Annotated in this window: 42 protein-coding genes and 1 tRNA gene; 23 read left to right on the top strand and 20 right to left on the bottom strand. The window is 70.8% G+C overall.

The features are described 5' to 3' along the window. The first annotated feature begins 198 nt into the window (after positions 1 to 198). Together POF73_RS21710 and POF73_RS21705 are read left to right on the top strand one after the other, a co-directional pair. Positions 199 to 1,626: a pyridoxal phosphate-dependent decarboxylase family protein gene (locus POF73_RS21710; protein ID WP_272117904.1), complete on the top strand. Its 1,428-nt coding sequence runs from the start codon at positions 199 to 201 to the stop codon at positions 1,624 to 1,626. Further along, positions 1,623 to 3,197 (top strand): lysine N(6)-hydroxylase/L-ornithine N(5)-oxygenase family protein, encoded by a 1,575-nt coding sequence (locus tag POF73_RS21705; protein WP_272117902.1) that lies wholly within the window; start codon positions 1,623 to 1,625, stop codon positions 3,195 to 3,197. Before POF73_RS21710 ends, POF73_RS21705 begins: the two co-directional genes overlap by 4 nt. Before the next feature lie 42 nt (positions 3,198 to 3,239). On the opposite strand, the gene POF73_RS21700 is transcribed toward POF73_RS21705, so the two are convergent. Continuing rightward, the gene (locus POF73_RS21700; RefSeq protein WP_272117899.1) at positions 3,240 to 5,054 is read right to left on the bottom strand and encodes a bifunctional metallophosphatase/5'-nucleotidase; all 1,815 of its coding nucleotides are present in this window, start codon (positions 5,052 to 5,054) and stop codon (positions 3,240 to 3,242) included. Between the two features lie 150 nt (positions 5,055 to 5,204). Between POF73_RS21700 and POF73_RS21695 the strand changes: the two genes are divergently transcribed. Both POF73_RS21695 and pyk read left to right on the top strand, forming a co-directional pair. Next, positions 5,205 to 5,921, top strand: coding sequence for an SIMPL domain-containing protein (locus POF73_RS21695; protein WP_272117898.1), 717 nt, complete (start codon positions 5,205 to 5,207; stop codon positions 5,919 to 5,921). 143 nt (positions 5,922 to 6,064) lie between these two features. Continuing rightward, entirely contained in the window at positions 6,065 to 7,501 is a 1,437-nt protein-coding gene (pyk, locus tag POF73_RS21690; protein ID WP_272117897.1) for a pyruvate kinase, read from the top strand. A 94-nt stretch (positions 7,502 to 7,595) separates the two neighbouring features. Here pyk and POF73_RS21685 read toward each other — a convergent pair. Continuing rightward, positions 7,596 to 7,670: transfer RNA gene (locus tag POF73_RS21685), tRNA-Leu, on the bottom strand. A gap of 101 nt (positions 7,671 to 7,771) precedes the next feature. Between POF73_RS21685 and POF73_RS21680 the strand changes: the two genes are divergently transcribed. Then, entirely contained in the window at positions 7,772 to 8,428 is a 657-nt protein-coding gene (locus POF73_RS21680) for an ANTAR domain-containing response regulator (RefSeq protein ID WP_272117896.1), read from the top strand. 72 nt (positions 8,429 to 8,500) lie between these two features. Here the strand turns inward: POF73_RS21680 and POF73_RS21675 are convergent, their stop codons facing one another. The 8 genes from POF73_RS21675 to POF73_RS21640 form a co-directional block, all read right to left on the bottom strand. Beyond that, positions 8,501 to 9,217 carry an ABC transporter ATP-binding protein gene (locus tag POF73_RS21675; RefSeq protein WP_272117895.1) on the bottom strand — a complete coding sequence of 239 codons (717 nt, stop codon included), beginning with the start codon at positions 9,215 to 9,217 and terminating at the stop codon, positions 8,501 to 8,503. Further along, entirely contained in the window at positions 9,214 to 10,080 is an 867-nt protein-coding gene (locus POF73_RS21670; protein ID WP_272117894.1) for an ABC transporter ATP-binding protein, read from the bottom strand. Before POF73_RS21670 ends, POF73_RS21675 begins: the two co-directional genes overlap by 4 nt. A gap of 5 nt (positions 10,081 to 10,085) precedes the next feature. After that, a complete protein-coding gene (locus POF73_RS21665) occupies positions 10,086 to 11,915 on the bottom strand; it encodes a branched-chain amino acid ABC transporter permease (protein WP_272117893.1) in 1,830 nt (609 codons plus the stop codon). 5 nt (positions 11,916 to 11,920) lie between these two features. Beyond that, positions 11,921 to 12,850 (bottom strand): branched-chain amino acid ABC transporter permease, encoded by a 930-nt coding sequence (locus POF73_RS21660; RefSeq protein WP_272117892.1) that lies wholly within the window; start codon positions 12,848 to 12,850, stop codon positions 11,921 to 11,923. A gap of 115 nt (positions 12,851 to 12,965) precedes the next feature. After that, positions 12,966 to 14,195, bottom strand: a complete 1,230-nt coding sequence (locus POF73_RS21655; protein WP_443049583.1) for a branched-chain amino acid ABC transporter substrate-binding protein — start codon at positions 14,193 to 14,195, stop codon at positions 12,966 to 12,968. A 490-nt stretch (positions 14,196 to 14,685) separates the two neighbouring features. After that, positions 14,686 to 15,099: a hypothetical protein gene (locus tag POF73_RS21650; RefSeq protein ID WP_272117891.1), complete on the bottom strand. Its 414-nt coding sequence runs from the start codon at positions 15,097 to 15,099 to the stop codon at positions 14,686 to 14,688. A gap of 177 nt (positions 15,100 to 15,276) precedes the next feature. Continuing rightward, positions 15,277 to 15,765, bottom strand: coding sequence for a PaaI family thioesterase (locus tag POF73_RS21645; protein WP_272117890.1), 489 nt, complete (start codon positions 15,763 to 15,765; stop codon positions 15,277 to 15,279). Between the two features lie 54 nt (positions 15,766 to 15,819). Further along, positions 15,820 to 18,099, bottom strand: a complete 2,280-nt coding sequence (locus tag POF73_RS21640; RefSeq protein WP_272117889.1) for an FdhF/YdeP family oxidoreductase — start codon at positions 18,097 to 18,099, stop codon at positions 15,820 to 15,822. Between the two features lie 189 nt (positions 18,100 to 18,288). Between POF73_RS21640 and polA the strand changes: the two genes are divergently transcribed. Beyond that, the gene (polA, locus tag POF73_RS21635; protein WP_272117888.1) at positions 18,289 to 21,015 is read left to right on the top strand and encodes a DNA polymerase I; all 2,727 of its coding nucleotides are present in this window, start codon (positions 18,289 to 18,291) and stop codon (positions 21,013 to 21,015) included. A 587-nt stretch (positions 21,016 to 21,602) separates the two neighbouring features. Here polA and POF73_RS21630 read toward each other — a convergent pair. Further along, on the bottom strand, positions 21,603 to 22,529 hold the full coding sequence (locus POF73_RS21630) for a DUF4184 family protein (RefSeq protein ID WP_272117887.1): 927 nt from the start codon (positions 22,527 to 22,529) through the stop codon (positions 21,603 to 21,605). Positions 22,530 to 22,867: 338 nt separating this feature from the next. On the opposite strand from POF73_RS21630, the gene POF73_RS21625 reads away from it, so the two are divergent. From POF73_RS21625 to POF73_RS21615, 3 genes are all read left to right on the top strand, one after another. Further along, entirely contained in the window at positions 22,868 to 24,610 is a 1,743-nt protein-coding gene (locus tag POF73_RS21625) for a lytic transglycosylase domain-containing protein (RefSeq protein WP_272117886.1), read from the top strand. 166 nt (positions 24,611 to 24,776) lie between these two features. Then, positions 24,777 to 24,911 carry an SPW_0924 family protein gene (locus tag POF73_RS21620; protein WP_272117885.1) on the top strand — a complete coding sequence of 45 codons (135 nt, stop codon included), beginning with the start codon at positions 24,777 to 24,779 and terminating at the stop codon, positions 24,909 to 24,911. 25 nt (positions 24,912 to 24,936) lie between these two features. After that, on the top strand, positions 24,937 to 25,929 hold the full coding sequence (locus tag POF73_RS21615) for a DUF3068 domain-containing protein (protein WP_272117884.1): 993 nt from the start codon (positions 24,937 to 24,939) through the stop codon (positions 25,927 to 25,929). Here POF73_RS21615 and hrpB read toward each other — a convergent pair. Further along, positions 25,919 to 28,414: an ATP-dependent helicase HrpB gene (hrpB, locus tag POF73_RS21610; RefSeq protein ID WP_272117883.1), complete on the bottom strand. Its 2,496-nt coding sequence runs from the start codon at positions 28,412 to 28,414 to the stop codon at positions 25,919 to 25,921. The two genes, POF73_RS21615 and hrpB, sit on opposite strands and share 11 nt — an antisense overlap. Positions 28,415 to 28,418: 4 nt before the next feature. Beyond that, positions 28,419 to 29,258, bottom strand: coding sequence for a class I SAM-dependent methyltransferase (locus POF73_RS21605; protein ID WP_272117926.1), 840 nt, complete (start codon positions 29,256 to 29,258; stop codon positions 28,419 to 28,421). Between the two features lie 401 nt (positions 29,259 to 29,659). On the opposite strand from POF73_RS21605, the gene rpsA reads away from it, so the two are divergent. From rpsA to POF73_RS21585, 4 genes are all read left to right on the top strand, one after another. After that, a complete protein-coding gene (gene rpsA / locus POF73_RS21600) occupies positions 29,660 to 31,159 on the top strand; it encodes a 30S ribosomal protein S1 (protein ID WP_272117882.1) in 1,500 nt (499 codons plus the stop codon). Positions 31,160 to 31,396: 237 nt separating this feature from the next. After that, positions 31,397 to 32,335, top strand: coding sequence for a PAC2 family protein (locus POF73_RS21595; protein ID WP_272117881.1), 939 nt, complete (start codon positions 31,397 to 31,399; stop codon positions 32,333 to 32,335). 56 nt (positions 32,336 to 32,391) lie between these two features. After that, positions 32,392 to 33,057, top strand: a complete 666-nt coding sequence (gene coaE, locus POF73_RS21590; protein WP_272117879.1) for a dephospho-CoA kinase — start codon at positions 32,392 to 32,394, stop codon at positions 33,055 to 33,057. Positions 33,058 to 33,107: 50 nt separating this feature from the next. Further along, entirely contained in the window at positions 33,108 to 33,488 is a 381-nt protein-coding gene (locus tag POF73_RS21585; RefSeq protein ID WP_190070552.1) for a tetratricopeptide repeat protein, read from the top strand. Positions 33,489 to 33,581: 93 nt separating this feature from the next. On the opposite strand, the gene POF73_RS21580 is transcribed toward POF73_RS21585, so the two are convergent. Further along, positions 33,582 to 33,887, bottom strand: a complete 306-nt coding sequence (locus POF73_RS21580; RefSeq protein WP_272117875.1) for a DUF6343 family protein — start codon at positions 33,885 to 33,887, stop codon at positions 33,582 to 33,584. Between the two features lie 46 nt (positions 33,888 to 33,933). On the opposite strand from POF73_RS21580, the gene POF73_RS21575 reads away from it, so the two are divergent. Together POF73_RS21575 and POF73_RS21570 are read left to right on the top strand one after the other, a co-directional pair. After that, positions 33,934 to 34,845: an acyltransferase domain-containing protein gene (locus tag POF73_RS21575; RefSeq protein ID WP_272117873.1), complete on the top strand. Its 912-nt coding sequence runs from the start codon at positions 33,934 to 33,936 to the stop codon at positions 34,843 to 34,845. Positions 34,846 to 34,946: 101 nt separating this feature from the next. After that, positions 34,947 to 35,396, top strand: coding sequence for a DoxX family protein (locus tag POF73_RS21570; RefSeq protein ID WP_272117871.1), 450 nt, complete (start codon positions 34,947 to 34,949; stop codon positions 35,394 to 35,396). A gap of 11 nt (positions 35,397 to 35,407) precedes the next feature. On the opposite strand, the gene POF73_RS21565 is transcribed toward POF73_RS21570, so the two are convergent. Then, positions 35,408 to 35,941 carry an RNA-binding S4 domain-containing protein gene (locus tag POF73_RS21565; RefSeq protein WP_272117869.1) on the bottom strand — a complete coding sequence of 178 codons (534 nt, stop codon included), beginning with the start codon at positions 35,939 to 35,941 and terminating at the stop codon, positions 35,408 to 35,410. Positions 35,942 to 36,011: 70 nt separating this feature from the next. Between POF73_RS21565 and POF73_RS21560 the strand changes: the two genes are divergently transcribed. The 4 genes from POF73_RS21560 (at position 36,012) to POF73_RS21545 (ending at position 38,196) form a co-directional block, all read left to right on the top strand. Beyond that, positions 36,012 to 36,842 carry a uracil-DNA glycosylase gene (locus POF73_RS21560; RefSeq protein ID WP_272117867.1) on the top strand — a complete coding sequence of 277 codons (831 nt, stop codon included), beginning with the start codon at positions 36,012 to 36,014 and terminating at the stop codon, positions 36,840 to 36,842. A 38-nt stretch (positions 36,843 to 36,880) separates the two neighbouring features. Beyond that, entirely contained in the window at positions 36,881 to 37,546 is a 666-nt protein-coding gene (locus POF73_RS21555; protein WP_272117865.1) for a maltokinase N-terminal cap-like domain-containing protein, read from the top strand. Positions 37,547 to 37,633: 87 nt separating this feature from the next. After that, positions 37,634 to 37,927: a beta-ketoacyl synthase N-terminal-like domain-containing protein gene (locus POF73_RS21550; protein ID WP_272117863.1), complete on the top strand. Its 294-nt coding sequence runs from the start codon at positions 37,634 to 37,636 to the stop codon at positions 37,925 to 37,927. After that, positions 37,882 to 38,196 carry a hypothetical protein gene (locus POF73_RS21545; RefSeq protein WP_272117861.1) on the top strand — a complete coding sequence of 105 codons (315 nt, stop codon included), beginning with the start codon at positions 37,882 to 37,884 and terminating at the stop codon, positions 38,194 to 38,196. The genes POF73_RS21550 and POF73_RS21545 overlap by 46 nt, the downstream gene beginning before the upstream one ends. A 77-nt stretch (positions 38,197 to 38,273) precedes the next feature. Here POF73_RS21545 and POF73_RS21540 read toward each other — a convergent pair whose 3' ends face one another. Further along, positions 38,274 to 38,948 (bottom strand): GntR family transcriptional regulator, encoded by a 675-nt coding sequence (locus POF73_RS21540; RefSeq protein WP_272117859.1) that lies wholly within the window; start codon positions 38,946 to 38,948, stop codon positions 38,274 to 38,276. A gap of 199 nt (positions 38,949 to 39,147) precedes the next feature. Here POF73_RS21540 and POF73_RS21535 point away from each other — a divergent pair, with 199 nt between their 5' ends. Beyond that, entirely contained in the window at positions 39,148 to 40,626 is a 1,479-nt protein-coding gene (locus tag POF73_RS21535) for an NCS1 family nucleobase:cation symporter-1 (RefSeq protein WP_272117857.1), read from the top strand. A 5-nt stretch (positions 40,627 to 40,631) separates the two neighbouring features. Beyond that, on the top strand, positions 40,632 to 41,360 hold the full coding sequence (locus POF73_RS21530) for an aspartate/glutamate racemase family protein (protein WP_272117924.1): 729 nt from the start codon (positions 40,632 to 40,634) through the stop codon (positions 41,358 to 41,360). 132 nt (positions 41,361 to 41,492) lie between these two features. Here POF73_RS21530 and POF73_RS21525 read toward each other — a convergent pair whose 3' ends face one another. The 4 genes from POF73_RS21525 to POF73_RS21510 all read right to left on the bottom strand — a co-directional run bounded on the left by POF73_RS21525 (position 41,493) and on the right by POF73_RS21510 (position 43,889). Beyond that, positions 41,493 to 41,966: a GNAT family N-acetyltransferase gene (locus POF73_RS21525; RefSeq protein ID WP_272117855.1), complete on the bottom strand. Its 474-nt coding sequence runs from the start codon at positions 41,964 to 41,966 to the stop codon at positions 41,493 to 41,495. Next, on the bottom strand, positions 41,963 to 42,388 hold the full coding sequence (locus tag POF73_RS21520) for a RidA family protein (protein ID WP_272117853.1): 426 nt from the start codon (positions 42,386 to 42,388) through the stop codon (positions 41,963 to 41,965). Before POF73_RS21520 ends, POF73_RS21525 begins: the two co-directional genes overlap by 4 nt. A gap of 114 nt (positions 42,389 to 42,502) precedes the next feature. Next, a complete protein-coding gene (locus POF73_RS21515) occupies positions 42,503 to 43,120 on the bottom strand; it encodes a hypothetical protein (protein ID WP_272117851.1) in 618 nt (205 codons plus the stop codon). A 94-nt stretch (positions 43,121 to 43,214) separates the two neighbouring features. Further along, the gene (locus POF73_RS21510) at positions 43,215 to 43,889 is read right to left on the bottom strand and encodes a hypothetical protein (protein WP_272117850.1); all 675 of its coding nucleotides are present in this window, start codon (positions 43,887 to 43,889) and stop codon (positions 43,215 to 43,217) included. 38 nt (positions 43,890 to 43,927) lie between these two features. On the opposite strand from POF73_RS21510, the gene POF73_RS21505 reads away from it, so the two are divergent. Both POF73_RS21505 and POF73_RS21500 read left to right on the top strand, forming a co-directional pair. Beyond that, positions 43,928 to 45,850, top strand: coding sequence for a tetratricopeptide repeat protein (locus POF73_RS21505; RefSeq protein ID WP_272117848.1), 1,923 nt, complete (start codon positions 43,928 to 43,930; stop codon positions 45,848 to 45,850). 112 nt (positions 45,851 to 45,962) lie between these two features. Further along, on the top strand, positions 45,963 to 46,748 hold the full coding sequence (locus tag POF73_RS21500; RefSeq protein ID WP_272117846.1) for a nucleotidyltransferase domain-containing protein: 786 nt from the start codon (positions 45,963 to 45,965) through the stop codon (positions 46,746 to 46,748). The last annotated feature ends 353 nt before the right edge of the window (positions 46,749 to 47,101 follow it).

Here is a 47,101-nt window from a genome sequence, read left to right as displayed (position 1 = left end):
CCCCCCCGGCGGCCGTACACAGACATGGTCCCTCGTCTCCGGAGCCCCGTACTCCACCACCCCGCGCAGGCCCCCCCGACACGCTTTCCCCGCACGCAAGTACCCCCTTTCGGGTTCCGATCGTTGGGCTTTTCGGGCGTGACCACGCATCCGGGTACAAGCTGGGAGTCCTTCTGCCCCAGCGCCCGGGAGGACGCGATGAGCACGCCGTCGTCGCTCGCTTCAGGTCCTGAAGGTCCCCACGCCCTGCGGCCGTTGCTCGACACCGTGCTCGACGCGCTGGACGAGGGCGCCCGGGCCCGCGGAGGCCCCTTGCCCTCGGGCGGCCCGGACGCGGTCGCCGCGCGTGTGCGGGCCGCCGTCGGGGACGTACTGCCGGACCAGGGCGACCCGGGCGCCCTGCACCGTCTGGTCCGCGCCCTCGCCGAGGGCGCCGCCGACCCCGCCGACCCCCTCTGCGCCGCCCACCTCCACTGCCCGCCCCTCGCCCTGGCCGGCGCCGCCGACCTCGCCACCTCGATCCTGAACCCCTCCCTGGACTCCTGGGACCAGGCGCCGGCCGCCTCGGAGCTGGAGGCGTTGGTGACGGAGGCACTGGCGGGGGAGGTGTTCGGGGGCACGAGGCGGGGCCGCGCCGGCGGCTCGGGCCCCGCCGCCCTGATCACCACCGGCGGCACCGAGTCCAACCAACTCGCCCTCCTCCTCGCCCGCGAGGCACACGGCGCCGGAGTCCGGCTCGTGCATGGCGCCAACGCCCATCACTCGCTGCCCCGCGCCGCCTGGCTGCTCGGCCTGCCCGAGCCCGTCGTCGTACCCGCCCCGGGAGGCACGCTCGACCTCGCCGCCCTCGACGAGGCTCTCACCCACCATGCCGACCAGGAGCTCCGCCACGGGCCCGGCCCGCGCGGCTCCCTGGTGGTCGCCGCCACCGCGGGCACCACCGACGCCGGGCTCATCGACCCCCTTCCGGAGATCGCCGCCCTGTGTGCCGCCCACGGCGCCCGTCTGCACGTCGACGCCGCCTACGGCGGAGCCCTCCTGCTCAGCGACCGGTACCGCGACCGGCTCACCGGCCTCGACGCCGCCGACACCGTCACCCTCGACCTGCACAAGCTGGGCTGGCAGCCCGTCGCCGCGGGCCTCCTCGCCGTCCGGGACCCGCACGACCTCGCCGTACTCCACCACCGCGCCGACTACCTCAACGCCGAGGACGACACCGAGGCCGGCCTGCCCGACCTGCTCGGCCGCTCGCTGCGCACCAGCCGCCGGCCCGACGTCCTCAAGATCGCCGTCACCCTCAAGGGCCTGGGCCGCAGCGGCCTCGGCCGGCTCGTCGAGCAGGTCTGCGACAGGGCGGGCGAGTTCGCCGCCCTCGTCCACGACCACCCCGGGTTCGAGCTCTACCGCCCGCCCACCATCAGCACGGTCCTGTTCCGGCCCGCGCACGCCACCGACGACGCCGTCGCCGCCGTACGCCGAAGGCTCCTCACCGACGGTCGCGCCGTCCTCGGCCGGGCCCGGATAGACGGGCGCCGGTGGCTCAAGGCCACGCTCCTCAACCCCCACACGCGCCCGGACGACCTGGCCGCCCTCCTGAAACTGGTGGAAGGAAACACGCCCCGATGAGCCCGAGCCCCCAGACGAACCCCCACAACGGCCCCCACACGGCCCCCCGCACCTGCTCCCACACGAGCACCCAGGCGGGCCTCGACACCGGCTCTCACCCGGCCCCCGGGGCATCCCCGCGCTCCATCCCCGCGCAGACCACCTCCAAGCCGCCCAACCCCCCGCAGCACGACCCCGACGTCCCCCGCGACCTCGTGGGCATCGGCATCGGCCCCTTCAACCTCTCCCTGGCCGCCCTCGCCCACCCCCTCGCCGAACTCGACGCCGTCTTCTACGAACAGCGCCCCGCCTTCTCCTGGCACCCCGGACTGCTCATCGACGGCGCCCGCCTCCAGGTGCCCTTCCTCGCCGACCTGGTCTCGCTCGCCGACCCCGCCAGCCCCTGGTCCTTCCTCAGCTACCTCAAGAGCCGCGACCGGCTCTTCCCCTTCTACTTCGCCGAGCGCTTCCACATCCAGCGTGCCGAGTACGACGCCTACTGCCGCTGGGTCTGCGAGAACCTCCCCGGACTGCGCTTCGGCCACCAGGTCGACGCGGTCCGCTTCAACCCCGAACACGACGTCTTCGAGGTCGACTTCACCCAGCTCGGCCCGGACGGGGACGCCGAGGCCCTCGGCCGTACCTACACCCGGAACATCGTCCTGGGCATCGGCACCGAGCCCTACGTCCCCGACCCGCTCAAGCCCCTGGTCGAGGCACCGGCCGTCCCCGTCATCCATGCCGCCGACTACCTCGGCCACCGCGAGACCCTGCTCGCCGCCGACCACATCACCGTCATCGGGTCGGGACAGTCCGGCGCCGAGGTCTTCCTGGACCTGCTGCGGCGCCGCCCCGCCGGGCGCGAGCGCATCCACTGGCTCGGCCGCACCGGGGCGTTCGCGCCCATGGAGTACTCCAAGCTCGGCCTGGAGCACTTCACCCCCGACTACACCCGCTACTTCCACTCCCTGACCGAACCGGTCCGCGACCAGCTCCTGGCGTCGCAGTGGCAGCTTCACAAGGGCATCGACGCCGACACCCTCGCCGCGATCCACGACGAGCTCTACCGCCGCACCCTGCACGGCGGCTGGCCCGACGTCGTCCTCACCCCCGGCGTCCGGGTCCGCACCGGGGGCCGGATCGCCACCACCAAGGTCGAACTCCACCTGGAGCACGTCCACCAGAACACCCGCTCGCGCCTCACCACCGACGCGGTCGTCCTGGCCACCGGCTACCGCGAGCGCTCCCTGGACTGTCTCCTCGCCGGCCTCGATCCCTACATGCGCCGCGACAGCCAGGAACGCCCCCGCATCGACGACCAGTACCGCATGGTCCTGGACCCGACCGTCACCGCGTCCGGCTGCAACGTCTACGTCCAGAACGCCGAACGCCACACCCACGGCATCGGCACCCCCGACCTGGGCCTCGCGGCCTGGCGCAGCGCCGGCATCCTCAACTGCCTCACCGGCAAGGAGCCCTACCCGCTCCCCACCCGGACCGCCTTCACCAGCTTCGGCCTGCAACAGCAGGAGCCCCGGATCCCGTCCGCGCGTCGCCCGAAGGCACTGACACCGCTCATGGACGGGATCTGAGGCTCCCGGTAACAACAGCTACGGGTAACAACAGCTACGGCCCTAGAACACCGGCGTGCCGTTCCGCGTGAGCTTCCAGTCCACCGACGCGAAGTCCTTCGGGTCCAGCACGCCCTTCGCGGTCACCCACTCCGCGATCCGGGTGCGGATCTCCGTCGACTCCGACCACAGCTCCTGCGCCGCCGCCACATGCGGGAACGCGCCGCCGCCGTTGGCCCGGTAGTTGTTCACCGCGAACACGAACTTCTGCGCGTCGTCCAGCGCGGCACCGTTGTAGGTCAGGTTCTTGATCCGCGAACCGGCCGCCTGGGCGATGTCGATCTCGTACGACAGCCCCGAGACGTAGTCGTAGTTGTAGTCCGGGCGGCTGTTCGCGTTCGTCAGCTTCTCGACGTCGACCGCCGCGTCCGGCGCCGTCTGCACGAAGTACTGCGCCGAATACTCCAGGTACGCCTTGATCTGCGCGCCCGTCATCAGCTTCGCGACCAGCGTGTTGTCGTACACGTACAGGCTCGACAGATCCCGGATCGTCACCTTGCCGGCCGGGATCTCCGAGGTGCGGGAGAAGGGGGAGGCCTGGGAGATGACGGGCAGTGCGGCGTGCTCGGTGCCCGCCAGCGCCGCCTTCACCACGTCCTCCTGGACCTTGGTGATCAGGTCGATGATCGGGGCGTCCTTGTAGCGGGCCTCGACCGTGGTGAGCTTCTCGGTCGCCGTGCCGACGACCTGGTTGACGTACTCCACGACGATGTCGTGGTCGTCCTTCAGCAGCTTGGTGATCTTCGGGTCGTCGGCGACCGTCTTCGAGTCGCGCACCGTCGCCTTCACCGACTCGACCTTCCAGCGGCCCTTGACGAAGGCCAGCTCGAAGTCGAACAGGGTCAGCCGCTGCGCGAAGCACAGGGGCTCCGACAGCACGACCGTCTTGCCCGTCTTCTCGTTCGTGACCAGCAGTTCCGCGATCTCCGTGTGCGCGTGCCCGACGAGGATCGCGTCGATGCCCGGCACCTGCTGGGCCACCAGCGCCGAGGAGTTCTCGATGTAGGGCAGCGAGTCACCGTAGGACGACGTGCCCGACGAACCCGAGTGCGCCGACACGATCACCACGTCCGCGCCCATCGACCGCAGCTTCGGCACCCACTTCGCGGCCTGCTCCTCCAGCCCCGGGAACACCAGCTTGCCGTCGACGTACGCCTTGTCCCAGATCGCGATCCCCGGGTTGGTCAGACCGAGCACGGCGACCTTCACCGGCGGGGCGCCGGGCACCCGGAACTTCTTGATGAAGTACGGCGGGAAGGCGGGCTTCAGCGTCTTCGCGTCCAGCGCGTTCGCACCCAGCAGCGGGAAGTCGCACTGGTCCTCGAACTTGCGCAGCGTCTCGATGCCGTAGTTGAACTCGTGGTTGCCGAGGGCCACCGCGTCGTACCCGATGGCGTTCATCGCCGCGGCCATCGGGTGGACCGGACCGCCCGGGGCGGTGATCGGGTCGACCTTCGCGTAGTAGTACGTCAGCGGGGTGCCCTGGATCGTGTCGCCCGCGTCGATGAGCAGCGTGTTGCAGCGGCCCTTCTCCTCGCGGACCTGGTTCACCAGCGTCGAGATCCGCGCCAGGCCCTTCGCGTTGCCCTTGGCGTCCGAGTACTCCGTGTCCTTGAAGTAGTCCCAGTTGAAGATGTTGCCGTGCAGGTCGGTCGTGCCCATCACCGTGAGCGAGTACCGCTTGCCGGGCTTCTTCCGCGCCGCAGTGGCGTCCACCGCCGCTGCCGCCTCCGCCGCCGGAGCCGCCGCACCGGCCAGCGCCACCCCCGCCCCGGTCACGGCGGACTGCTTCAGGAACTTCCTGCGGTCGAACGGCATGAGTGCATCTCCCAGGCGAATGGTCACAACGCGCGTAGATAACGCGCGTAGATTCTGACCTGGTCATGCCGACTCGGAACAGACCCCTAAGGTTTCGATCTGATGACCGACGGCGGTCGTAACCCAGCAAGCGATGACAGAGTGGGACGTATGACCGCCCCTGCAGAGGAACCCCAACCCGCCGTCCCCTACGGCACACCCGACGCCCCCCGCATCGCCGTCCGTGGCGAGGCGCGCCTCGAAGTCGACCCCGAGATCGCCCGCATCGGCATCACCGTGGCCTCCCGCGGCAAGGACCGCCGAGCCGCCCTGGACGACCTCACCCGCCGCAACACCACCGTCCTGGACCTGGTCAAGACCTACGGCGACGCGGTCGAGCGCCTGGAGACCGGAGCCTTCTCCATCAGCCCCGAGCTCAGGGACAAGGGCCGCGGCGAACGCGTCCACGCCTACCACGGCCGCGTCCACATCACCGCCGTGCTCACGGACTTCACTGCGCTCGGTGAACTCACCACGCGTCTGGCCGACTTGGAGCTCACGCGCGTGGACGGCCCCTGGTGGGCCCTGCGCCCCGACTCGCCGGCCCACCGGGAAGCACGGCAGCAGGCCGTACGGGAAGCGGTGCAGCGTGCGCGGGAGTACGCGGAAGCGCTGGGGACGTCCCTGGCCGCGCTGGTGGAACTCGCCGACATCGGCGCGGAGAACGCCGCGCCGCCCTATCCGCCGGCGCCCGGCGGACGGATGCGCTCCATGGCCTACGGCGCCGCCGAGGAGTCCGCGGCCGCGCCCCTCGACCTCGAACCCGAGCGGCAGCGGGTCCACGCGCAGGTGAACGCGCGATTCACCATGGCGCCGCCGCAGCTGTGAGCAACCTGTTCGGGGTGCTTCGAACGCTCATCGGAGCACCCCGCCGCACAATTCAACACTTGTCAATAACCCTTCACGCAAAGGTTGTTGAGTAGTCATGCCGGACCAATTCTCTACCCGCCGGTAAGTCATAGAGTCGAAACATGCGCCGAGCGAAAATCGTCTGCACCCTGGGTCCCGCCACCGACTCGTACGACCAGATAAAGGCACTGGTCGACGCCGGAATGGACGTCGCCCGATTCAACCTCAGCCACGGCAGCCACGCCGATCACGAGGAGCGCTACCAGCGCGTGCGGAAGGCCTCCGACGAGACCGGCCGCAGCGTCGGCGTCCTCGCCGACCTTCAAGGCCCGAAGATCCGCCTCGGCCGATTCACCGAAGGACCCGTACTCCTTGAACGCGGGGACACCTTCACCATCAGCGTCGAGGAGGAGGTCCAGGGCGACCGCGACATCTGCGGAACCACCTACTCCGGCCTCGCCGCCGACGTCACGCCCGGCGAACGCATCCTCGTCGACGACGGCAAGGTCTGTCTGGAGGTCACCTCCGTCGACGGACCCCGCGTCCACACCACCGTCGTCGAAGGCGGCATGGTCTCCGACAACAAGGGCCTGAACCTGCCGGGAGTCGCGGTGTCGGTCCCCGCCCTCTCGGAGAAGGACGAGGAGGACCTGCGCTGGGCGCTTCGCACCGGCTGCGACGTCATCGCGCTGTCCTTCGTCCGGTCCGGCCGGGACATCGAGGACGTCCACCGCATCATGGACGAGGAGGGCCGCCGCCTCCCCGTCATCGCCAAGGTGGAGAAGCCGCAGGCGGTGGACGCGATCGACGACATCGTGGCCGCGTTCGACGGCATCATGGTGGCGCGCGGGGACCTGGGCGTGGAGATGCCGCTGGAGCAGGTCCCGATCGTCCAGAAGCGCGCGATCAAGCTGGCCAGGCGCAACGCCAAGCCGGTGATCGTGGCGACGCAGATGCTCGACTCGATGATCGACAACTCGCGCCCGACGAGGGCGGAGGCGAGCGACGTCGCGAACGCGGTCATCGACGGTACGGACGCGGTGATGCTGTCCGGCGAGACGAGCGTCGGCAAGTACCCCATCGAGACGGTCCGGACGATGGCGAAGATCGTCGAGGCCGCCGAGGAGGACCTCCTCGCCAAGGGCCTGCCGCCCCTGACCGAACGCAACAAGCCCCGTACCCAGCCCGGCGCGGTGGCCCGCGCGGCGGCCGAGATCGGCGACTTCCTGGGCGCGAGGTTCCTGGTCGCCTTCACCCAGTCCGGCGACACGGCCCGCCGTCTGTCCCGCTACCGCTCCCCGATCCCGCTGCTGGCCTTCACCCCGGAACCGGCCACGCGCTCCCAGCTGAATCTGACCTGGGGTGTGGAGACGTTCCTGGGCCCGCACGTGGACTCGACGGACGCGATGGTCGACCAGGTGGACGAGCTGTTGCTGAAGTACGGCCGCTGCAAGAAGGGCGATACGGTCGTCATCACCGCCGGATCGCCGCCCGGGGTTTCCGGTTCGACGAACATGGTCCGCGTCCACCACATCGGCGAGGACGACAGCCCCAAGTAGAAAACACCGGAAAAGCCAACGGGCCCCTCCACCGGAGGGGCCCGTTTATCGACTTCAGAAATCAAAGAGGCTGACCTTGAAATCGAAGGAAAAGTGCCCCGGGTCGGACTCGAACCGACACTGTACGGGTTTTGAATCCGTTGCCTGCTGCCAATTGGGCTACCGGGGCTCGAAGAATCCAAGGTTTCCCCCGACCCTCCGCGCGTCCACCATACCGTAGCTAGGTAGGCTCTTGGGAGCAGCACCCCTGCCCCTGAACGAGGAGCCCCCGTGACCGCCCCCGAGTCGCCCCAGCCCGTAGACGCGCCCGACGACGACAAGTCGCACGTGCCTCCGCTGACGACCCGTGTCGTCATCGCCGAGGACGAGGCCCTGATCCGGCTCGATCTCAAAGAGATGCTCGAAGAAGAGGGGTACACCGTCGTCGGCGAGGCCGGTGACGGTGAGCAGGCCGTGGAGCTGGCCCGTGAGCACCAGCCGGACCTCGTGATCCTCGATGTGAAGATGCCGAAGCTGGACGGTATTTCGGCGGCCGAGAAGATCGCCGAGGACGGCATCGCGCCCGTGCTGATGCTGACCGCGTTCTCGCAGCGGGATCTGGTCGAGCGGGCCCGGGACGCCGGTGCCATGGCCTACCTGGTCAAGCCGTTCAGCAAGAGCGACGTCGTGCCGGCGATCGAGATGGCCGTCTCGCGGTTCACCGAGCTGAAGGAACTGGAGAAGGAGGTCGCCGACCTCTCCCAGCGCCTGGAGACGCGCAAGCTCGTCGACCGGGCGAAGTCCGTTCTCCAGACCGAGTACGGGCTGACCGAGCCGGCCGCCTTCCGGTGGATCCAGAAGACCTCCATGGACCGCCGGATGTCGATGCAGCAGGTCGCCGAGGCCGTCATCCAGGACGCCGAGGAGAAGAAGGCCGCCAAGGGCTGACGCGCACGAGCCCATGAGTGAGGCCCGCGCCCCCGGCAGGGGACGCGGGCCTCACTCGTATACGCGGGGCGATCAGTCCTCGCCCAGGTAGGCCTTCCGCACGGACTCGTCGTGCAGCAGGTCCTGCCCGGAGCCGGAGAGGACGATCTTGCCGACCTCCATCACATGGCCGTGGTCGGCCAGGGAGAGCGCGGCCTGGGCGTTCTGCTCGATGAGCAGAATGGTGGTGCCCTGGGACTTGAGCTCCTTGATGGTGGACATGATCTTCTGCATCATGATCGGGGAGAGACCCATGCTGGGCTCGTCGAGCATGAGCAGCTTCGGCCGGGACATCAGCGCCCGTCCCATGGCGAGCATCTGCTGCTCACCGCCGGACAGGGTGCCCGCGGCCTGCTTCCGCCGCTCCCCGAGGATGGGGAACAGGTCGTAGGCGCGCTGGATGTCCTTCTCGATGCCCTCCTTGTCGGTGCGCAGGAACGCGCCGAGGCGGAGGTTGTCCTCGATCGTCATGCGGGGGAAGATGTGCCGCCCCTCGGGGGAGTGGGCGAGCCCCAGCGAGACGACCTTGTGGGCGGGGACCTTCTTCAGCGACTTGCCGTCGAACCGGATGTGGCCTGACAGCGGCTGAAGGAGGCCGGACAGGGTGCGCAGGGTGGTCGTCTTGCCGGCGCCGTTGGTGCCGATCAGGGTGACGACCTCGCCCGCGTTCACCTTGAAGGAGATGCCCTTGACTGCCTCGATCTTGCCGTAGGCGACCCTGAGGTCCTCGACCTCCAGCAGTGCGGTCACTTGTCGTCTCCTTCCGTGGTGCTCTGCGCCTCGGCGGCCTCGACCTCGGCGGCCTCCGCGGTGCCGGGCTCGCCCTCGAAGGGCGTGCCCAGGTAGGCGGCGATGACGCGCTCGTCGGCCTGGACGACCTCGGCGGGGCCCTCGACGATCTTCTCGCCCTGGACCAGCACGGCGACCCGGTCGCAGAGGTTCATGATGAACCGGATGTCGTGCTCGATGACGAGGACGGCGATGCCCTTGTCCCGGATGGCGAAGATGATCTCTTCGGCCGCGCGGGTCTCCTGCGGGTTCATACCGGCGGTCGGCTCGTCGAGGAGGAGCAGACCGGGCTCGCTCGCCAGCGCCCGGGCGATCTCCAGCTTGCGCTGCTCGCCGTAGGGCAGGTTGCGGGCGAGGTGGTCCGCCTTGGCGGCGAGACCGGTGAACTCCAGGAGTTCCATGGCCCGGGCGCGGGACTCGTCCTCGGCCTTCTTGAAGCCCGGCAGGCGCAGGAGGGCCGACCAGAGGCCTTCCTTGGTCCGGGTGTGCCGTCCGACCAGCACGTTCTCCAGAACGGTCATGTTGGCGAAGAGCCGGATGTTCTGGAACGTACGGGCGATGCCGGCCTGGGTGACCAGGTGCGGCTTGGGCGGCAGGACGGTGCCCTTGTAGGCGACCTTGCCCTCGGTCGGGACGTACAGGCCGGTGAGGCAGTTGAAGAAGGTCGTCTTGCCGGCGCCGTTGGGGCCGATGAGGCCGACGATCTCGCCGGTGTTCACCTTGAGGTCCACGTCGCGCACGGCGGTCAGACCGCCGAAGCGCATCGTGACACCGGTCGCGTCGAGCACCGTGGTGCTGGTGGGTGCGGTCGTGGTGGTGGTCATGGCGGTCACGCCCCTGCCTTCGCGACGCCGGTCGCGCCTTCGGGCAATGGCTTGTCCTCCGGTACGTCGAGCTGTCCGGTCTCGTGGAATTCGAGCTGCTTCCTGCGGTCGGCGACCAGGCCCTCGGGGCGGAAGCGCATCAGCAGCATCAGCGCGATGCCGAAGAGCAGCAGCTGGTACTCCGCCATGAACTGGAGCTTGGCCGGGATCAGGTAGAGCAGCGCGGCGCCGATCAGCGGGCCGCTGATGGTGCCCATACCGCCGAGGATGACGGCGGCGAGCAGGAAGGCCGAGTTCGGCGGCACGGAGCCGGCGAACTGGTACTGCTCGGGGGTGACGCTGTACGACACGTGCGACTGCACGGTGCCGGCGAGGCCGGCGAGGGAGGCGCCGAGCGCGAAGGCGAGGAGCTTCAGACGGAAGCCGTTGATGCCCATCGCGGTCGCGGCGGTCTCGTCCTCGCGGATGGCGACCCACGCGCGGCCGATGCGGGACTCCGCCGAGCGGCGGAAGACCATGACGACGATCGCCGTGCACAGCAGCATCAGCAGGTAGTAGTTGCCGGAGCGGGTGAGCTCGGTGCCCAGGACGTCGTGCGGCAGCCCGAGGTTGAACCCGAAGATCTCCAGGTCCGGGATGTTGGGGATGCCGTTGGAGCCGTTGGTGACGTCCGGTCCGCTGTTGCCGTTCAGGTTGTTCATGGTGATGCGGAAGATCTCACCGAAGCCGAGCGTCACGATGGCGAGGTAGTCGCCGCGCAGTCGCAGGGTCGGGGCACCGATCACCACGCCGAAGATCAGCGAGGCGGCGGCGCCCGTGAGGACGGCCGCCCAGAACGGGAAGTGGACGCCGATGCTCGACTGCGGGGAGCCGGAGACCAGGGCGGCGGCGTAGGCGCCGACGCCGAGGAAGGCGACGTAACCGAGGTCGAGGAGGCCGGCGAGACCGACCACGACGTTGAGGCCCAGGGCGACCGTGGCGAAGATGAGGATGTTCGCGCCGATGAGGGCGAACTGGTCGTTGGACTGGGTGAAGGGGAAGCAGATCGCCGCGACGAAGGCCGCCGCCATGGCCACGTTGCGGTGCTTGGCGGTGAGTGCCGAGAGCCGGTTGAGGAGGCCCGCCCGGGTCACGGCGGTGAAGCCGAAGGCCGTGACGATCAGGAAGCCGATGAACAGCTCGGAGTACTCGGTGCCGATGCCGTACGCGAAGACGTACAGGCCGACGCCGAAGCCCGCGGCGATGATCAGGATCTCGGCCCAGGAGGGCAGTTCCTTGGCACGGCCGGGCTCCGGGGCGGTGAGCGAGTGGCGGATGCGGCCCCAGAGGTTCGGGGTCGGGTCCGCCGCGCTGTAGGGCTGGTCGAGCGGGAGGCCGAGGGCGCCGATCACGGCGACGAGCGCGCCGATGCCGGAGACCCAGGCGCCGGGCTCCAGGTTGACCAGGCCGCCGAGCTCCTGGCTGATCGCGCCCATCGTGTAGCCGGTGGTACCGAACACGCCGAGGGAGGCGAGCAGGACGGCGCTGCTCTTGCCGCCCGGGGTCAGCCAGCGCAGGCCGCGGATGCCGTAGCCGGAGAGGGCGAACAGCAGCGTGAGCACGGAGCCGACGAGGGTGAGGACCTGGAGGCCGCCGGGGTAGCCGGTGACGGTGAGGTTGCCCGGGAACTCCTGGGTCCAGGTCCAGGCGAGGAAGGTGCCTATGAGGGCGACGGCGGAGCCGACGACGGTCAGCGCGCGTGCCGCGGTGGGCGGCAGCGGGATGAGCGGGGTGGCCTCCGCGGTGGACACCTTGGTGGTGTCGGTGCTCTTGTCCATGGGGGTCTCGGTGGTCATGGGTATCACGCCCGATCCGCGACGCGTTCGCCGAGCAGGCCCTGTGGCCTGAACAGGAGGACGAGGATGAGGAGGGCGAACGCCCATACGTCCTTCCAGGCGCCGCCGCCGAAGAGTTCCATGCCGGGGATGTCGCCGATGTAGCCGGTGGCGAGGGCTTCGGCGACACCGAGGACGACACCGCCGAGCATGGCGCCGTAGATGTTGCCGATGCCGCCGAGGACGGCTGCGGTGAAGGCCTTGAGGCCCATCAGGAAGCCCATGCGGAAGCCGACCTGGCCGTTCTTCAGGCCGTAGGCGACGGCGGCGATGGCGGCGAACGCGGCACCGATGGCGAACGCCATGACGATGATGCGGTCGGTGTTGATACCCATCAGCTTGGCCGTGTCCGGGTCCTGGGCGGTGGCCTGCATACCGCGGCCGGAGCGCGTCTTGGTGACGAACAGGCCGAGGGCGAGCATGCACAGCGGGGCGGCTATGAGCACGAAGAGGTCGCCGCGCTGGATGTTGGCGCCGAGTATGTCGACGGGGCCGCCTTCGAACTGCGGGAAGGGGTGGTCCTTCTTCGCGTCCGGGTACCACATCCATACGGCCTGCTGGAGGACGATGGACAGACCGATGGCGGTGATGAGGGGTGCCAGCCGTGGCGCGGTGCGCAGGGGACGGTAGGCGAAGCGTTCCGCCGCCGTACCGACGGCGACCGATACGAGGATGCCGCCGATGATCATCAGCGGGACGGCGGCGGCGAGGCCGAAGCCGTCGGGGAGTACCAACCAGACGGTGAGGGCCCCGAAGCCCCCGACCATGAAGATCTCGCCGTGGGCGAAGTTGATTAGCTGGACGATGCCGTAGACCATCGTGTAGCCGATCGCGATGAGTCCGTACATCGCGCCGAGGATGAGTCCATTGGCCAGCTGTTGCGGCAGTTCGTTCACCGCAGGGCCTCCGTGGAGTGGTTCGGATATGGCGCCGCGCGGGGAGCGCTGGTGGGCGCTTCCCGCGCGGCCTGGATCAATGTGTGAGTGGGGAGGGCTCTTTACTCGTCCTTCGTCAGCCGAGCTTGGGTTCGCCGCTGAACTCCGGCGCCCAGGCGTTCTTCTTGACCTTGTACGCGGTCATCGTGTGGTTCGTGGTGTCACCGAACTCGTCGAAGGAGATGGTGCCGGTGACGCCGTCGAACTTGACCTTGGCCATGGCGTCCAGGACCGCCTTGCGGCCGTCGGACGGGACCTTGCCGTCGTTGCCCTCGACCGCCAGCTTGACGGCCTCGATGATGGCCCAGGTGGCGTCGTAGGTGAGGCCGCCGTACGCCTCGTAGGCGTCCTCGTAGCCCGCCGCCTCGTAGTCCTTGATGAAGGTCTTGGCGGAGTCGAGCTGCTCGACCGGCTTGCCCACGGAGGTGGCGAGGTCGCCCTCGGCCTTCTTGTTCAGCTTCGGGAACTCGCCGGAGTAGATGCCGTCGCCGCCCATGAGCGGGATGTTCTGGCCGCTGTCCTTGAGCTGCTGGCTCAGCGGGCCGGCGGCCGGGTACTCGCCGCCGTAGTACAGGGCCTGGGCGCCGGTCTTCTTGATCTTGGCGACCACGGCGTTGAAGTCACGGTCGTCGGGGTTGATGTGGTCGCTGCCGACGATGGTGCCGCCGAACTTGGTGAAGTTCGCCTTGAAGGACGCGGCGAGGCCGGCGCCGTAGGTCTTCTGGTCGTCGATCAGGTAGACCTTCTTGAGCTTCGCCTGGTTGTACAGGTAGTCGGCGGCGAAGGCGCCCTGGATCTCGTCCGTGGTGGCCGTACGGAAGAACGTCTTGAACTGGCGGACCGAGTCGCCGGTCTTCCAGCCGTCGCCCTGGGTCAGCTCGGTACCGGTGTTGGCCGGGGAGACCTGGGTGAGGCCGGCGTCGTTGAACGGCTTCTGCATCTGCTGCGAGACGCTGGAGTTCAGCGGGCCGACGACGCCGAGGACGTCCTTGTTGCTGATGAACTTCTGGGCGTTCTGCTGGCCTACGGAGGGCTGCGCCTGGTCGTCGAGCGACTCGATCTTGAACTCGACGCCCTTGACGTACTCCTTCTTGTTGGCCGTCTTGGCGGCCAGGTCGGCGGAGTTCTTGATGCCCAGGCCGAGGGCCGACAGGTCGCCGGTCAGCGGGGCGTCGACGCCGATCACAACTGTGGTCTTGTCGCCGTTGCTGCTGCCGCCGTCGTCGTCACGCGACCCACATGCCGTGAGTGTCAGCGATCCCGCCGCGAGCGCGGCGGTTATGGCGATGATCGAACGTTGACGCACGAATCAGGTCCTTTCCCTGGCACGGCGGCTCCCCATGGAACGCGCCGAGTCGAGCGCTGGGCCGAAGTGACTTCGAATCCGATGGCTCGGTGACTGGCCGTGACTCTAAGCGGGTGTGGGGAACATGGAGGAGGCTTGGACCAAGGCTGTGACGCTCTTGTTATGACACGGGGTAACCCTGAGCGGTACTCCGTGGGGGGAAGAGCGGATTTCCAGCCGATTCGCCCTGTCCACATTGTGAGAACTCGCAGCGTTCGCGCGTAGCTCATTCACGAGTGTTCACGCGTTTTGGTGATTACCGGAGCTGTTGTCGAAGGCTACCTGACCGCTTCTGGGGACTTCTGGGAAGGGGGTGCGTCGCGGGGGAGGCGGGGGTCTGTATTGCAGGCGTATTACGCACAGTTACCGGCGGGAAAGGTGCTCGGCGTTCACCGGCCCTTTTCGTGTATGGGGCACGAATATGGCATCGGAAAGTGGAATGCGGATTGCTTCATCCGGCCCCCCACGGCCCTCCGGTCGGCTCCCCGTTTCGGTACCGTTTCTCGCACAACTCCCGTGCCCGGCGGTCTATCAGCCGCTCCGCCGACTGCGCGTCCGTGCGTGTCCGTTCCGCCCGGGCGGCGTCCACGACCTTGCGCAGGATCTCGTACTGGCCGTCGGACAGGCCCATCGACTGGTAGTCGCCGTAGGTGTCGTCGTCCAGCGTGCGGCGCGACCAGTAGCCGATGATCTGCGTGCACAGCCGCGCGGGTGGAGTCGCCGACGGGGAGGGCGAGTTGGTGCTCGCCCGGGTCCCGCCCGTGGCGTCATGGGCGCCCGGCCGGCCGCAGCCGGACGCCAGGCAGGCGGCCAGCAGCGCCAGTGCGAGCACCGTCCCCTTGCGGCGGGCTCCTCCCGTCGTCATGCCCCGACGGTATGCCGCCGGACGCCCGGGTTTCAACGGCCGTGAAAAGTAGGGGGGTTGGATACGACGGCAACGCGAGGGTGCCGGCCGTCACGCGCGTGCGAGAGCGCACGGGTGGGCGAGAGCGCACGGGCGTGCGGCGGCCGGTCGTGACGCATCGTCGTCGGGGCGTGGCTGTCAGCCCGCCGAGCGCAGGTGCTCCCCGTCGCCCGGGTTCACGTCCCGCAGCAGACAGGTCAGCCGCGCACTGCACACCCGCTTGCCCTGCTCGTCGCTGATCACGATCTCGTACGTCGCCGTCGAGCGGCCCCGGTGCAGCGGCGTGGCCACTCCGGTCACGAGGCCGGAGCGGGCGCCCCGGTGATGGGTGCAGTTCAGGTCCACGCCGACGGCGAGCTTGGAGCTGCCGGCGTGCAACATCGACCCCACCGAACCCAGCGTCTCGGCGAGCACCGCGGACGCGCCGCCGTGCAGCAGCCCGTACGGCTGGGTGTTCCCCTCGACCGGCATGGTCCCGACGACCCGCTCGGCGGAGGCTTCCACTATCTGGACACCCATCCGGGTCCCGAGGTGCCCGGCGGAGAACAGGGCCGGCAGGTCGACGCCGAGAGCGGCGTACTCGTCGATGACCTCTTGCGGGAACTTCACGTGCTGCTGCTCGCCCATGGGGTCCGGCTCCGTTCGTCTTGCCCGGTCGGTGACAGTCGACTGAGCAAACGCTCAGTCGGCCGCCGATTGTTCCAGACGTACGACCACGGACTTGCTGGCCGGGGTGTTGCTGGTGTCCGCGGTGGCGTCCAGCGGGACCAGGACATTGGTCTCCGGGTAGTACGCGGCCGCACAGCCCCGTGCCGTCGGATAGTGCACGACGCGGAAGCCGGGCGCCCGGCGCTCGATGCCGTCCTTCCACTCGCCGACCAGGTCGACGTACGAGCCGTCGGCGATGTTCAGCCGCTGCGCGTCCTCGGGGTTGATCATCACGACCCGGCGGCCGTTCTTGATCCCCCGGTAACGGTCGTCAAGGCCGTAGATCGTGGTGTTGTACTGGTCGTGCGACCGCAGCGTCTGCAGCAGCAGCCGCCCCTCCGGCACCTCCGGGTACTCGACCGGAGCCGCGGTGAAGTTGGCCTTGCCCGTCGCCGTGGGGAAGCGGCGCTCGTCGCGCGGGGCGTGCGGGAGGGTGAAGCCGCCCGGGCGGGCCACGCGCGCGTTGAAGTCCTCGAAGCCGGGGACGACCCGCGCGATACGGTCCCGGATCGTCGCGTAGTCCTTCTCGAACTCCTCCCAGGGCGTCAGGCTGCCCTCGCCCAGCACGCGGCGTGCCAGTCGGCAGACGATCGCCGGCTCGGACAGCAGTTGCCTGCTCGCGGGCTCCAGGCGCCCCCGGGAGGCGTGCACCATGCCCATCGAGTCCTCGACCGTCACGAACTGCTCACCACTGCCCTGAAGATCGCGCTCGGTGCGGCCGAGGGTGGGCAGGATCAGCGCACGGGCGCCGGTGACGGCGTGGCTGCGGTTGAGCTTCGTGGACACGTGCACGGTCAGCCGGACGCGCCGCATCGCCGCCTCGGTGACGTCCGTGTCGGGCGTGGCGGACACGAAGTTGCCGCCCATCGCGAAGAAGACCTTCGCCTCGCCGTCGCGCATCGCCCGGATGGCCCGTACGACGTCGTAGCCGTGCTCGCGCGGGGGCGTGAACCCGAACTCCTTCTCCAGGGCGTCCAGGAAGGCGGGGGCGGGCCGCTCGAAGATGCCCATGGTGCGGTCACCCTGCACGTTCGAGTGACCGCGCACCGGGCACACGCCCGCGCCGGGGCGGCCGATGTTGCCGCGCAGCAGAAGGAAGTTGACGACCTCGCGGATGGTCGGCACCGAGTGCTTGTGCTGGGTGAGACCCATGGCCCAGCACACGATGGTGCGCTCCGAGGCCAGGATCATGGCCAGGGCCTGCCGGATGTCCTCCTGGGTGAGGCCGGTCGCGGCGAGCGTCTCGTCCCAGTCGGCGGCCCGTGCGGCTGCCTCGAACTCCTCGTAGCCGTGGGTGTGCTCGCGCACGAACTCCTCGTCGACGGCGCCCTGCGTCTCCAGGATCAGCTTGTTGAGGAGCCGGAAGAGGGCCTGGTCGCCGCCGATGCGGATCTGCAGGAAGAGGTCGGTGAGCGCGGCGCCCTTGAGCATGCCCCGCGGGGTCTGCGGGTTCTTGAAGCGTTCCAGGCCGGCCTCGGGGAGCGGGTTGACGCTGATGATCTTCGCGCCGTTCGCCTTGGCCCTCTCCAGGGCGGAGAGCATGCGCGGGTGGTTCGTACCCGGGTTCTGCCCGGCGACGATGATCAGGTCGGCCTTGTACAGGTCCTCCAGCAGAACGCTGCCCTTGCCGATGCCGATCGTTTCGTTCAGCGCCGACCCGGACGACTCGTGGCACATGTTCGAGCAGTCCGGCAGATTGTTGGTGCCGAGCTCGCGCGCGAAGAGCTGGTAGAGGAACGCCGCCTCGTTGCTGGTGCGGCCGGAGGTGTAGAAGACGGCCTCGTCGGGGGAGGCGAGGGCGGTGATCTCCTCGCCGATGATGTCGAAGGCGCGCTCCCAGGAGACCGGCTCGTAGTGCGTGCCGCCCTCGGGCAGGAACATCGGATACGTCAGCCGTCCCTGCTGCCCCAGCCAGTACCCGCTCCTGGTCGCGAGGTCGGCGACGGAGTGCGCGGCGAAGAACTCCGGGGTGACCCGGCGCAGGGTCGCCTCCTCGGCCACCGCCTTCGCGCCGTTCTCGCAGAACTCCGCCTTGTGCCGGTGATCGGGCTCCGGCCAGGCACACCCCGGGCAGTCGAAGCCGTCCTTCTGGTTGACGCTGAGCAGCGTCAGCATGGTCCGCTTCACGCCCATCTGCTGCTGCGCGATACGCAGGGTGTGCCCGATCGCCGGCAACCCCGCAGCCGCATGCTTCGGCTCGGCGACCTGCGGCGCGTCCTGAACCGGATCACCCTTGGGCGGCTTGGTGGCCATCGCGCACTCCCCTTCACGTACACGTGTGAGCTACATCTCCGATCCTCGCACGGGGGACGGACAGTGCGCGGGGTGGGCCCGGGCGGGGAGAGGGGGGCGCCGGCCGGGCCCGGCGAAGCCCGGCGGTCCCAGGGGAGCCGTACCCCCGATGGGGACCGAGTGTCAGTGGGGCGTGGCAGGATCGTGGGCGTGGCAGAGACAGCATCGAAGCAGACCGAGACCAACCCCGGCGGCAGCCGGCCCCGCCTGATGCTCATGGACGGGCACTCGCTGGCCTACCGAGCGTTCTTCGCGCTGCCCGCGGAGAACTTCACCACCGCGACGGGCCAGCCGACGAACGCGATCTACGGCTTCGCGTCGATGCTGGCCAACACCCTGCGCGACGAGGCGCCCACCCACTTCGCGGTGGCCTTCGACGTGTCCCGCAAGACCTGGCGCTCCGAGGAGTTCACGGAGTACAAGGCGAACCGCTCCAAGACCCCGGACGAGTTCAAGGGCCAGGTCGAGCTGATCGGCGAACTGCTCGACGCGATGCACGTCTCCCGGTTCGCGGTCGACGGCTTCGAGGCCGACGACGTGATCGCCACCCTCGCCACCCAGGCCGAGGCCGCCGGCTTCGAGGTGCTGATCGTCACCGGCGACCGCGACTCCTTCCAGCTGGTCAGCGAGCACACCACGGTGCTGTACCCGACGAAGGGCGTATCCGAGCTCACCCGGTTCACCCCGGAGAAGGTCGTCGAGAAGTACGGATTGACGCCCGCCCAGTACCCCGACTTCGCGGCCCTGCGCGGCGACCCGTCCGACAACCTCCCGGGCATCCCCGGTGTCGGCGAGAAGACCGCCGCGAAGTGGATCAACCAGTTCGGCTCGTTCGCGGAGCTGGTCGAGCGCGTCGAGGAGGTCAAGGGCAAGGCCGGCCAGAACCTCCGCGACCACCTGGAGGCCGTCAAGCTGAACCGCCGGCTGACCGAGCTGGAGCGGGCCGTCGAGCTGCCCAAGACCGTCACCGACCTCGCGCGCGAGCCGTACGACCGCAAGGCCGTCGCGATGATCCTGGACACCCTGGAGATCCGTAACCCCTCCCTGCGTGAGCGGCTCTACGGCGTCGACCCCGGCGCCGAGGAGGCCGAGACCACGCCGGTCGCGACGGAGGGCGTGGAGATCGACGGCTCCGTGCTCGGCACCGGTGAGCTGGGCCCCTGGCTGACCGGGCACGGCGGTGAGCCCCTCGGCGTGGCCACCGTCGACACCTGGGCGCTCGGCGCCGGCTCCGTCTCCGAGGTCGCCCTCGCCGCGGCCGACGGCGCCGCCGCCTGGTTCGACCCGTCGCAGCTGGACGAGGCCGACGAGAAGGCGTTCGCGGCCTGGCTGGCCGACGCCGCCAGGCCGAAGGTCTTCCACAACGCCAAGGGCGCGATGCGGGTCTTCGCCGAGCACGGCTGGAGCATCGAGGGCGTGCGCATGGACACCGCGCTCGCCGCCTACCTGGTCAAGCCGGGCCGCCGCTCCTTCGACCTGGACGCGCTGTCCCTGGAGTACCTCCACCGCGAGCTGGCCCCCGCCGCCGCGGCCGACGGCCAGCTGGCCTTCGGCACGGACGACGGCGCCGAGGCCGAGGCGCTGATGATCCAGGCCCGCGCGGTCCTCGACCTGGGCGAGGCCTTCGAGAGCCGTCTGGAGGAGGTCGGCGCCGCGGACCTGCTCCGTGACATGGAGCTGCCGACCTCGGCCCTGCTGGCCCGCATGGAGCGACACGGCATCGCGGCCGACCGGGCCCATCTGGAGGCCATGGAGCAGATGTTCGCGGGCGCCGTGCAGCAGGCCGTGAAGGAGGCGCACGCGGCGGCCGGGCACGAGTTCAACCTCGGCTCGCCCAAGCAGCTGCAGGAGGTCCTCTTCGGCGAACTCGCCCTGCCCAGGACGAAGAAGACGAAGACCGGCTACACCACGGACGCCGACGCCCTGGCCTGGCTCGCCACCCAGACCGACAACGAACTGCCGGTCATCATGCTCCGCCACCGCGAGCAGGCGAAGCTCCGCGTCACCGTCGAGGGCCTGATCAAGACGATCGCGACCGACGGCCGCATCCACACCACCTTCAACCAGACGGTGGCCGCGACGGGCCGGCTGTCCTCCACGGACCCGAACCTGCAGAACATCCCCGTCCGCACGGACGAGGGCCGGGCGATCCGCCGGGGCTTCGTGGTCGGCGAGGGCTTCGAGTCCCTGATGACGGCCGACTACAGCCAGATCGAACTGCGCGTGATGGCCCACCTCTCCGAGGACGAGGGCCTGATCCAGGCGTTCACCTCCGGCGAGGACCTGCACACCACGGCCGCCTCCCAGGTCTTCGCGGTGGAACCCGCCGCGGTGGACGCGGAGATGCGCCGCAAGATCAAGGCCATGTCCTACGGCCTGGCGTACGGCCTGTCGGCCTTCGGCCTCTCCCAGCAGCTGAACATCGACGCGGGCGAGGCCCGCGCCCTGATGGACGCCTACTTCGAGCGGTTCGGCGGCGTACGGGACTACCTGCGCCGCGCGGTCGACGAGGCCCGGGCAACCGGCTATACGGCGACCCTCTTCGGACGCCGCCGCTACCTCCCCGACCTCAACAGCGACAACCGCCAGCGCCGCGAGGCCGCAGAGCGCATGGCCCTCAACGCCCCCATCCAGGGCACGGCGGCGGACATCGTCAAGATCGCCATGCTCAAGGTCGACCAGGCCCTGCGCGAGGCCGGCCTCACCTCCCGCATGCTCCTCCAGGTCCACGATGAAATCGTCCTCGAAATCGCCCCCGGCGAGCGCGAGGCCACAGAAGCCCTGGTCCGCCAGGAGATGTCCAACGCCGTCCACCTCAACGTCCCGCTGGGCGTCTCGGTGGGCGCAGGCCCGGACTGGGAATCGGCGGCGCACTAGCCCCCGGCGGAAGGCTCCACCTTGGTGCCGGGCCCGGTTACCCACCCGGCCCGGCACCGAGCGAACTTCTTGGGCGGCGGAACCGCAACGCCCTCAAAGGGGCGCGGGGCTGTCTCGATGTGCGGCTCCGCCGCGCGGGCGCGACCAGCCACGACCTACCCGGAGCCCCGAAACCACCTCAACCCGGCACTCACATGGGGACCCGGCCCACCCCGGAGGGCCCGTCACTCTCGTGGCCCCCGCAAAAGCGCCCCCCACCCCCGCCTCCCGTAAGGATGCGGTCATGGGTATACGCACGCTCAACCGCCGGACGACCCCGGCACCGGCGAACGTGAACACCGAGGCCGCCCCCTCCACAGAGCCGCCGTCGGTCCCGCCCTTCGCCGCCCGCGCAAGCACCGCCCGCATCCCCACCGACCTGGTGACCGCCCTGCGGCTCAGGGCAACGGCCTGCCGGCGCCGCCTCCCTCGCCGGGCACAGGACTGGGCGGATCTCACCCGCAGCTATCTGGCGCTGGCCCGCGCCCTGCTCCCACGGTCCCGCCCCGTCCGCACGGTCACCGTGTTCATCGCGACCGCGGGCACCGTCACCGAGCCCCAGGCCGACTCGCCTCCCGACCGGCCTCACCCGAACGCGAGCCAGAGCCAGAGCCAGAGCCCGAGCCAGAGCCCGCATCCGCACCCGCATCAGCACCCGCACTCCCACCACCAGGGCCCCGCACCGGACGCCACACCCTGACCCCCACGGCGTACAGCAGCAGCCCGAGCACGAGCCCCGCGCCCGCCCCGAAGCAGAGCGTCGGAATCAGCTCCCAATACTTCGCGGTCGATCCCCAGTAGTCCCACCACCGCGAGGCCCGCTGCACCGCCGCCACCGTGGCCAGACCGCCGATCACCGCGGCGGCGCACCACCGGTCCCGCACCGAAAGGACCGGAACCCCGGCCGGCGCGGCCGCACGGGTCCGCCGTAGCGCCACGACCACGAAGACGGCGATGACCACCGCGGCGACGGCCGAACCGCCGTACTGCAGATACCAGTACAGCGGCGAGCCCGCGATCTCCTCGCCCAGGACGGGAAACAGCCGCATCCCCCAGCGGTCGAGATGCGTGAACGCGTCCCACACGACATGCGTCAGCGCACCGAGCACGGCCGAGACGTACCAGCGCAGCACGAGCGACGGCCGTACCCGCGCGCGTGGCGCCCCGCAGCGCAGCAGCGTGGCCACCCGCGCCTGGCGCCGCACCGGCAGCAGGGCCACCAGTGGTTCGCGCAGCAGGAGCCACAGGCCCACCAGTGCCCAGGCGATCACCACGTCGACCGTGAACACGCCGGCGAACGAGTGCGTGACATCGCCGAACTCCATCGCCCCGGACAGGACACTCGCCGCGTAATAGGTCATGTCGGGAGCGAAGGAACCCGCCACCAGCACGGCCGGTACGAGCCTGCCCCGGCCGGTTCCGTCGGTGCGTACGGCGGGCAGTACGGCCGCCGCGTGGCTGAGCGTGAACGGCAACGGGGCTCCTCCTGTGCGATGTTGGCTGGACCGGTCCGGCCCGGGTCGTCGGGGAAGCCAGTATGCGGGACATCCGGGAGGGGTATCCGACGGACGGACCGCACATGGCCAACCGGTAAAAATCGGGCACCAACGGGTGCCCCTGCAAAGGAAGTTGTCGTAGGGTCGCCTGGGTCACGGTGCCGGGGAAACACGGCCGCACAGATGAACAGCGACGGAAAGCCTGCCGCGAGGGCAACTGTCGCGGCGGGTCGATCGTCACTACAGGGGCGGGCACGACACGGCGAGCCCGGCAGACAGAGGCGGGCGCTCGGGCGTCCACGGGAGGGGTCCATTACATGGCGGCGCAATTCGGCAGGCTCCGCAAGGGCGCGGTGAACACCACCGTCGCGGCGGTCGTGGTCGCGGCACTGGCCGCGTCCCAGGCTCCGGGAGTGACGACCGACGACGCCGGCAGAAGGGTCACCACCGGAACCCGGCCCTCGCCGGACGCGCCGGCCGAGGACAGCGCGACCGGCAACTCGCCCTACTACACGGACCTGCCGCCGCTCAACAGCCCCAGCCCCGCACCCTCCGCCGACACCCCGGTCACGCCGGGCACCGGCGAGGCGGGCATCCCCGCGACCGTCCTGGACGCCTACAAGAAGGCCGAGACCGCGCTCAGGGAGGCCAAGCCCGGCTGCAACCTGCCCTGGCAACTCCTCGCCGCCATCGGCAAGGTCGAGTCCGGCCAGGCCCGCGGCGGCCGGGTCGACGCGAACGGCGACACGCTCTCCCCGATCCTCGGCCCGCAGCTCAACGGCAACGGCTTCGCGAGCATCAGCGACACCGACGGCGGCGCCTACGACGGGGACAGCACCTACGACCGTGCCGTGGGCCCCATGCAGTTCATCCCCTCCACCTGGAAGTGGGCCGGCCGCGACGGCAACGGCGACGGCGAGAGCAACCCCAACAACATCTACGACGCCGCGCTCGCCGCCGCCCACTACCTGTGCCGCAACGGCTGGGACCTGTCCACCCAGGACGACCTCGACCGCGCGATCCTCAGCTACAACAACTCGCAGGACTACCTCAACCTCGTCCTGACGTGGCTGGAGTACTACCGCAAGGGCACCCACGCGATCCCGGACGGCACCGGCACCCTCCCGTCCGGCCGCAGCGACGACTCGGCAGGTGCGAGCCCCACCCCGACGACGCCCACCACGCCCACGACACCGGCGAAGCCGACGGCGCCGAGCAGCCCCAGGCCGGGCGGCGGCTCCACGAGCCCCAAGCCGACCCCGCCGGGCCCGACCCCGCCCAGCACCACGCCTCCCACCCCCACCGACACGGTGGACCACCTGGAGGACGCGGACACCGCCAAGCTCACCGCGATGGCCGGCGACACCTTCACCGAGAAGATCAGCGCCCGCGCCGAGACCGAGGCCGGCAAGGGCGTCGCGAAGGTCCGGGTCCGCTTCACGATCGTCGGCAGGACCGACGCCACGTTCAGCACGGGCGAGAAGTACGCCGCCGTGGTCACCAACAGCGCCGGCGAGGCGATCGCGCCCGCGCTCAAGGCGGGCGAGGACACCGGCACGTTCGTCGTCCGGGCCACCGTCGTCGGCCGTTCGCTCCCCGGCCTGGACTACACGGCCACGGTCACCGAGCGCGCCGCCGACACCCTGGCCCGCACCGGCGACACCGAGCTGACCTGCACCCCGGGCGGCGAGTTCGCCGACCAGGTCGAGGTGAAGGCGACGTACAAGGGCGCCGTCGCGGACAAGGTCGCGGCCACCGCCACCCTCATCAAGTCGGCGGACGACCCGGCCGAGAACGACAAGGGCCCCTACTTCAAGGACGCCGACGGCAAGCCCGTGCGCACCCTGACCGGCCTGACGACGGACGCCAAGGGCCTGCTCAAGCTGCCCAAGCTGTACGCCGACGACACCGCCGGCACCTTCCTGCTGCGCATCAACACCGCGGGCGGCGCGACACTGACCGTCGAGCTCAAGGTGGCGGCGGCCGAGACGACACCCACCCCGACCCCGTCGGAGTCGGCATCCGGCTCGACGTCGGCATCGCCGAGCCCGTCCGCCTAGCCGTCACCGCACGATCCGACTGGGGCGCCCTTCCGCTACGGCGGACAGGGCGCCCTTCGTCGTGTGTGCAACGTGTTCTCATCTCGCCCGCCCGTTGCTACGGTGCCGTACCTGACGATGTATCAGTTCCGCGGGTCCTGAAGGTTCCGTCCGCCGGGAGGCAGGCATGCGCGCCCTGATCGCCGCCGCGACCGGTCTCGCCGTCGCGCTCGCCCTGGTCCTCACGCTCACCGCGCTGGGCTCACCGGCGGGCGAGACATCCCCGAAACCGCTGCTGACGACCGTGCCCGCACATCCGTAACCGCCCGTCCGGGAGGGAGGCCGAGATGCGCCGCAAGGCCAGTCTGATCCTGCTCGCCCTCGCCGTGTTCTTCGCGGCCCTGTCCCCACTGCTGCGCTGGTACGCCTTCCCGCGCCTGGCCAAGATCCCGGCCGGCCAGTACCAGGACATGGTCCTGGAGGCGAAGGACGCCACCCTCCTCGACTACGGCACGATGCAGGCCCGCAAGGTCCCCGAGGTCACCATCGTGCAGACCCTGAAGGGCAACGTCGAAGCCTCCGAGAAGATCGAGAAGACGGCGGGCAAGGACGTGGTCGTCTGGGACGGCCTGTCCTATGTCGTCGGCCCCGACGGCAAGATGGTCTCCAGGATCCCCGAGCGCTACATCTTCGACGCCCACTCCCAGGAACCCGTCCACGCCACCGGCGAGTCGGTCGACGGCGACCCCGTGAAACGGGAGGGCATCGAGTTCAAGTGGCCCTTCCTGACCGAGAAACGGGACTACCAGTACTTCGACGCCCAGACCCGCACCAGCGCGCCGATCCACTACAAGGGCACCCAGGACTTCCGCGGCGTGGAGGTCTACTACTTCGAGCAGACCATCCCGTGGACCAAGGTGAAGCTCCCCAAGGCGATGCCGGTCAAGGGCATCACCCCGGAGTCGGTCGCCAAGACCGGCACCACCCGCTGGTACTCGACCGTCCGCAAGTTCTGGGTCGAACCCCTCACCGGCGCCCCCGTCTACGGCGAGGAGATCCACAAGGAGGAACTGCGCGGCGGCACCCTCCTCGGCGACCGCGACAAGGTGACGGCGTTCGCCGGCCACGTGAAGATGCGCGAGGACTACATCGACCACACCGTCGACCTGGTGAAGTCCAACCGCACCCTGGTCCTGCTGATGACGTCGTATCTCCCCTGGGGCTTCCTGGTCCTGGGACTGCTGCTCCTGTCCCTCTCCCTCTGTCTGGAGGCACGCGGCCGCCGCCCCGGCGACCCCAGTCCCGCCCAGGACACCGAACCGGAACCGGTCACCGCCTGAGCCGGGCGTTGGTGTGCCGGGTCGGCTCGGCTCCGGCGGGGTCCTCGGGCCACGGATGCCTGGGATAACGGCCGCGCAGCTCCGCCCGTACGCCCTTGTAGCCGTCCTTCCAGAAGGAGGCGAGGTCGGCGGTGACGGCCGCCGGGCGCCCGGCCGGGGAGAGCAGATGGACGAGGAGCGGCACCCCGGCGACCGACGGCGACTCGTGCAGCCCGAACATCTCCTGCAACTTCACGGCGAGGACGGGCTGTTCGGGGTTGCCGTAGTCGATCCGGATTCTGGACCCGCTCGGTACGGCGATCCGCTCCGGCGCGAGCTCGTCCAGCCGCCCGGCGTCCCCCGTGGCCCACGGCAGCAACCGGTCGAGGGCCGCCCCGGCGTCGATCCGCCCGAGGTCGGCCCGCCGCCGCGCCCGGCTCAGCTCGGGCTCCAGCCATTCGTCCACGCGTGCGTGGAGCGCGTCGTCGCAGACGTCGGGCCAGGGCGCACCGAGGTGCAGATACAGGAAGGCGAGCCGCTGCCGCAGCACTTCGGCGTCGGGGGACCAGCGCAACAGGCCGAGCCCGTCCTGCCGCAGACCTTCGAGAAGCGCATCGCGTACGAGTGCGGGGTCGGCGTCCTTGAGTGGACGCGCCGTCAGCTCGATCGCCCCCAGCCGCTCGACCCGCCGGGCGACGACGTCCCCGTCGGCCCAATGGACCTCCTGGGTGTCGGAGTGCAGCGACGGCGCCGCCGCCAGGGCGATGTCCTCGTCCACCGCGGCGGCCAGCTGCACGCGCGCGTGCCCCTTGCCGACGGGCCGGTCGGCGACGGCCACGGCGATCCAGCGGGCCCCGCGGAGGGCGGAGCCGTCGGGGAGCTCGGCGCGCGTGCCGGAGGCCATGAGGTAGGAGCCGCCGTCGGCCTTGGCGATGCGCTCGGGGAAGGCGAGCGCGGCGACGAGCCCGACCAGGCCGTGCTCCCCGGCAGGGGCGACCGGCGGCTGGGAGTCCTCCCCGACGACGGCCCGCAGCCGCCGCACCTCCGCCCGCCACCGCGCCGCGTACCCGTCGCCCCCACGCCGGGCCGCCCGCAGCGCACCGGCGAGGTCGTCCCCGTACTCCCGGGGCGCCTCCTCGCTGAGCAGCGCCACCACCTCCGAGGCCCGCTCGGAGGCTCCCGCGTCCAGCAGCGCCCGCCCCAGCCGGGGGTGCAATCCCAACCGGGCCAGACGCAGACCCCGCTGCGTGGCTCCACCGGCGGAGTCCACCGCCCCGACGGCGGTCAGTACGCTCCGCGCCGCCGCCATCGCCCCGCCCGGCGGCGGATCCAGCAACGCCAGGCCGGTGGCCTCCGGGTCGCCCCAGCACGCCGCCTGCAACGCGAACGCCGTCAGGTCGGCCACCTTGATCTCCGGCGACGGGAAGCGCGGCAGCCGCGCGTCCTCCGCCTCCGCCCAGCAGCGGTACACCGCCCCCGGCGCCTCCCGCCCGGCCCGCCCCGCCCGCTGCCGCCCCGCCGCCTGCGAGGCCCGTACCGTCGCCAGCGCGCTCAGCCCGCGCGCGTGGTCGACGCGAGGCTCCCGCGCCAGCCCGGAGTCGACGACGACCCGCACCCCCGGCACCGTCAGCGACGACTCCGCCACGGACGTCGCCAGCACCACCCGGCGCCGCTCCCCGCCCGCCAGCACCGCGTCCTGCACAGCCGCGGGCGCCCGCCCGTGCACCTGCAACACCTCGATGTCCCCGAGATCCGCCAGCTGCCCGGCCACCCGCGCGATCTCGCCCACGCCCGGCAGGAAACACAGCACGTCCCCCGCCCGCTCGGCCAGCGCCCGCCGCACCACCGACGCCACATGCGTCAGCAGCGCCTGGTCGACCCGCATGCCGTGCGGGGGCCGCACGGGGCGGGCCGGCGGCGCCCACACGACCTCCACGGGGTGTGAGGTGCCCTCCGCCGCCACGACCGGGGCGTCGCCCAGCAGCCGCGCCCAGCCCTGCGCGTCCGTCGTCGCCGACGCGGCCACCAGCCGCAGCTCCGGCCGCAGGGTCTGCCGTACGTCCCACAGGAACGCGGCGGTCGTGTCCGCGTCCAGATGCCGCTCGTGGCACTCGTCCAGTACCACCGCGTCCACGCCCGCGAGCTCCTGGTCGCGCTGCAGCCGTTGCAGCAGCACACCGGTCGTGACGACCTCCACGCGCGCGCGTGGCCCGACGACCCGCTCCCCGCGCACGGTGTACCCGACGCTCGCGCCGACCTTCTCGCCCAGCAGCCACGCCATCCGCCGGGCGGCGGCCCGGGCGGCGATCCGCCGCGGCTCGGCGACGACGACCCGCCGGGCCGGTCCCTCACCGAGCAGCCCCGCCAGCGCCAACGGCACCAGCGTCGTCTTGCCCGTGCCGGGCGGCGCGACCAGCACCGCCGTGCCGTGCGCGTCCAGAGCGTCGTACAGACCGGGCAGGGCGCCGCGTACGGGCAGCGCGTCCAGGGCGTCGTAACGGATCACACGCTCAGTCTCGTACGCAGACGAAGATCGCCGTTCCCGGAATCAGGTTCCCGCGCAGCGGCGACCAGCCGCCCCACTCCGAGGTGTTCCAGACCGGCCACTCCGGCTCCACCAGGTCCACCAGCCGGAACCCCGCCGCCACGACGTCCCGGACGCGGTCGCCGACCGTGCGGTGGTGCTCGACGTAGACCGCGTGGCCCTCCTCGTCCTGCTCGACGTAAGGCGTCCGGTCGAAGTAGGAGGCGGAGACGCTCAGCCCCTCCGGGCCCGGCTCGTCGGGGAACGCCCAGCGGATCGGGTGGGTGACCGAGAAGACGAAACGCCCGCCCGGCCGCAGCACCCGCCGCACCTCGCTGAGCACCAGCACCGGGTCGGCGACGAACGGCAGCGCGCCGTACGCCGAGCACGCCAGGTCGAAGGAGCCGTCGGCGAAGGGGAGGGCACCCGCGTCGGCGCACACCAGCGGGAACGCGGCCCCGATGCGCAACGCGTGCTGGAGCTGGCGGTGGGAGAGGTCCAGGGCGACCGGGCGGGCCCCCTGCACGGCCAGCCAGCGCGAGCACTGCGCGGCGCCGGCGCCGATCTCCAGGACGTCCTTGCCCTTGAGCTCCTCCGGCGGGCCGAGCAGCTCGGCCTCCACCTCGTCCAGACCCTCGGGACCCCAGACGAAACGGTCGTCGCCGAGGAAGGTGCCGTGCTCGATCTGGTACTCGTCCGCGTTGCGGTCCCACCAGCCCCGGTTGGCGCGGGAACTCTCCGCGACATCGGCCGAACGCCGGGTGGCCTCGGGTTCGAAGGAATCGTCGGGGGCGCCGGAGACGTGGGACGACGCGTCGGACGCGATCTCGGGCGATACGGGCTCTTGGATGATCGGCTCCCTCGTCGTACTCTTCCGTCACCTGAATGGCGCGGCCCCTCCCGGAAGTGTCACGTAAGGGACGCCCCGAGGCCCGCGTGGCCTCAAGAGACAGGTTTTGTGCCGGGTATGAGGCGATCCGCCCCGGGTGTGCGGCTTCGCGCATTGACCCTGTCCGGCTGCCCCCGTATGCTACAAGTTGCGCTGCGGGCCTGCGCACCTCAGACGTAGCAGGCTGCGCTCGCATCTGTTGTATGTCCCCTCGGTTGTCGAGGCGCCACCGGTATTTCTGTGGCGCTTCCTAGGCTGTCCGGCTTCTTCAGAGCGATACGGGCTCCCGGCGTAGCAGTACCTACGACTTCAATGTCCGTACCGGAGCCCTTTCCCACATGACGAGCAGCACCGAGACCACCGCCACCACCCCGCAGGTAGCGGTCAACGACATCGGTAACGAGGAAGCCTTCCTCGCCGCGATCGACGAGACGATCAAGTACTTCAACGACGGCGACATCGTCGACGGCGTCATCGTGAAGGTCGACCGGGACGAGGTCCTGCTCGACATCGGTTACAAGACCGAAGGCGTTATCCCGAGCCGTGAGCTCTCGATCAAGCACGACGTCGACCCCAACGAGGTCGTCGCCGTCGGTGACGAGATCGAAGCCCTTGTTCTCCAGAAGGAGGACAAGGAAGGCCGCCTGATCCTCTCGAAGAAGCGCGCCCAGTACGAGCGTGCCTGGGGCACCATCGAGAAGATCAAGGAAGAGGACGGGATCGTCACCGGCACCGTCATCGAGGTCGTCAAGGGTGGTCTCATCCTCGACATCGGCCTCCGTGGCTTCCTCCCGGCCTCCCTGGTCGAGATGCGCCGTGTTCGCGACCTCCAGCCCTACGTGGGCAAGGAGCTTGAGGCCAAGATCATCGAGCTGGACAAGAACCGCAACAACGTGGTCCTGTCCCGCCGTGCCTGGCTGGAGCAGACCCAGTCCGAGGTCCGCCAGACGTTCCTCACGACCCTCCAGAAGGGTCAGGTCCGCTCCGGTGTGGTCTCCTCGATCGTCAACTTCGGTGCCTTCGTGGACCTGGGTGGCGTCGACGGTCTGGTCCACGTCTCCGAGCTCTCCTGGAAGCACATCGACCACCCGTCCGAGGTTGTCGAGGTCGGCCAGGAAGTCACCGTCGAGGTCCTCGACGTCGACATGGACCGCGAGCGCGTCTCCCTGTCGCTGAAGGCGACCCAGGAAGACCCGTGGCAGCAGTTCGCCCGCACCCACCAGATCGGCCAGGTCGTGCCCGGCAAGGTCACGAAGCTGGTTCCGTTCGGTGCGTTCGTCCGCGTGGACGAGGGCATCGAGGGTCTGGTCCACATCTCCGAGCTGGCCGAGCGCCACGTGGAGATCCCGGAGCAGGTCGTCCAGGTCAACGACGAGATCTTCGTCAAGGTCATCGACATCGACCTGGAGCGTCGTCGCATCAGCCTCTCGCTGAAGCAGGCCAACGAGGCCTTCGGCGCCGACCCGGCCACGGTCGAGTTCGACCCGACCCTGTACGGCATGGCCGCGTCCTACGACGACCAGGGCAACTACATCTACCCCGAGGGCTTCGACCCCGAGACCAACGACTGGCTTGAGGGTTACGAGACCCAGCGCGAGGCGTGGGAGCACCAGTACGCCGAGGCGCAGCAGCGCTTCGAGCAGCACCAGCAGCAGGTCATCAAGAGCCGCGAGGCCGACGCTGCCGCTGCCGCCGAGGGCGGGGACGCCGCGGGTGCGGCTCCGGCCGCCGGTGGTGGCGGTTCGTACTCCTCCGAGGGTGCGGACACCTCCGGTGCGCTGGCGTCCGACGAGGCGCTTGCCGCGCTGCGCGAGAAGCTCGCGGGTGGCCAGAGCTGACGCTCACTGAGCCGTAGGTTCTGATCTGAGGGGCCGTACCTTTCGAGGTGCGGTCCCTCAGTGTTTTGTGGGTTGAGATCTGGCTGCGGCCCGGTGGGGGCCTGTCGCGCAGTTCCCCGCGCCCCTGAAGACGGGCGGCGTTGTCCGTGCCGTTCATATGATCTTGGCCTCCTCCTCCGGGAATGCCCACGCCGGTAAGGGCGTTGTGATGTACGGACACGAGGAGGAGCGGTCACTGTGCTTGATCCGCAGGGTTTGTACGCGTGGGAGCCGAAGGGGCTGGCTGTCGTCGACATGGCGCTGGCCCAGGAGTCGGCCGGTCTTGTCATGCTCTACCACTTCGACGGATACATCGACGCGGGCGAGACCGGCGACCAGATCGTCGACCGGATCCTCGACTCGCTGCCCCACCAGGTCGTCGCCCGCTTCGACCACGACCGGCTGGTGGACTACCGCGCCCGTCGCCCGCTGCTGACGTTCCAGCGCGACCGCTGGGCCGGCTACGAGGACCCCGCCATCGAGGTGCGGCTCGTGCAGGACGCCACCGGGGCGCCCTTCCTGCTGCTGTCCGGGCCCGAGCCGGACGTGGAGTGGGAGCGCTTCGCCGCGGCCGTCAAGGAGATCGTGGAGCGGCTCGGGGTCCGCCTGTCCGTGAACTTCCACGGCATTCCCATGGGCGTCCCGCACACCCGCCCGGTCGGCCTCACCCCGCACGGCAACCGCACCGAGCTCGTCCCGGGCCACAGCAGCCCCTTCGACGAGGCGCAGGTGCCCGGCAGCGCCGAGTCCCTCATCGAGTACCGGCTGATGGAGGCCGGACACGATGTGCTGGGCGTCGCCGCGCACGTTCCGCACTACATCGCGCGCTCCCCGTACCCGGACGCGGCGCTGACCGTCCTGGAGGCCGTCACCGCGGCCACCGGGCTCGTCCTGCCGGCCGTCGCGCACTCCCTGCGCACGGAGGCGCACCGCACGCAGAACGAGATCGACCGCCAGATCCGCGAGGGCGACGACGAGCTCACCAACCTCGTCGAGGGCCTGGAGCACCAGTACGACGCCGTCGCCGGCGCCGAGTCCCGGGGCAACATGCTCGCCGAGCCGGTGGACATCCCGTCGGCGGACGAGATCGGCCGCGAGTTCGAGCGGTTCCTGGCGGAGCGGGAAGGCGACAACTGAGGGCCGAACCGGCCTGCCGGGTGGTGATGTCAGTGGCAGGGCCTAAGCTGCGGCACATGTTGAAGGTGGGCCTGACCGGCGGCATCGGTGCCGGCAAGAGCGAGGTGTCACGGCTGCTCGTCGAGTGCGGAGCCGTGCTGATCGACGCGGACCGGATCGCGCGGGAGGTCGTCGCGCCCGGTACGCCTGGTCTCGCCGCCGTCGTGGAGGCGTTCGGCGAGGAGGTACTCGCCGGGGACGGCAGCCTGGACCGGCCCAAGCTGGGCTCGATCGTCTTCGCCGACCCGGACCGGCTCGCCGTACTCAACTCGATCGTGCACCCGCTCGTCGGGGCCCGCTCCCGTGAGCTGGAGGAGGCCGCCGCCGGGGACGCCGTCGTCGTGCACGACGTCCCGCTGCTCACGGAGAACGGGCTCGCGCCGCTGTACGACGTCGTGGTCGTCGTCGACGCCGACGACGAGACCCAGCTGGACCGGCTCGTGCGGCTGCGCGGCATGACCGAGGAGGACGCTCGCGCGCGGATGGCCGCGCAGGCGACGCGTGAGAAGCGCCGGGAGATCGCGGACATCGTGATCGACAACGACGTACCGCTGGACGTGCTTCAGCGGCGCGTGAAGGACGTGTGGGACGAGCTCGTACGCAGAGCGCACACGGAGGAGGGCCGGGCCGACGGGGTGCAGGGGAGCCCACAGTCCCGGGCGCCCCGGGCGCCCCAGGAATAGCGGCGCGCGGGTCGCGCGTTGAACTCGGCCAGCGAGGGAAGGACTCTGCCGTGCCCGAGACCAGCGGTTCGACCGGACGTACTCCGGAGACGCATGTCATCGACTTCCGTGCCGCCGAGCAACTGCTCGACGCGCGGGACCCGCGGGGCGCGGTGAAGCTGCTCGACGGGGTCATCGCCATGCACCCGGAGAACACCGCCGCCCGACTGCTGCGCGCGCGTGCCTTCTTCGCCGCCGCTCAACTGCGGCCCGCCGAGCTGGAGTTCACCATCGTGCTGGAGCGCGAGCCGGACAACGCCTTCGCGCACTTCGCGCTCGCCCGGACCTACGAGCGTCAGGGCAGACCCGACCAGGCCAAGCGGCACTTCCGGCTGGCCGCCGCGCTCGATCCGAACCCGCAGTATCTCAAGGCGGCACGGTTCGACGCGTGAGCGGCCACGAGGAGGACCGGGGGTGACGGCTCTCCGGTGCGGCGAGAGGGAGTGCCCGGCGTCGCGACGCCGCGGAGATCCATCAGAAGCGCCCTAGGGGTGCGGGTCGCGCGGTGGTGGCGGCCGGTAGGGGCGGTCCTCGGGCGGACGGTACGGCGGTATGTCTCGGCCCGGCTGGTAGTGCGGGCCCTGGCGGATGTGTCTGAGGACCATCGCCATGTCGACCGTGATCACCAGCCACAGCACCGCGCAGGCCGCCGCCCAGCCGGGACGGCCCGCGAGCGTGAACGCGACGGTGCCGAAGATCGCCCAGACCAGGCCCCACACGCACAGCCAGAAGCGGGCCCGCAGTGCACTGCGTGCCGTCACCGGCTCACTGCCCGTACGCATCGGAACCATCACTCCTCTTTGAAACGTACTCCTCGTACTCCTCGCAGGGGGCCTCGTGCTGCCGGACACCGATGACCTCGCCGAAGTGCTCCTCGACCTCCAGGTACCCCACGAGGACATCAACGACCTCGTTCGGATGGGCCGGCGGGTGACGGACGACCCGGAGCTGCGCGGGTTCCTTGAGCGGTCCGTCGACGAGCTCGTCCGGGGGATGGGGCAGGTCGGCGGCCCGGTCGACCTGCCCGACCTCGACTGGGCCGCGGGCGCCCTGCAGCGCTGCTTCCCGGTGTACGTGTTCGTCGCGGCGCTGCCGTCCACGCGCGCGTACCACCGTGAGCGGGGCGTCCCGGCCGACGTCTCCCGGCGCACCCTCGCCGACCTCGGGCGGAACATGGCCGTGTTCCGCAGACGGTACGGCCGGGCGGGAGTGCAGGCTCCCTGGTGGCTCGTCCACCACTTCCGCGGCGAGCTGTACCAGCTGGGCCGGCTCCAGTTCGAGCGGGCGCGGCTCGGACAGCGGACGGGGACCAGGCTCGCGGCGGCCGGAGCCGACGTGGGTCCGGCCTCGCCCTGCCTCAATCTGCACGTCCCCGACTTCCACGGGCCGCTGTCCCCGGCCGCCGTCGACCGGTCCCTGGCGCTGGCCCGGGAGTTCTTCGCGCGGCACTTCCCCGAGGAGCGGTACCGGGTGGTGACCTGCCACTCCTGGCTGCTGGACGGGCAGCTCGCGAAGTACCTTCCCGGGGACTCCAACATCGTCCGGTTCCAGGGGCGTTTCCGCATCGCCCGCGAGGACCGGGAGCCGGCCGACACCGAGCCGGTCCAATTCGTCTTCGGTGACCCGGAGTTGCCGATCGAGAGCCTGCCGCGGCGCACGGCGGTCGAGCGGGCCGTCGGGGACCATCTACGGGCGGGCGGCCACTGGTACATCGGGCACGGGTGGCTGCCGTTCGACGGGACCGGGTGAGATTTCCGTCGGTAATTTCGCTCGTACGGCGATGAGTTCGGCAGCGGGCGTCGGTCTACCTCCCTGACAGCACCACGGACCGCTGAACACAGGAGACCCCCATGTCCGAGACCACCGCCCCCGCCTCTGCCTCCCGCACCGTCATCGCCGAGTCCGCGACCCCGCGTGGTCGCCGGGCCCGTATCGCCCTGCGCGGACTGCAGATTCTGCTCGCTCTCTTCTACGCGATCGCGAGCGCACTGCCCAAGCTGATCGCGCACCCGTCGGCGGCCGAGGGCTTCGACCAGCTCGGCTGGGGCAGCGCGGGGATGTACACCATCGGGGCACTCGAACTGGCCGGTGCGATCGCGTTGTTGATCCCGGTGCTGCAGTCGGTGGCGGCGACGGCGTTGAGCGCGCTGATGGTGGGGGCGTTCGTCGTCACGATCACCGCGTTCGACGGCGAGAACGCGGCGACACCGCTCATCCTGATCGTGCCGCTCGCCCTGATCGCCTGGGCGCGGCGGAGCTCCAACGCGGATCTGCTGCGACTGGTACGGCGGCGCGCGTGACCCGCCGTATGTCACTGTCCGTGCGGTCGGCCCGCTCCACCGCTCATGAGTCCGCGCAGGCGTTCCAGCTCGCGGCGGTCCCGCTTGGTGGGCCGGCCCGTGCCGCGGTCGCGGATGCCGGCCGGGGCGACGGCCTCGCGCGGCGGGGGAGGGGGCGAGTTGTCGACAAAGCACTGGGCCGCGACCGGCGCGCCGACCCGCTTGCGGATGAGCCGCTTGACGATGACGATCCGCTCGCGGTTCTCCTGCCGCAGGCGCACCTCGTCGCCGATGCGCAGGGTGTGGGAGGGCTTCACGTTCTGGCCGTTCACGCGCACGTGCCCGCCCTTGCAGGCGGTGGCGCCCAGGGAGCGGGTCTTGACCAGGCGTACGGCCCAGATCCAGCTGTCGATCCGCACGGACTCGCCGTTCTGCGCACCGGCGGCCTCGGCGGCGGCCACGGCGGCGGCGATCTTCGGGTCGACGGCCTGCTCGGCCTTCGCCGCCTCCGGCCGTGCCGTCTCGGGCGCGTCGCCGGTCGTCTCCTCGTCATCCTCGGAAGCCATGTCTCGACCTTAGCCCTCGTAGGGAGACCTTGGCCGCCGTAAAAACCCGCCACGGCCTTACGGTGGAGCCGTGGACGCCCTTGCTGAGCTCGACCGGCGGATCGCGGGCTGCCGGGCCTGCCCGCGGCTGGTCGCCTGGCGTGAGGAGGTGGCCCGCACCAGGCGCGCCGCCTTCGCGGACCAGACGTACTGGGGCCGGCCGGTACCGGGCTTCGGTCCGCCGGACGCCCGGCTGCTGATCGTCGGGCTCGCTCCGGCCGCGCACGGGGGCAACCGCACCGGCCGGATGTTCACCGGCGACCGCTCCGGGGACGTGCTGTACCAGGCGCTGTACGACGTGGGCCTCGCCTCACAGCCCACGTCGGTCGCCGTGGGCGACGGTCTGGAACTACACGGCGTCCGCGTCACGGCCCCGGTCCACTGCGCGCCGCCCGCCAACAAGCCCACCCCGGGGGAGCGGGAGACCTGCCGCCCCTGGCTGGTGCGGGAGCTGCGGCTGCTGCGGCCGACGGTGCGCGCGCTCGTCGCACTGGGCGCCTTCGGCTGGCAGGCGACGCTGCCCGCGCTGGCGGAGGCGGGGTGGCGGGTCCCCCGGCCACGACCGGCGTTCGCACACGGGGCGCGGGTCACGCTCGACGGGCCCCACGGCCAGGATGGCCCTGACAGCCCTGACAGCCCTGACAGCCCTGACAGCCCTGACAGCCCTGACAGCCCTGACAGCCCTGACAGCCCTGACAGCCCCGATAGCCCCGGCAGTCCCGACAGCCCCGACAGTCCCGGCAGGCTGGATCTCTTCGGCTGCTTTCATGTCAGCCAGCGCAACACCTTCACCGGCCGGCTCACCCCCGCGATGCTGCGGGACGTGCTCGGCGCGGCGGCGGAGGCAGCCGGGCTGAAATGAAGAGGCGAGGGCGGTCGTACGGGCGTTACGGTGCCCCGATGGCTCTCATTCACCACACCACCCTCAAGCCCACCAAGCTGGAACTGCTCACGTCCTGGATGCCCACCCGCCCCTGGTACCAAGGGGGCGCGGGCGAGCCGGAGTTGACCAAGGCGGGTGGCTTCCGGCTGGACGACCCGGAGGGCGAGGTGGGAATCGAGTTCATGGTGGCCACCGATGGCCCCGGAACCGGCGCCGTCGCCTACCTGGTGCCGCTCACCTATCGCGGCGCACCGCTCGACGGCGCCGAGCATGCCCTCGTCGGCACCATGGAGCACGGGGTGCTGGGGCCGCGCTGGGCCTACGACGGGTGCCACGACCCGGTGCTGGTCGCCCAGTTGCTGGCCCTGATCGAGGGGCGGGTCGAGGCGCAGGCGCAGAGCATCACCGACGAACTCGACCGGGAGGTCGTCCGTTCCTACACCGGTGACGGCCCCCTCTCCCGGGACTTCGGCAGCACGGCCACCGACGACCAGGAGGGCACCGTACTGACCGGTCCACAGGGCCTCACCCTCCGCCTGAACCGTGTTCTGCGCCCCGCTTCGGACGGCTCTCCGCTGCTGCCGCCGGGGGCGACGGGACATGTCGAGGGCGCTTGGGGCCTGCCCGACGGCAGCCGCGCCCGGGCGGTGTTCGCCGCGCTGCACACCGCCGCACGGGCCTGACCGCCGTCGCCGTTCCCGCGGGCGCCGCCGTCCTCGTATGGCGCCGTCGGCAGTAACCACAGGCGGGCCCGCAGAGTTGTCGGCAGCGTGTCTCAGGCCAGCGACCACGCCCGTCCGACGTCCGACGCCGCCGCGGAGCAGTCCGTGCTCCCTGCCTCTCCGGCCCCGCCCGGGCCCGAGGAGGCCCGCGGCATGGACGTCGCGGTGGTGGGCGTGGGGGTCCGGCTGCCCGGTGGGATCCGGTCGCTCGACGGGTTGTGGGCGGCGCTGTCGGAGGGCCGGCACCTGGTCGGGGAGGTGCCGGACTGGTCGCCGCCGCAGGCACGGAGTCCGTCATGGGCGCGGTCCCGCTGTGCCGGGCCGGACTGGGATCGGCGGTGAACGACGCCACCCGCCAGGTCGGAGCCGCACTCGGCGTCGCCGTCCAGGGCTCGGTCCTCAGCACGGTGGTCACCGACCGCCGGCCCGTGGCGTCGGCGGCCGCGCCGACCGCCGTACTGCCGCCGACCCCGGCCGCCCGGCAGGCGTTCGTCGACGGCCTCACGGCGACGGCGGTGACGGTGGGAGCGGTCACCCTGGCGGCGGCGCTCGCGGTCATTCCGTGGCGGAGCGTGATGCCGCGGGGCGCGGAGTCGCGTGAGGAGCTTTGAAGAGATCCCTGAGATGAGGCTTCGTGGGGGTGCTCTGAGTAGGTGGTCTGAGGAGGTGCTTCGAGAAGGCCCCTTGGCTACGGGATTTCCTCGGCCGCCGCCTCCCCGAAGAGCTGCCGTACCGTCGACCGGTAGTTGGTGCGCACGTGGGCGAGGGCGTGCGCACGGGCCCGGGCCGGGTCGCCGGAGGCGATCGCCTCGTACAACTCCCGGTGTTCGACGAGGAGTTGGGGCCATTCCTCGTTGCGCCGGGTCATCCAGCGCAGTCGGCCCGCGACGGGTTCCAGGGCCTCGATCAGCAGGCTGTTGCCCGCCATGGCCACGATCCGGTCGTGCAGCCGGCTGTTGACGTCCGTGATCGTTTCCGCGTCCCCCGCCTCGGTGGCGGTGGCCGCCTGGTCGAGGAGCCGTTCGACCTCGGCCAGGTCGTCCGGCGTCGCACGGGACGCCGCCAGCCCCGCCGCGTACACCTCCAGCGCCTCGCGCAGCTCGAAGAGCTCCTTGACATCGGTCGGAGTCAGTCGCCGTACGACGATACGGCGCGGTGTCTCGAAGTGGACGAAGCCCTCGGCGACCAGCGCGCGGATCGCCTCTCGGACCGGCACGCGGGAGACGCCGAAGCGGTCGGCCAGCTCGCGCTCGACGAGCCGGTCGCCGGGGCGGAGGCCGCCCGCGATGATCTCCTGCCGCAGCTGGGCCAGGACGCGCTCGCGGACCGCGCCCAGGGGTTCGATCTTCGTCGTGGAGCTCATGGGGCCATCTTCGCCGACTCCGGGCGTGTTGTGGCTCCGGGGCTGCTTTACGGACCGTTAACAAGAACGACATCGGTCAGAACTGTTGACGGCGGGACCATGTGCGCAGTTTGGTATACCAAACGCCCCCCATGGTAGAAGGCAGCCCCTGGGCGGCCCTCCATAAGCAGTCCTCCGTCCCCTCGCTCCTGGAGGCCCCGTGTCTCTCGCCGACCGTGCCGAAGCCACCGGCACAACAGCGTTCGTCCCCGATCCCCGGCTCACCAACGAAGACCTCGCGCCCGCGGGCAAGCGCAACTGGAAGGTCTTCGACCTCTTCGCCATGTGGATGTCCGACGTCCACAACCTCGGCAACTACACGTTCGCGGCCGGCCTGCTGGTCCTCGGCATGAACGTATGGCAGGTCTTCACGTCGCTGCTCGTCGGCTTCGTGCTGATCTACATCGGCATGAACTGGATGGGGAAGATCGGCCAGCGCCACGGCGTCCCGTTCCCGGTCGTCAGCCGCATCAGCTTCGGGGTGTGGGGCGCCAACATCCCCGCCCTCATCCGGGCCGTGATCGCCATCATGTGGTACGGCATCCAGACCTATCTGGCGTCCGTCGCCGTCAACATCATGTTGCTGGCCGCCTGGCCGGGCCTGGAATCCTGGACGCACGGCTCCTTCCTGGGTCTGCACCCGCTCGGCTGGTGCAGCTTCATCGCCCTGTGGCTGCTCCAGGCGGCGATCATCAGCCGGGGCATGGAGTCCGTCCGCAAGTTCCAGGACTTCTGCGGTCCGGCGATCTGGATCGTGATGATCGCCCTGGCGGTCTGGATCCTCGCCAAGGCCGGCTGGACGATCTCGCTCACCTCGACCCCGAACCCGGTCTCCGTCGGTGAGCAGTGGCGGCAGTGGTTCGGCGCGATCGGGCTGATCCTCGCCACGTACGGCACGCTGATGCTCAACTTCTGCGACTTCTCGCGGTTCGCGCCGGACTACCGGAGCGTCAGGCGCGGCAACTTCTGGGGTCTGCCCATCAACTCCACCGCCTTCGTGGTCGTGTCGGTGATCGTCACGGCCGGCTCGATCGAGGTCTTCGGCAAGGCGATCACCGAGCCCGCCTACCTCGTCGCCGAGATCGGCAACACCTGGGTGCTGGTGCTGGGTGCCCTGACCTTCGCCATCGCCACCATGGGCGTCAACATCGTCGCCAACTTCGTCTCACCGGCGTACGACCTGGCCAACGTCTGGCCGCAGAAGATCACCTTCAAGGTCGGCGGCATGATCAGCACGGTGGCCGCGCTGGTCGTCACCCCCTGGAACCTCTTCTCGAACCCGACCGTCGTCAACTACTTCCTCGGCGGCCTCGGCGCCTTCCTGGGCCCGCTGTTCGGCGTGATCATGGTCGACTACTACCTGATCAAGCACGGCCGTGTGGACGTCGACGAGCTGTTCTCCGCCGAGCCCGGCTCCCGCTACTACTACCGCAAGGGCGTCAACCCCAAGGCGCTGTGGGCGTTCCTGCCGGCGGCGGGTGTCGCGGCCGTACTCGCCTTGGTGAAGACGTTCAGCGAGGTGGCGCCGTACTCCTGGTTCATCGGGACGGCGATGGCGGCGGGGCTGTATCTGCTGCTGTGCCGTGACGAGCGCGCCGCCGCCGACAACTCCGTGCCCGACAAGCCCGTGGAGGTATGAGCGGCGTGCGAATCGTCGTCACCAACTGCAACACCACGCAGGAGATGACCGAGGAAATCGTGCGAGGTGCCCGGGCCGCGGCAGGCCCGGGCACCGCCGTGACCGGGCTGACCCCGGGGTGGGGTCCGGAATCGGCGGAGGGCTGGCTCGACAGCTACCTCTCGGCGGCGGCGGTGATGGACGCGCTGCGGACATACGACGGCCCCGCCTACGACGCCGTGGTCATGGCCGGTTTCGGGGAGCACGGACGGGAAGGCGTCCGGGAGTTGGTGGACGTGCCGGTCGTCGACATCACCGAGGCGGCGGCGCATCTGGCCTGTCTGCTGGGTCGGCGGTACGGCGTCGTGACCACGCTGGAGCGGTCGTGCGGGCAGATCGAGGACAGCCTGGAGACCGCCGGGGTCGGCCGCAACTGCGTCGCCGTGATCGGTACCGGGCTCGGGGTGCTGGAACTGGAGGACGCCGAGCGCACGGAAACCGCCTTCCTGGCAGCCGCCGAACGGGCTCGGGAGGCCGGCGCCGAGGTCCTGGTGCTGGGGTGCGCCGGGATGACCGGGCTGCAGCGGGCGGTGGGGGAGAAGCTGGGGGTCCCGGTGGTGGACGGGGTGGGGGCGGCCGTCAAACTCGCCGAGTCATTGGTGCAGTTGGGGCTGAGGACGAGCCGGGTCGGGGGGTATGCGAGGCCGTTGCCCAAGCGGCGGGAGTGGGGGCGCCTCAGGAGTGGTCGGGGGTGATCAGGGCGCATCGGGGGTGATCATGAGAAGCGATCTAGGGGTGATCAGGGGCGATCAAGGACGATCGGGGGTGAGCCGACCGGGGAGTGTCTCCGGCCCGCCCCCTCCGTCATGGCCGTACGCGCGCCTCACTCATGTGCCTCCCCGGTCGCTCCGCCCCGCCCCCCAGGCGAACCGCACGTCCGGCTCGCGCTCCTCGTTGCCGCTGCCGTCCGTGTGCTCGACGGCGACGAAGCCGTGCCGTTCGTAGAAGCGGTGGGCGGGCTTGTTGACCTCGAAGGTCCACAGGCTCAGCCCGCCCGGGCGACGCCGCTTGGCGAGGCCGACGAACTCGTCGCCGATACCGCGGCCCCGCCAGTCGGGGTCGAGGTAGAGCTGGGAGACCTGGTCGGCGTCGAGCACCATGAAGCCCACGACACGGTCCTCGGCATCGGCCACCCAGGTCTCCTGCAGCGGCACCACCACCTCCCGGAACCAAGCCCGCACCTCGTCGTCGGAGTGCGCCCGGACGACCGTCGGCAGCGCGGCGGCGAACGACCGCAGCCAGATGTCGGCGACGGCACGGGCGTCGGTGGCGGTGGCGCGGCGGAGTGCGACGGAGCTCATGACCGCGCGTCTTCGTCGGGCCCCTCGGGAACCACGGCCGTGGCCGTGATCTCCACCAACTGCCCCGTGTATCCGAGGCAGGCAACCCCGAGCAGCGTCGACGAGTGAGGGCCGATGCTGAGTCCCGACGCCTCGACGACGTCCCAGACGGCGGACAGTACCGCGGTGTCACCGCTCACCACGTACACCTCGGTCGCGACGACATGCGCCAAGTCACTGCCGACGGCGCGCAGTTGCTCCCCGAGGTTGGCGATCACCTGCTCGGCCTGCCGCACGGGATCCCCTTCGCCCACGAGCTTCCCGTCGGCGTCGAGCGGCACGGAACCGGCGAGGAAGGCGAGCTTCGTGCCGGCCTCGACGACGGAGGCGTGGGAGTAGGTGGGGGGCGGGAAGAGGGCGGGACTGGTGACGCGGCGGATCATGCGGGCTCCTGAGCAGTCGGGCGGATGCGCCGGCACAGCGGGACGGCGACGCGGTCGGTGGGCGACCTCCGATCATTCGTGCCCGCGCTGCCCCTCGCATCCGAATTTCCGCCGTCAGCCGGAGCCGCCCAACCGCCGTTCGCACTCGCGCGCAAGGTCCGGAAACGTCTTGGCGATGGCCGCGTAGACCCGGCGGCGCAGCAGTTCCTCGGCTGCCGCGCGCCCGGTGCGTCCGCGCAGTCCGGCCAGGGCGTCGTCGTACCGGATCAACCGATGGCGCAGGTAGTCGACCTTCCACCGGTCGAGCACGCCGGGCTCGGTGCTGTCGACCGAGGCGGGAGACGCCACATGTCCCCGGCGCCACAACGTCCGTTCCTCGTCCAGACGGTTGCGGTACTCGACCGCCAGCGCGGCCAGCCTGTCCGGAGTCAGCCGCGGGACGTCAATGGGCTCCGCCGCGATACGCGCCAACACCTCCCGCCGCCTGCGCAGAGCCGCGTCCCGTGCCGCAGCGGATCGCCGCGCGGCAACCGCCGAAGCACCCCGGAACTCCTCGCTCCGCTCGGCGGCCTCGACGCGCTCGATGCTGTAGAGGCGGGTCTGCGTGGCGGAGCGGAAGTGCGGGTGCGAGCGCAGCAGATCGGGTTCGCCCAGCAGCTTGCGCACCATCGCGGGCGTCCAGCCCCGGGCCCGCAGCCCGGCTGCGGAGAGGTGCGTCTCGTGCGTCGTCATCACTGGTTCCCCCGTCGTCGTGACACTGAGTGACGACTTCATTGATAACGCGCACCACTGACAACGGCCCCGGCACGACCGTCGAACCAGGGAATCAGGCGGCGAGCCCGATCAGCCGTCGGCCGCGGCCGTGCTCAACTCTCCGGACCGTCAGGGGCCCTCCGACCGGCGGGGGGGGGTGCCCCGTTCCCGGGGAGCCCGGTGCTCGGGGTGCTCGGGGTGACGGAAGGTCGATCAGGTCGCTGACGTTCGCCACCTCCTGCAAGGTGCGCGCCAGCGACACCAGCGTCTCCCGTACCGCCGCGATCTCGCGGCGCAGGGCGTCGGAGTGCTCCCACTCCCGTTCGTGGGCCACCGGGTCGCGCCCCGCCGGCCGCTGGGACTCGTAGGCCGTCAGGCGGGGATGCCACTGTGCGAGGACCGGCCGCAGAACCCGGTTGAGGACCGTCACGGCCAGGACGCCGAAGCTGACGTGGCCGGGGGCGAGGGGCGGGGCGACGTCGGGGCCGTAGCGGCGGAGGATCTCGCGGGTCGTGTTGAAGAAGGTGTAGAGGGAGGACAGCGCCTCGCGCAGGAAGCCCTCGTCGGGGTCGAGCTCCTCCACCGACACGCGCGTGACCAGCTCCAGGTACAGCTCCCAGGCCGCGCTGCGCTCCGCGTCGGCCGGCTCCCACATGCCGGATATCTCGCCGACGAACGGAATCGTGAGCTTGGCCGTGATCTGCGACGGACCGCTCGGTCGACGTCGCCTGCGCTCCCTGTGTCCCATGATCGCCCTCCCCGGTACCCACAGTAGGGTAAGTCGCCGTGTGGGACGTCTTCCTCAGCTACAGCCGCGGTGATGTGGAGCGGGTTCGTCCGCTCGCGCGGGCGCTGCGCGACGGCGGGCTGGAGGTGTTCACGGACGAGACCGGGGTCGCGTCCTTCGCCGGCATCAGCGAGACCATCCGCCGCGAACTGGCCCGCTCCAAGGCGCTGCTGGCGTTCTACTCCACCGGCTACCCCGAGCGCGAGGCCTGCCAGTGGGAGCTGACCACCGCCTATCTGGCGGGACTTGGGGAGGGCGACCCGCGACGCCGGGTCATGGTGGTCAATCCGGAGCGGACCACGGACCACATCCACCCGGTGGAACTGCGCGACGCCCGACACGCCTCGCCCGACGACCTCGCGGCCCTCGTCACGGACGTACGCGCGCACGTGACCAGTCTCGACGCCCCCATGGAGACCGCGGAACCCGGCGTACGCCGCCGGCTGCTGGGCACCCCGCGGCCGCGCCCCGACTTCCTGGGCCGTCTCTCCGAGCTCTGGCAGGTGCACTCCGCCCTGCACGCGCACGCCGCACCGCTGGTCACCGGCCGTGCCGCCGCGCACGCCGTACAGATCCGCGGTATGGCGGGCATCGGCAAGACCCTGCTCGCGCAGGAGTACGCCCAGCGCTTCGAGGCGGCGTACCCGGGCGGTGTCTGCTGGGTGAGCGGTGAGGCGTACGAGGACTCGCTGCGCGCCCTGGCGACGAACGGCCCGGACGACCTGTTCGCGCACTTCGACGCCATCGGCGAACCGTTCCTCTGGATCGTCGACGCAGCCCCCGCCCACCGGCTCCCCGCGCGCGAGATCGCCGCCATGGCCGCACCGCACCCCCTCGGCCACACCCTTTTCACCCTCCGCAGCCGCGCCTACGACACCCTCGGCACCCCGGTCGACCTGGGACCGCTCGACGCTCCCCACGCGCGCGTGCTGGCCGGCGGCGACGAGGCACTGGCCGGCGCGGTCGACGGCCATCCCCTCGCCCTGGGCCTGCTGGGCCGTGCGGTGCGAGCCGGCCACCACGCCGACACGCTCTACGACCGGTTGCACGCGCGGGGCAGGTCCCTCCTCGACGCCCTCGCCGACGAGGACGTCACGGGCTCCGTCGTACGGGACGTGGACACGGCGGACGCCGCCGACGTCCTGCGCTGCGCCGCCGCCCTGCACCCGTTGCCCCTGACCGCCGACGACGCGGCACACGTGCTGGCCGTCGCGGACGGCGTCCCCCGGATCGTCGCCGGCCGACGCGCCGCGAACGGCGTCCGCGAGCTGCGCGCCCGCAGCCTGCTGACACCGGCGGCCGACGAACGCTGGTCCCTCCACCCGGTCACCGAGCACGCCTGGCACCACCACGACCCGTCCCCCGCCCGCACCGAGGCCCTCAGGCACGCGGCCCTGCGCACCCTGTGCGGCAGCCGCGACCCGGTTACGCTGGCCTTCCCCGGTAGCCGGAGGGAGGCACCCATGGCAGCGCCCAGCGAGTCGGAGCGGATGGCCGCCTACGACATCCAGGTCGAGCTGGTCACCCGCATCGGCGTGCAGGAACTGGCGCCGGGCACGGGGAGCCTGCGCGAGGCGCTGGCCTCTCTGAAGTCACTGATCGACTTCACGCGGGCGACGCTGCACACGTACAGCATCGGTCTGGAGCGCGGTACGGAGACCGGGGCGCCGACCGTCCACAGCCTGGCGTACACGCTGATCAACGACACCATCCGCCCCTTCACCAGCACCTGGCACCCACGCCTCGCCGCGTACGAGGCCCGCTGCCCGGCCGACACCGCACCGCTCGACCATGAGACGGCGTGGGCGGAGGCCGAGGCGATGAGGGCGGAACTGGCGGGCCTGCGTGAGCCGTTGCTGCGGATCGCCGAGGCGCTGGGCGGAATCTCCGGAGCGGACTTCGGAGTTGCGGCGACGGGGTGAGGCTGCCGCGGAATGGCGCCTGCGCGGGGTGACGCCGCCACGGGACGACGGAGCCGCGCAGCCGGGCGTAATTGCGTAGAGGCCCGCCACTCGGCTCCGTACGCTGCACCCCATGTCCGCTCTCGACGACACGGCCTTCCTCGACACCACCGCCGACCGTCTGGCCGCCCTTCCCACCGTCAGGGCCGTCGCTCTCGGTGGCTCCCGGGCCCAGGGCACGCACAGGTCCGACAGCGACTGGGACCTGGCCGTCTACTACCGGGGCGCCTTCGACCCCGCCGATCTTCGCGCGCTCGGCTGGGAAGGCGAGGTCTCCGAGGTCGGGGGCTGGGGCGGGGGTGTGTTCAACGGGGGTGCCTGGCTGACGATCGACGGACGGCGGGTCGACGTTCACTACCGCGATCTCGACGTGGTGGAGCGGGAGTCGGCCGAGGCGGAGGAAGGGCGGTTCCGGGTGGAGCCGTTGCTCTTCCACCTCGCGGGGATCCCCAGCTACCTGGTCGTCGCGGAGCTGGCGATCAACCGCGTCCTGCGGGGGTCTCTCCCGCGTCCGGCGACCTATCCCGAGAAGCTTCGCCACACGGCACCCGAGCGCTGGTACGGCGCAGCCCGCGCCACCCTCGCCTACGCCAAGGCCAACCACGCCCCGGCGGCCCGCCTCACCGAACTCGCCGGCGCGCTCGCCACGGCCGCCGTGCAGACCGGGCATGCGGTGCTGGCGGCGCGGGGGGAGTGGGTGACCAATGAGAAGCGGTTGCTGGAGCGGGCGGGGCTACGGGGTGTCGACGGTCTCATCGGGGCGCTGGGGGCTCGGCCGGAGGGGACGGGACTGGTCGTGGCCGAAGCGGAGGAGCTCTTCGCGCGGGCAGTGGAGGCGGCGGGGGCGGGCCGCGCCTGACGGGGACGGGGCAGGACGGGAGTCGTGGCGTTCCCGTCCCGCCGGCGATTGCGTTCATAAAGAACGTGGCGTTTCCAAGCATCGTCACATCCCCGAAACGTCAACGTCCCATCCTCACCAATCCCCCGCCCTACCGTGGACACCACGGGCCGCACCCCTGACGGCCCCCCAACCGCCCGGCCACCGTCGCCCGAAGGCACCCACCCCCGCCCCTGGGGCCCTGTCGTCAGATTCCCGCCTGCCCGGCGACGCCTGGCACGCACGCTCGCCCATGCTCGAAATACCTCGCGCGGGGGGCCCATCGCCGCCGCCGGGCCCGCCCTCCGGGCGGACGACGGGAATCTGACGACCGG

It is taken from the genome of Streptomyces sp. HD (genome assembly GCF_028369295.1).
Lineage (GTDB): Bacteria > Actinomycetota > Actinomycetes > Streptomycetales > Streptomycetaceae > Streptomyces.
Note: the sequence above shows the minus strand (reverse complement) of the source record. Positions and strands in the feature narration are given on the sequence as shown.

Bases quoted from the DNA above. Each gene is read 5' to 3' on its own strand.
- POF73_RS21710 (WP_272117904.1), top strand. From the start codon at position 199: ATGAGCACGCCGTCGTCGCTCGCTTCAGGTCCTGAAGGTCCCCACGCC.
- POF73_RS21705 (WP_272117902.1), top strand. From the start codon at position 1,623: ATGAGCCCGAGCCCCCAGACGAACCCCCACAACGGCCCCCACACGGCC.
- POF73_RS21700 (WP_272117899.1), bottom strand. From the start codon at position 5,054: ATGCCGTTCGACCGCAGGAAGTTCCTGAAGCAGTCCGCCGTGACCGGG.
- POF73_RS21695 (WP_272117898.1), top strand. From the start codon at position 5,205: ATGACCGCCCCTGCAGAGGAACCCCAACCCGCCGTCCCCTACGGCACA.
- pyk (WP_272117897.1), top strand. From the start codon at position 6,065: ATGCGCCGAGCGAAAATCGTCTGCACCCTGGGTCCCGCCACCGACTCG.
- POF73_RS21670 (WP_272117894.1), bottom strand. From the start codon at position 10,080: ATGACCACCACCACGACCGCACCCACCAGCACCACGGTGCTCGACGCG.
- POF73_RS21665 (WP_272117893.1), bottom strand. From the start codon at position 11,915: ATGACCACCGAGACCCCCATGGACAAGAGCACCGACACCACCAAGGTG.
- POF73_RS21650 (WP_272117891.1), bottom strand. From the start codon at position 15,099: ATGACGACGGGAGGAGCCCGCCGCAAGGGGACGGTGCTCGCACTGGCG.
- POF73_RS21645 (WP_272117890.1), bottom strand. From the start codon at position 15,765: ATGGGCGAGCAGCAGCACGTGAAGTTCCCGCAAGAGGTCATCGACGAG.
- POF73_RS21640 (WP_272117889.1), bottom strand. From the start codon at position 18,099: ATGGCCACCAAGCCGCCCAAGGGTGATCCGGTTCAGGACGCGCCGCAG.
- POF73_RS21625 (WP_272117886.1), top strand. From the start codon at position 22,868: ATGGCGGCGCAATTCGGCAGGCTCCGCAAGGGCGCGGTGAACACCACC.
- POF73_RS21620 (WP_272117885.1), top strand. From the start codon at position 24,777: ATGCGCGCCCTGATCGCCGCCGCGACCGGTCTCGCCGTCGCGCTCGCC.
- POF73_RS21615 (WP_272117884.1), top strand. From the start codon at position 24,937: ATGCGCCGCAAGGCCAGTCTGATCCTGCTCGCCCTCGCCGTGTTCTTC.
- rpsA (WP_272117882.1), top strand. From the start codon at position 29,660: ATGACGAGCAGCACCGAGACCACCGCCACCACCCCGCAGGTAGCGGTC.
- coaE (WP_272117879.1), top strand. From the start codon at position 32,392: ATGTTGAAGGTGGGCCTGACCGGCGGCATCGGTGCCGGCAAGAGCGAG.
- POF73_RS21580 (WP_272117875.1), bottom strand. From the start codon at position 33,887: ATGGTTCCGATGCGTACGGGCAGTGAGCCGGTGACGGCACGCAGTGCA.
- POF73_RS21570 (WP_272117871.1), top strand. From the start codon at position 34,947: ATGTCCGAGACCACCGCCCCCGCCTCTGCCTCCCGCACCGTCATCGCC.
- POF73_RS21565 (WP_272117869.1), bottom strand. From the start codon at position 35,941: ATGGCTTCCGAGGATGACGAGGAGACGACCGGCGACGCGCCCGAGACG.
- POF73_RS21555 (WP_272117865.1), top strand. From the start codon at position 36,881: ATGGCTCTCATTCACCACACCACCCTCAAGCCCACCAAGCTGGAACTG.
- POF73_RS21545 (WP_272117861.1), top strand. From the start codon at position 37,882: ATGGGCGCGGTCCCGCTGTGCCGGGCCGGACTGGGATCGGCGGTGAAC.
- POF73_RS21540 (WP_272117859.1), bottom strand. From the start codon at position 38,948: ATGAGCTCCACGACGAAGATCGAACCCCTGGGCGCGGTCCGCGAGCGC.
- POF73_RS21525 (WP_272117855.1), bottom strand. From the start codon at position 41,966: ATGAGCTCCGTCGCACTCCGCCGCGCCACCGCCACCGACGCCCGTGCC.
- POF73_RS21520 (WP_272117853.1), bottom strand. From the start codon at position 42,388: ATGATCCGCCGCGTCACCAGTCCCGCCCTCTTCCCGCCCCCCACCTAC.
- POF73_RS21515 (WP_272117851.1), bottom strand. From the start codon at position 43,120: ATGACGACGCACGAGACGCACCTCTCCGCAGCCGGGCTGCGGGCCCGG.
- POF73_RS21510 (WP_272117850.1), bottom strand. From the start codon at position 43,889: ATGGGACACAGGGAGCGCAGGCGACGTCGACCGAGCGGTCCGTCGCAG.
- POF73_RS21500 (WP_272117846.1), top strand. From the start codon at position 45,963: ATGTCCGCTCTCGACGACACGGCCTTCCTCGACACCACCGCCGACCGT.